39 protein-coding genes and 1 tRNA gene (1 of these 40 cut by a window edge) are annotated in these 40,911 nt (G+C 48.9%); 18 read left to right on the top strand and 22 right to left on the bottom strand.

Translation table 11 applies throughout. The features are described from left to right. Positions 1-208 precede the first annotated feature (208 nt). From nrdB to H8792_RS05805, 7 genes are all read left to right on the top strand, one after another. Complete coding sequence (nrdB, locus tag H8792_RS05835; protein WP_185977998.1) at positions 209-1,342, top strand: class Ia ribonucleoside-diphosphate reductase subunit beta; 1,134 nt, start codon at positions 209-211, stop codon at positions 1,340-1,342. 156 nt (positions 1,343-1,498) lie between these two features. Further along, positions 1,499-2,194: a histidine phosphatase family protein gene (locus tag H8792_RS05830; protein WP_185977997.1), complete on the top strand. Its 696-nt coding sequence runs from the start codon at positions 1,499-1,501 to the stop codon at positions 2,192-2,194. A gap of 16 nt (positions 2,195-2,210) precedes the next feature. Next, positions 2,211-3,413, top strand: coding sequence for a metallophosphoesterase family protein (locus H8792_RS05825; protein WP_185977996.1), 1,203 nt, complete (start codon positions 2,211-2,213; stop codon positions 3,411-3,413). A gap of 20 nt (positions 3,414-3,433) precedes the next feature. Then, positions 3,434-3,727, top strand: coding sequence for an amphi-Trp domain-containing protein (locus H8792_RS05820; protein WP_185977995.1), 294 nt, complete (start codon positions 3,434-3,436; stop codon positions 3,725-3,727). Positions 3,728-3,775: 48 nt separating this feature from the next. Next, positions 3,776-5,410 (top strand): phosphotransferase, encoded by a 1,635-nt coding sequence (locus tag H8792_RS05815; RefSeq protein ID WP_185977994.1) that lies wholly within the window; start codon positions 3,776-3,778, stop codon positions 5,408-5,410. Beyond that, positions 5,403-6,323 carry a GAK system ATP-grasp enzyme gene (locus H8792_RS05810; protein ID WP_185977993.1) on the top strand — a complete coding sequence of 307 codons (921 nt, stop codon included), beginning with the start codon at positions 5,403-5,405 and terminating at the stop codon, positions 6,321-6,323. The genes H8792_RS05815 and H8792_RS05810 overlap by 8 nt, the downstream gene beginning before the upstream one ends. After that, the gene (locus H8792_RS05805) at positions 6,310-7,458 is read left to right on the top strand and encodes an HprK-related kinase B (RefSeq protein ID WP_185977992.1); all 1,149 of its coding nucleotides are present in this window, start codon (positions 6,310-6,312) and stop codon (positions 7,456-7,458) included. Before H8792_RS05810 ends, H8792_RS05805 begins: the two co-directional genes overlap by 14 nt. A 4-nt stretch (positions 7,459-7,462) precedes the next feature. Here the strand turns inward: H8792_RS05805 and H8792_RS05800 are convergent, their stop codons facing one another. The 5 genes from H8792_RS05800 to H8792_RS05780 all read right to left on the bottom strand — a co-directional run bounded on the left by H8792_RS05800 (position 7,463) and on the right by H8792_RS05780 (position 11,672). Further along, positions 7,463-8,302 (bottom strand): DUF3379 family protein, encoded by an 840-nt coding sequence (locus tag H8792_RS05800; RefSeq protein WP_185977991.1) that lies wholly within the window; start codon positions 8,300-8,302, stop codon positions 7,463-7,465. Beyond that, positions 8,299-8,817 (bottom strand): sigma-70 family RNA polymerase sigma factor, encoded by a 519-nt coding sequence (locus tag H8792_RS05795; RefSeq protein WP_185977990.1) that lies wholly within the window; start codon positions 8,815-8,817, stop codon positions 8,299-8,301. The genes H8792_RS05800 and H8792_RS05795 overlap by 4 nt, the downstream gene beginning before the upstream one ends. Positions 8,818-8,979: 162 nt before the next feature. Beyond that, on the bottom strand, positions 8,980-9,756 hold the full coding sequence (locus tag H8792_RS05790) for an ATP-binding cassette domain-containing protein (protein WP_185977989.1): 777 nt from the start codon (positions 9,754-9,756) through the stop codon (positions 8,980-8,982). Positions 9,757-9,774: 18 nt separating this feature from the next. Next, positions 9,775-10,749, bottom strand: coding sequence for a FecCD family ABC transporter permease (locus tag H8792_RS05785; protein ID WP_185977988.1), 975 nt, complete (start codon positions 10,747-10,749; stop codon positions 9,775-9,777). After that, the gene (locus H8792_RS05780; protein ID WP_185977987.1) at positions 10,746-11,672 is read right to left on the bottom strand and encodes a YihY family inner membrane protein; all 927 of its coding nucleotides are present in this window, start codon (positions 11,670-11,672) and stop codon (positions 10,746-10,748) included. Before H8792_RS05780 ends, H8792_RS05785 begins: the two co-directional genes overlap by 4 nt. Positions 11,673-11,810: 138 nt before the next feature. On the opposite strand from H8792_RS05780, the gene H8792_RS05775 reads away from it, so the two are divergent. Next, positions 11,811-15,419 (top strand): hydantoinase B/oxoprolinase family protein, encoded by a 3,609-nt coding sequence (locus tag H8792_RS05775; RefSeq protein WP_185977986.1) that lies wholly within the window; start codon positions 11,811-11,813, stop codon positions 15,417-15,419. 90 nt (positions 15,420-15,509) lie between these two features. Here the strand turns inward: H8792_RS05775 and H8792_RS05770 are convergent, their stop codons facing one another. From H8792_RS05770 to H8792_RS05760, 3 genes are all read right to left on the bottom strand, one after another. After that, positions 15,510-15,830 carry a low-complexity protein gene (locus H8792_RS05770; protein ID WP_228766965.1) on the bottom strand — a complete coding sequence of 107 codons (321 nt, stop codon included), beginning with the start codon at positions 15,828-15,830 and terminating at the stop codon, positions 15,510-15,512. 198 nt (positions 15,831-16,028) lie between these two features. Further along, on the bottom strand, positions 16,029-16,583 hold the full coding sequence (locus tag H8792_RS05765) for a DJ-1 family glyoxalase III (protein ID WP_185977985.1): 555 nt from the start codon (positions 16,581-16,583) through the stop codon (positions 16,029-16,031). A gap of 17 nt (positions 16,584-16,600) precedes the next feature. Continuing rightward, positions 16,601-17,896 carry a S41 family peptidase gene (locus tag H8792_RS05760; RefSeq protein ID WP_185978004.1) on the bottom strand — a complete coding sequence of 432 codons (1,296 nt, stop codon included), beginning with the start codon at positions 17,894-17,896 and terminating at the stop codon, positions 16,601-16,603. Between the two features lie 237 nt (positions 17,897-18,133). Here H8792_RS05760 and H8792_RS05755 point away from each other — a divergent pair, with 237 nt between their 5' ends. Beyond that, positions 18,134-18,457 carry an ArsR/SmtB family transcription factor gene (locus H8792_RS05755; protein ID WP_185977984.1) on the top strand — a complete coding sequence of 108 codons (324 nt, stop codon included), beginning with the start codon at positions 18,134-18,136 and terminating at the stop codon, positions 18,455-18,457. Between the two features lie 4 nt (positions 18,458-18,461). On the opposite strand, the gene H8792_RS05750 is transcribed toward H8792_RS05755, so the two are convergent. The 4 genes from H8792_RS05750 to H8792_RS05735 form a co-directional block, all read right to left on the bottom strand. Then, positions 18,462-19,115, bottom strand: a complete 654-nt coding sequence (locus H8792_RS05750; protein WP_185977983.1) for a putative metalloprotease CJM1_0395 family protein — start codon at positions 19,113-19,115, stop codon at positions 18,462-18,464. A gap of 363 nt (positions 19,116-19,478) precedes the next feature. Continuing rightward, on the bottom strand, positions 19,479-20,246 hold the full coding sequence (fabG, locus tag H8792_RS05745; protein WP_185977982.1) for a 3-oxoacyl-ACP reductase FabG: 768 nt from the start codon (positions 20,244-20,246) through the stop codon (positions 19,479-19,481). A gap of 13 nt (positions 20,247-20,259) precedes the next feature. Further along, positions 20,260-21,522 (bottom strand): class-III pyridoxal-phosphate-dependent aminotransferase, encoded by a 1,263-nt coding sequence (locus tag H8792_RS05740; RefSeq protein WP_185977981.1) that lies wholly within the window; start codon positions 21,520-21,522, stop codon positions 20,260-20,262. 30 nt (positions 21,523-21,552) lie between these two features. Continuing rightward, positions 21,553-22,542 carry a phosphotransferase enzyme family protein gene (locus tag H8792_RS05735; protein ID WP_185977980.1) on the bottom strand — a complete coding sequence of 330 codons (990 nt, stop codon included), beginning with the start codon at positions 22,540-22,542 and terminating at the stop codon, positions 21,553-21,555. 303 nt (positions 22,543-22,845) lie between these two features. On the opposite strand from H8792_RS05735, the gene H8792_RS05730 reads away from it, so the two are divergent. Then, positions 22,846-23,634: a DeoR/GlpR family DNA-binding transcription regulator gene (locus H8792_RS05730; protein WP_185977979.1), complete on the top strand. Its 789-nt coding sequence runs from the start codon at positions 22,846-22,848 to the stop codon at positions 23,632-23,634. Positions 23,635-23,677: 43 nt separating this feature from the next. Here the strand turns inward: H8792_RS05730 and H8792_RS05725 are convergent. From H8792_RS05725 to rpsU, 5 genes are all read right to left on the bottom strand, one after another. Then, positions 23,678-23,754, bottom strand: a tRNA-Ile gene (locus tag H8792_RS05725). A gap of 100 nt (positions 23,755-23,854) precedes the next feature. Continuing rightward, positions 23,855-25,639: an RNA polymerase sigma factor RpoD gene (gene rpoD, locus H8792_RS05720; RefSeq protein WP_185977978.1), complete on the bottom strand. Its 1,785-nt coding sequence runs from the start codon at positions 25,637-25,639 to the stop codon at positions 23,855-23,857. A gap of 239 nt (positions 25,640-25,878) precedes the next feature. Further along, a complete protein-coding gene (dnaG, locus tag H8792_RS05715; protein ID WP_185977977.1) occupies positions 25,879-27,666 on the bottom strand; it encodes a DNA primase in 1,788 nt (595 codons plus the stop codon). A 123-nt stretch (positions 27,667-27,789) separates the two neighbouring features. Then, on the bottom strand, positions 27,790-28,242 hold the full coding sequence (locus H8792_RS05710; protein WP_324187598.1) for a GatB/YqeY domain-containing protein: 453 nt from the start codon (positions 28,240-28,242) through the stop codon (positions 27,790-27,792). Positions 28,243-28,254: 12 nt separating this feature from the next. Further along, positions 28,255-28,470: a 30S ribosomal protein S21 gene (rpsU, locus tag H8792_RS05705; protein ID WP_185977976.1), complete on the bottom strand. Its 216-nt coding sequence runs from the start codon at positions 28,468-28,470 to the stop codon at positions 28,255-28,257. Positions 28,471-28,640: 170 nt separating this feature from the next. Between rpsU and tsaD the strand changes: the two genes are divergently transcribed. After that, on the top strand, positions 28,641-29,669 hold the full coding sequence (gene tsaD / locus H8792_RS05700) for a tRNA (adenosine(37)-N6)-threonylcarbamoyltransferase complex transferase subunit TsaD (protein WP_185977975.1): 1,029 nt from the start codon (positions 28,641-28,643) through the stop codon (positions 29,667-29,669). A gap of 35 nt (positions 29,670-29,704) precedes the next feature. On the opposite strand, the gene plsY is transcribed toward tsaD, so the two are convergent. Continuing rightward, complete coding sequence (plsY, locus tag H8792_RS05695) at positions 29,705-30,307, bottom strand: glycerol-3-phosphate 1-O-acyltransferase PlsY (protein ID WP_185977974.1); 603 nt, start codon at positions 30,305-30,307, stop codon at positions 29,705-29,707. Positions 30,308-30,461: 154 nt separating this feature from the next. Here plsY and folB point away from each other — a divergent pair, with 154 nt between their 5' ends. Beyond that, positions 30,462-30,830, top strand: coding sequence for a dihydroneopterin aldolase (folB, locus tag H8792_RS05690; protein ID WP_185977973.1), 369 nt, complete (start codon positions 30,462-30,464; stop codon positions 30,828-30,830). A 21-nt stretch (positions 30,831-30,851) separates the two neighbouring features. Here folB and H8792_RS05685 read toward each other — a convergent pair whose 3' ends face one another. Continuing rightward, entirely contained in the window at positions 30,852-31,343 is a 492-nt protein-coding gene (locus H8792_RS05685) for a FliG C-terminal domain-containing protein (RefSeq protein ID WP_228766964.1), read from the bottom strand. Positions 31,344-31,366: 23 nt separating this feature from the next. After that, positions 31,367-31,831 carry a FliG C-terminal domain-containing protein gene (locus tag H8792_RS05680; RefSeq protein ID WP_185977972.1) on the bottom strand — a complete coding sequence of 155 codons (465 nt, stop codon included), beginning with the start codon at positions 31,829-31,831 and terminating at the stop codon, positions 31,367-31,369. 155 nt (positions 31,832-31,986) lie between these two features. Here H8792_RS05680 and H8792_RS05675 point away from each other — a divergent pair, with 155 nt between their 5' ends. The 4 genes from H8792_RS05675 to H8792_RS05660 are packed head-to-tail and all read left to right on the top strand — an operon-like array spanning position 31,987 to position 35,845. Next, positions 31,987-33,174: a class I SAM-dependent methyltransferase gene (locus H8792_RS05675; protein ID WP_185977971.1), complete on the top strand. Its 1,188-nt coding sequence runs from the start codon at positions 31,987-31,989 to the stop codon at positions 33,172-33,174. A gap of 25 nt (positions 33,175-33,199) precedes the next feature. After that, the gene (locus H8792_RS05670) at positions 33,200-33,967 is read left to right on the top strand and encodes an undecaprenyl-diphosphate phosphatase (protein WP_185977970.1); all 768 of its coding nucleotides are present in this window, start codon (positions 33,200-33,202) and stop codon (positions 33,965-33,967) included. A 56-nt stretch (positions 33,968-34,023) separates the two neighbouring features. Then, entirely contained in the window at positions 34,024-34,371 is a 348-nt protein-coding gene (locus tag H8792_RS05665; RefSeq protein WP_185977969.1) for a VanZ family protein, read from the top strand. A 19-nt stretch (positions 34,372-34,390) separates the two neighbouring features. Next, on the top strand, positions 34,391-35,845 hold the full coding sequence (locus H8792_RS05660; protein ID WP_185977968.1) for an NAD(P)H-hydrate dehydratase: 1,455 nt from the start codon (positions 34,391-34,393) through the stop codon (positions 35,843-35,845). Between the two features lie 37 nt (positions 35,846-35,882). Here H8792_RS05660 and H8792_RS05655 read toward each other — a convergent pair whose 3' ends face one another. Beyond that, on the bottom strand, positions 35,883-36,989 hold the full coding sequence (locus H8792_RS05655; RefSeq protein ID WP_185977967.1) for a 5-(carboxyamino)imidazole ribonucleotide synthase: 1,107 nt from the start codon (positions 36,987-36,989) through the stop codon (positions 35,883-35,885). 125 nt (positions 36,990-37,114) lie between these two features. Continuing rightward, a complete protein-coding gene (gene purE, locus H8792_RS05650) occupies positions 37,115-37,618 on the bottom strand; it encodes a 5-(carboxyamino)imidazole ribonucleotide mutase (protein WP_185977966.1) in 504 nt (167 codons plus the stop codon). A 265-nt stretch (positions 37,619-37,883) separates the two neighbouring features. Between purE and H8792_RS05645 the strand changes: the two genes are divergently transcribed. Both H8792_RS05645 and H8792_RS05640 read left to right on the top strand, forming a co-directional pair. After that, on the top strand, positions 37,884-38,807 hold the full coding sequence (locus H8792_RS05645; RefSeq protein ID WP_185977965.1) for a phosphate/phosphite/phosphonate ABC transporter substrate-binding protein: 924 nt from the start codon (positions 37,884-37,886) through the stop codon (positions 38,805-38,807). Positions 38,808-38,816: 9 nt separating this feature from the next. Beyond that, positions 38,817-40,911: the 5' portion of an EAL domain-containing protein gene (locus tag H8792_RS05640; RefSeq protein ID WP_185977964.1), read on the top strand. It continues 314 nt past the right edge of the window; 2,095 of the gene's 2,409 nt are visible here — the first part of the coding sequence; it begins with the start codon at positions 38,817-38,819; its stop codon lies beyond the right edge, outside the window.

The raw sequence follows: 40,911 nt of genomic DNA, 5'->3' as shown, positions 1-40,911 counted from the left end.
TGTTAATATAAATAACCTATCAAAAACAGGGAAATTTATTAGAAAAGCTAAATCTATTCGGGCGCTATACCCTAACTCGGTCGATCTCTTTTTTAGAGACCTTTGCGCGATAGCTGAATAAATAAAGGAGATTCGCGCGAACTCTGCATAGATGAGAGAGCGCGAAAGCTGAAAGGCTGCTTTTAATATTAAGCGAGGATTGTCTTCAATGAGTTGCCAGGAAAAACATACCTATTCCACATTTTGCCGAGCCAACAACGACGCGATGAAAGAGCCGATGTTCTTCGGACAAAACGTCAATGTTGCCCGCTACGACCAACAGAAGTACCCGTTTTTCGAAAAACTGATCGAAAAGCAGCTGAGTTTCTTCTGGCGTCCGGAAGAGGTTGATTTGTCGACAGATCGCACCGAATATTCCGACCTGCCGGCCAACGAACAGCACATTTTCATCAGTAACCTGAAATACCAAACCCTTCTGGATTCGGTACAAGGTCGTTCGCCTAACGTGGCCCTATTGCCTTTGGTCTCTATCCCTGAGTTGGAAACCTGGATCGAAACCTGGGCTTTTTCGGAAACCATTCACAGCCGCTCTTATACGCACATCATTCGTAATATCGTTGCCAACCCTTCACTGGTATTCGACGACATCGTCACGAATGAAGAGATTACCAAGCGTGCTATCAGTGTGACCGAGCACTACGACGAACTGATCGCTCTGACCAATTACATGTATGCCAACGAGATCGATCTTGATAAAGACGACGAGTTCCGTAAAAAAATCAAAACCGCACTTTACCTAACAGTGGTTTCGGTAAACGTATTGGAAGCGATCCGTTTCTATGTTTCCTTCGCCTGCAGCTTCTCATTTGCCGAACGCTCGCTGATGGAAGGTAACGCCAAGGTCATCAAACTGATCGCCCGCGACGAAGCCTTACATTTGTCCGGCACGCAAAACATGCTGAACTTGATGGCGGAAGGCAAAGACGATCCTGAACTGGCGGAAATCGCGCGCGAAAACAAGGAAGCGGCAATCAATATCTTCCGCGAAGCAGCCGAACAGGAAAAACAATGGGCCGAATATCTGTTTAAAGACGGTTCGATGATCGGTTTGAACGCCAGCATTCTGAAAGATTATGTCGAATACATCACCAACGTCCGCTTGAAAGCCTTGCGTTTCGACCCGATTTTTGAAAACCGCTCTAATCCATTACCGTGGATGAACAACTGGCTGGTAAGCGATAACGTTCAGGTTGCTCCGCAGGAATCGGAAATCAGCTCATATCTTGTCGGCCAGGTTGACTCCAAAGTCGGCGCTGAAGATTTCAGCGATTTCGATCTGTAATTTCTTCTTACCACTTCGTTATAAATAAACTCTTTCCAGTAAAGCCGGAGTTCTTTCCGGCTTTATTTTTTCGGCTCAATCCCTTTCGACTCATCGTCATAAAAACTTCAAAAAAGCATTAAACGCATTTCATCTTTGCTTTCTACCATAGGCCGGATGAACAAACTCTATCTGGCCTTTTTGCGCCATGGCGACTATTTACAGAAACACGACACCCCAAGCGCCTGGCAACCTTTTGCATTAACCGAACAAGGCGAAAAACCGTGTCGTAGCGCGGCAACCAAGTTGCGCGCCTTTGCCGATGAACACGGACTCGATATCCATGCTTCGGTTCAGGCTTCGTCTTTATTGAGAGCCTGGCAGACGGCTTCCATTATCGCCGGGCAGCTTGGCGAAGAATTTTCTGTCGCCAGTGACGCGAGCCTCAATGAGCGCTGTGTCGGCAGTTTTGCCAATATGACGGTGATGGAAATCGAAGCCGCATTGCAACAAGACCCGCGCTTTGCGCAACCGCCGGCAAACTGGAAGTCGGACAGCGACTATCGTCTGCCATGCCCTTTCGCCGAATCCCTGAACCAGGCCGGCCAGCGAGTCGCCGAATATTTGCAGCAACGCTGTTTCGAACTGCAGGCGCAAATTACGGTGCCGACCTTATGGATTGTATGCGGACACGGCGCTTCTTTCCGCCATGCGGCGCAAAGAATGGGCATTTTGCAACCAGAAGAAATTCCACTGTATTCCATGTATCACGCCGAACCGCTGTTCTTTGAATGGCAACAGACCGGATTACGCCTGCACAGCGGCGACTGGAAACGACGTGACAAGGCGAAATATTCGCCGTTAATCGATTAATTTTAAGGAGACTGCCATGCAATCAGTAATCGACTGGCAACCCGAAAAACCGTTTGAAATCATTCCGCAAGCCTGGCTTTCGCCGGATAAGGAAACCTACTTCTTCTGCGATCTGCATGCCGATGCCGGAGCGTTTTTGCGTTCATTAAAACTTAGCGGTCTGATCACGGAATCAAGCGAACTGGATCAAGTCCAGCTGACCGATAAAGCCTTTCAAGGACGAATTCTGATCGGCGGCGACTGCTTCGATAAAGGTCCGAGTAATTTACAGCTGTTCGAACTATTGAATCACCTGCGTGAAGCCGGACTGGATCTGATTCTTTTGGCGGGTAATCATGACATCCGTGTTTACGCCGGTCTTCTGGCTCTGGATTTTATGCACGATTTGCGTCAGGCGCATTTCTTTGTTCGCATGGGCCGCAAGTGCGCCACGTTCCTCGCCGAGGTTTATCATCGCTACTGTGTGCATGAAGAAGCGCCTAAGCTGGCAGACAGTCTGATCGAAGAAGCACTTTTCCCGAACGAAGATTGGTATCGTCTGTTTCCGCAATATGCACAATACTTTATGAAGCGCAAACAGATCGAAAAAGAGATTAAACAGATCCGCAGCAAACGCATCGACTTTATGCAGGCCTGCCACGAAAAAGGCTTAAACCTGAATCAGGTTTACCATGCGGCTTTGAAAGCGAAGCAACTTTTTGTCGATTCCGACGGCGAATTCGCCTGGTTCTTCCAGAATCTGCAACTCCTGCATCACAGCGGCAGCTACCTTTTCTGTCACGCCGGTGTCGATGATTCCATCGCCCTTTGCATGCAGGAAAACGGCAGCGACAGTTTGAACGAACAGTTCCGCAATCAGATGCGAAGCGGGCAGATCTTCGAAATGTATTACAGCCCTTACGGAAATATTTTCCGCACCAAGTACCGCGACAAAGATTGGCCGTTTAGTTCTATGGGGGCAGAGACCCTTAGACAGCAGGGCATCTTTGCTTTGGTGAACGGTCATCGCAGCCATGAAAACGGCCAGCAATTATTTGTGCGCGAAGGCTTGTTGAACTTCGAGTGCGACACCCAGCTGAACTCGAATTGTCGAAAAAAATCCAAAATGAAACCGCACGGCGAAGCTGTTACAATATTTTCCTCTTCGGGGACGGTTTTCGCTTATTGCTGCGACATGCCGACCGCGAAATCGTTTCACCCAGGGCGCTTAAGCGCCTGACCATCCGTCGGGAGAGAGTTATGGCAAAGAATAATCAATATTTCGAGCACGAATCCCTACAGGATAAGGATGCCATTATCAGCTACCTCAAAGCTCTGACAGAGGGCATTGAGAAAGGTGAAATCCTTCTCTCCGACGAAGAAGAGACTCTGCTTCTTAAACCGGGAAAAATCAGTCTTCTTAGAATCAAAGCGACCAACAGCAAGAAAAACAGCGAACTGCGCCTGCGCCTGAGCTGGTCCAACTACGAAGCCGATTCGGATAAAAACGCTCCATTATTCATTAAGGCCAAAAAAGCCTCCAAGTCGAAATAGCGATACTTTGCACTTGAAGCCACCCTTAAAAAATACCTTGAGAGTCGTATGAAAATCTTACCTCCGCTTTACGAAGCTTTACGTTTCCTGATTCTGGACATCCAGAAACAGTTGCAGACGATACAGGACGGCCTGGAACGCGAAGACCCAACCCTGTTCGACAAAAGTCTGGAACGCATCGACTATATCGAAAACGCCCATATCAACCTGCTGAACCGTGCCGGTGCGACCTACTGTGCGGATAGCTGCCGCAATGAACGCCTGAATATCCAATGCTACGAACACATCAGTACCAGCTTGAAAGCCCTGTCCAGCCGCCTGCAGGAGCTGACTTACCAACTTAAGCAGATGAAGAGCTTGAAGCTGATTCAGAAAAAGCCGGTCTATCAGGCATTTGACTCCCTGAATAAAGGCCTGTCGCTTATCAGTGCCGCGATTGAAAGCGAAAGCCTCGGATTGGCGATCGACATCTGTCGCCTGCAAGTGCGCATCGACAAGACCTGCGATCAGCAGCTGGATAAATACAAAAAAAGCCTGAAAACCGGCCAGCAAACCGAAGCGCTACTACAGGCCAGTTTTATTCTTAAAGACGTTTCGATTATGGGTCAGGCCTTGCTGAGGGTCGGTGAAGGGATTATTTCCGCCAATGTCGGACAGTTTATCCAGATCGACCGTTATCAGGCGCTCGAAGCCAGCCTTTCCGAACTCGATCACCAGCTATCGCAAAACGATCTTAAAATCCACTCTATGGGCGAAACCAAGTCCGGCTGCACTATTTCCGGCGTCGGAACCGCTTCGGAAGCCGAACACTCGATTCTAGCGATTTTCAAGGAAGGCAAAAAACGCAAGCTGCAGGAAGAGAAAGCCGGTATCGAAAGCTGGCATCAGAAATTTCCCGGTATCGCTCCGGAAGTCTATTCTTATCAGAAACAGGGCGACAAGGCTTCTTTGCTGTTTGAATATCTGACAGGACAGACCTTTGACAAACTGCTTCTCGAAAAAGATAACAAGCATTTGAAAAAAGGCCTCAACACCCTGTTCAATACCTTGCTGGACATCTGGCAAACGACGCGTATCAAAGAACCGCGTTCCGCCGATTTTATGCGTCAGCTGAATAAGCGTCTTGGTTCCATCTACGATGTTCACCCGAACTTTAATTTAAAAGGTTTACAGATCGGTAACGTCAAACAACCATCGTTGGAAAAGCTGGTCGAAGAAGCCGAAAAAATCGAACGTGACTTGCAAGTGCCAAATGCGGTCTATATCCACGGCGATTTCAATACTGACAATATTATCTATGATGCTTTAACCGATCAGATCAGCTTCATTGATTTGCACCGCTCCGAGTATATGGATTACGTGCAGGACCTGTCGGTACTGATTGTTTCTTTCTATCGCCTGACCTATTTCGATCCGGATACCCGCAAACGCATCGCGCGCTCGATGGAAGCGATTTACGATTTCGGCCACGACTACGCCGAACAGATACGTGATCGCGATTACGAAATTCGCATGGCATTGGGACTGGCGAGATCGTTTTTAACTTCGACCCGTTTCGTTCTTGATCAGGAACACGCCAAATCGATGCACCACAAAGGCCGCTTCCTGATCGAACAACTGATTCAACTCGATAAGACTCAACGAAAAAACTATATGATTCCAAAGGAAATTTTCCATGACTGATCTAAAAATTGGCGTCGTTGGCATTCCCGGCAAGTGGTCCACAGAAGTCCTCGCCGACGAAATCGAAAAACGTACAGGTTTCCGCCTGGTCATCGATATCGAAAAAGTCGTCGCCGACCTGTCGATTCCGGAAGTGCTGTATCAAGACCAGTGTCTGTGCAAATTGGACGGAATTATTATTAAGAAAATATCCCAAGACTATAGCCCTCAGGTTTTAGACCGCTTGGAAATTCTGCGTTTTGTTGAATGCTGCGGTGTAAAGATCTACTCCAATCCGGCAGAAATTTTACGCTTAGTCGATCGTATGAGCTGTACGGTTTCTCTGGCAAAGGCCAATATCCCGATGCCGAAAACGCTGATTACCGAAGACGTTTCCGCAGCTTATGATGCTGTACATCGGTTTGGCAGTGTCGTTCTTAAACCGCTTTTTTCAACGAAAGCACGTGGCATGGAAGTACTCGATAGTTCGACGGACAAAAAGACTCTTCAGAAACAGTTGAAAGCCTATAAAGAGAAGCACGGTTTCTTATATATTCAACAAAAAGTCCAGCTTCCCGGACATGACATGGGGCTGGTCTTTCTGGGCGGCGAGTACCAAGGCGCTTACGCCCGAATCGGCGACGGTTCAAGCTGGAATACGACCATTCATTCTGGCGGGAAATATGCTGCCGTCTACCCACCGGACGACGTCATTGAAATGGCCCGCAAAGCCCAGGCGCAATTTGATCTTGCCTATACCACTGTCGATGTCGCGGAAACCGAAGACGGCTATATCTGTTTTGAGGTATCCGCTTTCGGCGGTTTCAAAGGCGCGCAGGAAGGTCTCGAAATCAATATGGCCAGCCGCTATACAGACTATGTAATTAATCTGCTACTGAAAGATCGCAATGGGGAATTAGATGCAGTATCTTGAAGCCTTATTGCTACAAATTAAGCTGGCCCATCCCCTGCAATCTCAAGGGTTGCGTTTAAATCTGCTGGCCTATCCGATCGAGCTATACAGTACTTCAAAGCGTGTTCTGGAGATTCTCGACGACTATTTTGGCGATCTAGCGGAAACAATCCAATCAGGTTCATCTCAGGGACAAGTGCCAAAAATCCATATCTACCAAGTGTCGGAAGCAGAATCCTTTATTCAACATTATCCTTGGGAAGACTGGCAGAGAGAAGCCGGTAAAACCGGACGGAAAGATGCCATCTATGATATTGAGCATCTTGGTCAGCCCGTTCGATTTCTGCAAAAAGTCAAAACCGGCATGTTGTTCCTGCAACCGATGCCCAATCAGCACACTTTGCATGCCGCCTCTTTCGGCGATGCCGAGAAACACCCAAACCAGATCGTGAATTTTATTCTTACCCAATACCTCAATCATCATCTGCGTAACGGTTGGCTATTGGCACACACTTCTGGAATGCAACTGGATGGAGTCGGCATCACCTTCGCCGGCCTGTCGGGCGGTGGAAAATCTACACTGATGCTACATCTACTGGCCCAGGAAGCACACCAAAGTCGCTTTATCAGTAATGACCGTTTGCTTCTCCAACAGGAAGGAAACTCTATCCTCATGCGCGGCATTCCCAAACAACCGCGTATCAATCCGGGAACCATCGTGCATAATCCTAAACTGCATCCGCTACTAAGCGCTCGGGAACGTGAGGAATTTTTGCAGATGGATAGTGAAGAGTTGCGTTATCTGGAACAGAAATTCGATGCCGACGTCGATCGCCTATTCGGTGCGGGTTGTTTCCTGCAGGAAGCGAAGCTGGATATGCTGGTAATATTGAATTGGCAATTGGACCCGAATTTACCGACCGAATTAAACGAAGTAGATATTCGCCAGAGAAAAGACCTGATCTCGGCGGTGATGAAAACACCCGGTCCTTTCTATGCCGACAATGAAGGCTTTCTGAAAAACGGAACGCTGCCTGAAATGGACGCTTATCTGCAGCTGCTACAAAATTGCCGAGTCATGGAGCTGAGCGGTCATATCGATTTTGACGCCGCTCAACACCTGGTTTTACAAGCGGTTGAAACTCAACCGCTGTAAAACCCTACACAAAGCGCACCGCTTGGAAGAAACGCATCTGCGCCAACGCGATCTGTTCCATCGAATTGGCAACAATCGCCACTACGCCCCCTTTAACAGGGATCAGCTCACCGTGATAGCCGCTCGCCTGGAAAGCCTCCATCGCGGTTAAACGGTTACCCGGCATAACGATAATCGTTACAGGTCCTTCCTTATCCTGCATGACGATATGCAACCCTTTCTGGCCTTCGACATCGCACTCGCCGGCGTAGCTCATACTTTCGATCGGCTTCTGCAACTGCGCTCCGACTTTGGCGAACAGTGATTGCATCTCGTGCGGGGTTTCCGGCACTTTATAGGCAGTCATCAGTTCGGGATCGGCCTCGATATGCTTGATAATATGCGCGATATAATCCTGTCCATCCAGAGTTCTGTGCTGATAGGAATAATACCAGGAACCACTGAACAGCAGGGCAAGAGCGAATACGCTTGCCGCCATCAGCGACGGCATGCGAAACCAGGAAGAAACCAGTTTGGATTCCGTATCCGGCGCTGGAATCACCGTTACTCTTTTCGGTGCAGGAATCGCAGCGGAACCACCGCTATTCGTCGAAGATTCGGCAACTTCAGAATCCTCCGCCACCTTCTCTTCCTCAACGCGCTCATAGCTATTCTTAAGCAGAATGCGCTCTTTCAGGCCTTCCGGCGGCTCGACGTCAAATATCTCTTCGAGAATCTGATCGAACTGGCGCGCACGTTTGACACTCTGCGCCTGCTCGGGATGCCGGGCCAAAAACGCCAGCATATCCTCATCCAGAGAATTCGGATCGCTAAGCAATTTTTGACGGAACTTCAATTCATTCATCGCACCACCTCCCGGGATTCGGTTGCACTACCACCATCCCACAGCTGTTTTAGCTGCTGTCTGGCGCGAAACAGGCGAGTATTGACCGTCGCCAGTTTCAAATCCAACTGCTCGGCTATCTCCTGACCGTTCAATCCCCAAATCACTTGTAACATCAAAGGCTCTTTGTACTCCTCGGGTAATTGCAGCATCGCCTGATACAATTGCTGACGTTCGGTATTCATTTGCGGATCGTGCTCGGGATCTTCCATCGCAATCGATTCGTCCATTTCCAGCAACTGCGGCTGATATTTCTCATACAAACGAGCGTGTTCACGCCTCAGAATCGTTAACAGCCACGCTTTGGCCGCCTTTTCATCCTGCAGGCTTTCCAAAGCTTTCCATGCCCGAGAAAAAGTCTCCTGCACCAAGTCCTCGGCAACCGTAACGTTTTTACACAGCCAATAGGCGTAACGATACAGATCGTTGGCATAGGCCGAGACCAGCTGTTCGAAAAAACGGTGTTTATGTCGCATATCGATCCTTTTCCGGGGAGCGGCTTCCAAGGCCAATCAACACAAAATCAAACGAAGATTAAGTATAGTTAACAATTAGGACCGAACTCATTGAAAAATATTTCACCCTTATTCAAAAAATTTTTAATAGAACGGCCACCATTCCTCATGCGACTACCCGGTTTAAAAATCGACCCGCAAATACCCCTGTTCATTGTCGACATGCACCTCGACTTCCAACAGCTGTCTTAAACGATCCGGCTGCAGAGCTTCTTGGGCCGAGCCGTAAAACAGCAATTCGCCGTTTTTCAATAGCAGGCACCGATCAGCCAACGCCTGAGCAAGATGCAGATCATGCACAACCATCACAATGCTCAAGCCCTCGTGACACCACTGTTTCATTTTGCGCAATAAGGATATCTGGTGCTTTAAATCGAGTCCGGCATACCATTCGTCAAGTAATAACCATTTTCCGGAAAAACGCTGCTCGCCATGCGATTCCGTCGGCCAGATCTGCGCTATTGTTCTGGCAAAATGCGCTCTTTGCAGCTCCCCTCCGGAAAGCGTCGAAATCGAACGCTCTGCTAAATCATGCAAATCAAAACAGTGCAAAATCTCCTGCAACTGCGAGTCGTCCTGCTTTCCAGGCCCCTGCACTTCAAGACCTAATGCGACCAACTGCCGGACGCTGAAAGCGAAAGCGTTTTCCTGTCGCTGTCCCAAGTGAGCACGTTTTTTCGCCAGCTCCGGCAAAGACCATTCCGCAAGCAACTTGCCATCTAATAGAACCTCGCCCTGCATAGTATGCAAAGCCCCGCTCAGACAGCGCAACAAAGTCGACTTTCCGGCACCGTTCTCGCCAAGCAAGACATGAATCTGCCCAGACCGCAGTTTTACATCCATCGGCTGCAATAGCACTTGGCCGTTACAGGTGTAACTCAGTTGTCTGATTTCAAACACGTCGTCCCCCTCTTGCCTCTATACAGCTCGTCGATTCTGCATTAACAGCCACAGGAAAAACGGCCCGCCAAGCATCGCCATCAATAATCCGATCGGTAGCTCAACCGGAGCAAAAAGCTGTTTGGCAAATAGATCGGCCAAAACCAGTAGCAGAGCACCTCCAAAAGCGCTCAAAGGCAAAACAGCGCGATGATCGGCTCCGACCAGTAGGCGAATCATATGCGGAACCACCAAACCGACAAAACCGATCACCCCGACAGCCGCAACACTGGCGGCAACGATTAAAGCACTCAGTACCATCACCCGCCATTTAAAGTGCTTTGGATCATAACCCATATGCAGACAGGTCTCCTCACCCAAAACAAAGGCATTCATCGGTTTCAACAGTGCCAACAGACCGAAGGCAGCCAACAAACTTATCACTGCCAATATCAACACCGAGTGCCATGCAAGGTTGGCCAGAGAACCCATTAACCAGAAAGTGACCGACTGTAGCTGTAAGGCATCGGAAACCGTCATAAGAAACTGTGTCGAAGCACCGAAAATGGCATTGAATGCGACCCCGGCCAACAACATCATAGCGACATCGGTGCGACCGTTGCGAGTGGCAATCCAATACAGCGCTCCGATGGTCGCCAAGCCGCTGAAAAATGCCATGCCGCCAATTTGCCACCAGGATATTTCCTGCCATAGCCAACTGCCGACAACCATCATAAACACAGCACCGAACGCCGAACCGGCCGAGACTCCGACCAATCCCGGCTCGGCCAACGGATTGCGAAACAGAGCCTGTAAAGCGACCCCGGCGATCGCCAGACCGGCACCGACACTTAAGGCTGTCAGCAAACGCGGCAAACGAAGTTCCCAAAAAATCAAACTCTGCTGCGGAGTCCAGGATGCCGAAACCAACCAACCGGCTCCATAAGCGACATGCAACAAGGATGCGACAAATAAAGCGACGCTCAAAAACCAATAAACACGACTTGGCTTCATGCGGAACCCGAGTCGCCCTTGACTTGCGCAGGACGAGAAACATCTTTTCCGGAAGTGGAGCTCGATGTTAACGACGGATAAGTGACCAGAGTGGCCACCACTGCACCGTTCCAGATGACAATAAACCAGATCAGATACAGCCACAAAAGAAACAGGGGTACGGCGGCAAAAGCGCCATAAATCAGATCGTAAGTCGGGAACCATTTCACATACAAGGCAAAGCCGCTTTTCAACAGCTCCATCTGCAGTGTCGCCATCAGCCCGGCTACCAGAGCGACCCGAAACGGTACATACGGAATCGAAACAAATTTATATAGCGCCGCGAAACCCAATAAACCTAAAGCAAAATGCAACAAGCTCATACCGAACATAAGCTTTTCGATCAATGGTGTCGTTTCCGCCAGCAGAGGAATCGCCATCACCGAAGTGCTAACCACCAGACTCAGGCCGAGCAGAATCGGTCCCAGCAGACTGACACCGAGATAATGCAACAGACTGACCCACCATTTGCGCCGAATCGGATCGACCCACAAACCGTTGAGTTTTTCATCCACCTTCCACAACAACATCAGCGTAGTAATAAACATCACAAACAATCCGGGACCTTTTAAGTGCACCGCCTGCTGGGAAAACTGCAACAGATAATTTTCGATGACCGGCTGAGAACTGGGGATCAAATTGTGCACCACCTGATCCATGACCAGATCTTCAAAATCGGAGAAAAACGGCGATACCGAAAACAGGCTCAGCATGACTGCCAGCATCGGTACGAGCCCGATAAGGGTTGTATACGCCAAAATCGACACCGCATCGGTCCCGTTGCGCTGTCTGAAGCGGACAAATACCTTCAGCCAGAAGCGCCAGGAAAATACGATCGGTAAAACTTTTAAAGAAGCCAAAGACTGTTTGGACTGAATCGCCATGCGCTGTTCCTTCAAGCTACCAAGTAGCCGCTTTTTCTTGTCGCACGCTTGTGCTGTTCCCTTGTACCCGCTGTTCCAGGCATCTCGCCGAGATTTCGCTATAATAGCGGGCATTCCTATTCTAAACGATGTTGATTTATGTCCCAAAAAACTTGGCAATTCTGGGTCGATCGAGGTGGCACCTTTACCGATCTGGTTGCCCGCGATCCTGACGGCAAACTGCATACCCACAAACTTCTTTCGGTCAATCCGGAGCAATATGACGATGCGGCAGTCGCCGGCATCGCACATTTTTTGCAGGTTGCTCCCGGAGAAAAAATCCCGGTAGAACGGATCGACTGCGTCAAAATGGGCACCACAGTCGCCACGAATGCTTTATTGGAACGTAAAGGCGAAGCGGTCGCTCTTGTCACTCATCGCGGCTTTGCCGACGCACTTAAAATCGGCTATCAGAATCGCCCGGACATCTTTGCTCTGGATATTCAATTGCCGGAAGCCCTCTATCAAACCAGTGTCGAAATCTCCGGGCGAATGGATGCCAGCGGCAAGGAAATCGAAGCCCTCGACAAACCGGAAGTCATCGCAGCGCTGCAAACGCTTAAACAGCAGGGCTATCAAGCAATTGCCGTGGTTCTGCTGCATGCCTACCTTAATCCCCGGCATGAGCAGCAGATCGCGGCCTGGGCAAAAGAAGTCGGTTTTGCGCAAATATCCACTTCGGCCGAAAGCTCGCCTTTGATTAAATACATCGCTCGCGGCCGTACCTGCGTAATGGATGCTTACCTTAGTCCTATCCTGAAACGTTACGTCGATCAGGTAGCTTCGCAACTTCCTGGGGTCGATCTGCGATTTATGCAATCTCACGGAGGTCTGGCCTCGGCGGAAGTCTTCAGTGGCAAGGATGCTCTGCTGTCCGGCCCGGCGGGAGGCATTATCGGCGCTGTGACGACGGCAGCTCAAGCCGGACACCAGCGCATTATCGGCTTTGATATGGGTGGTACCTCCACCGACGTCTCTCATTATGCAGGCCAGTTGGAACGCAGTTTCGATAGCGAAATTGACAGCCTTCCGGTTCGCGTGCCGATGCTGGATATCCATACCGTCGCAGCCGGTGGCGGTTCGATACTGGAAGACATGCACGGTGAATTGCATGTCGGCCCGCATTCGGCCGGAGCGCTGCCTGGACCGCGAAGTTATCGACGCGGCGGTCCTCTGACGGTAACCGATTGCAATGTCTTTCTCGGGCGGATTCAGGCGGAACATTTTCCGAAAGTCTTCGGTCCGAATGCCGATCAACCGCTGGACCGTGACGGTCTGATCGACGCTTTTACCGAGCTCGGAAACCGCTTGGACCTGAGTCCGGAAGAGACCGCCCTAGGCGCTCTGGACATTGCCGTCGAAAATATGGCGAATGCAGTCAAAACCATTTCCACGCAAAAAGGCCATGACTTACAACACTATACACTGGTCAGCTTCGGTGGTGCCGGTGGTCAACATGCCTGTGCGGTAGCCGAGCGCCTCGGTATACGCCAGGTCCTGCTCCACCCATTTGCCGGAGTCTTATCCGCTTTCGGAATGGGACTGGCCCAGAGCCGGGTGATTAAAACCCGCGCTTATGATTGTCATTTACAAGAAATAGAGCACATTCACAGTGATATTGAGACACAGATCTCAGAAGCGCATCAGTCTCTGGCAGAGCAAGGCGTACAAGCAGCCAGCACTCAAATCCGCTTGCACCTGCAATACCAAGGCAGTGATACGCTGATCGACATTGAAGCCGACCTCAACACTCCCGGTCTTCAGCTTGCACAAGCTTTCCGCCGCGAACATCTTCGTCAGTTTGGTTTCGAACTCAGTGCACAGCCGATCGTTATCAACAGTGTCAGTGTCGAAGCCATTTCCGCAACTCCGCAGCACCAAGTCGAGGCCACAACTGTCGAAGAAGATGCCGCCGCCGTCTCCTCGGAAAATTGCTACATCGGTAACCAGTGGCAAGAAATCCCGGTCTATCGACGTAATCAACTTGCCGGACAGCAACGCCTGCAAGGTCCCGCACTGATTTTGGAAGACACCGGTACGCTATTCCTAGCTCCCGACTGGACGGCACAAGTGATTGAGGGCGCTCAGCTGCATTTAATACACGAACCGCAAGTCGCGATAGCAAACTCACAGAACAAAGAAGCCAGCCTTGAAAATGAAGCCGATGCGGTTCGCCTGGCACTATTCAATCACCGTTTTATGGCCATCGCCGAACAGATGGGAGCGACTCTGGCGAAAAGTGCCCATTCGGTCAATATTAAAGAGCGGCTGGATTTTTCCTGTGCGCTGTTCGACTCGCAAGGACAATTGATCGCCAATGCGCCGCACGTACCGGTACATCTCGGTTCGATGGGTGAATCGGTTAAAACGTTGATCCAACGCATCGGCAACGGTCTTCAGTCAGGCGATGTATATGCGATTAACAACCCTTACGCCGGCGGCACGCATTTGCCGGATATCACGCTGATCTCCCCTGTATTCGTTGCCGACAAATGCCGTTTCTTTGTCGCTTCACGCGGACATCATGCCGATGTCGGCGGCATCACTCCGGGCTCCATGCCGGCCAACAGCACACATATAGAACAGGAAGGCATTTTATTGGATTGCCTTGCCGTGGTACGGCAGGGGGAATTTCAGGGAGAAAGCGTGCGCAGTGCGCTGCTGAACTCCGACCATCCGGTCAGAAACCTGACGCAAAATCTGAATGACCTGCACGCGCAAATCGCCGCCAACCAGCAAGGAATCAACGGCTTGCTTGAGCTATGCAAGCAGGAAGGCACCGAAACCGTCAGCCAGTATATGCAACATGCATTGAACCACTCGGAACAAGCGGTAAAAGCGCTGTTAAAGGATCTTAACCAAGGAAAATTCTGCTACCGAACCGATCAAGGTGCGCAAGTATGCATCCAGGTCGAAATCGATCTGGAGCGCCAAAAAATCCATTTGGATTTTGTCGGAACCAGTAAACAGCAGAGTAACAATTTTAATGCGCCTTTCGCGATCACACGTGCAGCGACTTTGTATGTACTGAGAACTTTGATTAACCAGCCGATTCCGTTAAATGACGGTTTTCTGCGCCCGGTCGAGTTCAGCATGCCGAACGACTGTATTTTGAATCCGCATTATCCGGCGGCAGTGGTGGCCGGCAACGTCGAAACCTCGCAGGTTATTACCGACTGCCTGTACGCCGCATTACAGATTCAGGCTGCCTCGCAAGGCACAATGAATAACCTGACTTTCGGTAACGAGCAATGGCAATATTACGAAACCCTCTGTGGCGGCAGCGGAGCCGGTCCGGGCTATAACGGTTGCGATGCCGTACACACTCATATGACTAACTCGCGCCTGACCGATCCGGAAATTTTCGAAAGCCGCTATCCTGTGCGATTGCATCGGTTCGAGATCCGTAAAAACAGTGGCGGTGACGGCGAACATCGTGGCGGCAACGGCTGTATTCGCGAGTTCGAATTTCTGCAGCCGATGACCCTGTCGGTTTTAAGCAACCACCGCTTAGTCGAACCTTATGGTATGGCCGGCGGCAAGAATGGAAAAACCGGTTATCACCGACATATTCGTTATGAAGATAACCGCTACATTGAAGGAGAAAACCTGCCGAGTACGGTTACACTGCAGATGCAGATTCACGACCGTTTCCGAATGGTGACGCCGGGCGGCGGCGGATACGGAAAAAAAGATCAAAAAACCTAGAAAGCTTTTCTATATTTTTAAAATCTCCAAACAAAAACGCCAACGAAATTCGTTGGCGCTTTTAATACGGTAGTCAATCAGAAAAAACGATTACTTACTGCCACCACATTTACCGGCACCGCATTTCTTCTCTGCCGGAGGAGTACCGCCACATTTACCGGCACCGCATTTCATTGGTTTTTCAGCACCACATTTCTTGGCAGGCTCACCGCCACACTTCTGAGCCGGTTTTTCCGCTCCGCATTTGCCTGCCCCGCATTTTTCCGAAGCCAATAGCATGAAGCCATCTTGCTGGGCCGACAGACCGAACGGGTTTTCCGCTGCCGCCGCAGTTTGTACCGTACCCAACATAGCAAATCCGAATACTGCAACTGCAAACATCGACGTAATTGAATTAAACGCTTTCATCATAATTTCTCCCTCTGAAATGAATCGAAACGGTAGCCCCGTTCATTACAGAAGACCCGTTTCCTAATGCATTCTTTCATTTATCGATAAAAAATCAATAAAAAATACTTTTTAAGCCGATTAATTTGCAGCATAAACATGTCAACACAAACAACAACGGCGGAAAAATCCGCCGTTGTTTTGATCAATACTGATTTTAATCTAGGATCTCTGTAATCCCTGCTCGACTTCCAGGCGTTTCTCGGCACCACACAGACGTTCGATCAATATCAGCGCAAAGTCCATTGCCGTGCCGGGGCCTTTAGAGGTCAGCACCGAGCCGGCATCGACTACCGGTAGGTCGAGATATTGCATTCCCGGAGCAGGTTCTACATCAATGACTCCCGGATAACTGGTCGCTTCCCGGTTATCCAATAATCCGGCACTGACCAGCACCTTCGGTGCCGCACAAATCGCTGCCGACAAACCGCCATGCTGAACGGTTCGCTGCAATAACTCGATAATCCGCGGGTCCTCATTGAGATAATCAGCCCCCGGTAAACCGCCCGGAAGAACAACCAGATCAAATTCCTGACCCAGCACTTGATCCAAAGTGGTCTGAGCGATCAATTGAACGCCACGGCTGGCAGTAATCACACGCTCGTCGTCCAGACTGGCAGTAACCACCTCTATACCTGCGCGAACCATCAAGTCGATCAAAGTCACGGCTTCGAGCTCTTCACAGCCTTGCGCCAATGGGACTAATACTTTTGCCATAGGATTGCTCCTTGAACTTATTTAGCCTGCATTTTTTGTGCAAGGATCATAGTCTTAGCGATGCGCAACGCCTCGTTCAACTCATAATCCTTATCCAGAAGCTGTTTGACGTCTTTATCGGCTTTATCCTTATCGGAAGTCTTGTCAGCATGCGCTTCACCATTTTCCAAATGACCGCTCAAATCTTTTTCTTTGATATTACCCAATTCGGACGGCTTCACTTTTTCAACCTTAACCAAATCGATTTTGACATCCGGCTCGATACCTTCCGCTTGAATCGAACGTCCGGATGGAGTGTAGTAACGAGCAGTTGTCACCTTGATCGCTGCACCGTTATTCAACTGCAACAAGGTCTGTACCGAGCCTTTACCGAAACTGGTACGGCCGACAATAATCGCGCGTTTCTGATCCTGCAAAGCACCGGAAACGATTTCCGAAGCCGAAGCGGAACCCTCGTTGATCAAAACAACAATCGGCTTACCATTCATCAGATCGCCTTCTTCCGCTTCAAAACGCATTTTGGAGTTTTTGATACGCCCTTCGGTATAGACAATCAAACCGTCATTCAGGAATGCATCGGAAACTTGAACCGCCGCATTCAAAACGCCGCCCGGATTATTCCGTAAATCCAGAACCAGGCCGTTCAAAGGCACTCCGTTCTCTTTTTCCAATGTCGTTAACGCATTCTGTAAATCCTGACCGGTACGAATCTGGAACTGACTGATACGGACATAACCGACACCGTCAGGCAATAGACGCTGCTTAACGCTTTTTACTTTAATCACAGCACGGGTAAGATCGATCTTAAGCGGCCCGTCTTCACCTTCACGCACAACAGTTAAGGTGATTTTTGTACCCGGCTTGCCGCGCATGATTTTAACCGCTTCACTAAGAGTCTTACCCTTAACCGGTTCATTGCCCAGTTTGATAATCAGATCTCCGGCTTTGATCCCGGCTTTTTGTGCCGGAGTATCGTCGATTGGAGAAATGACCTTAACAAAGCCGTCTTCCATCCCGACTTCCATCCCGAGACCGCCAAATTCACCGCGGGTGTGCTCTTCCATCTCTTTAAAGTCAGTCGGAGGAAGGTAGGCGGAGTGCGGATCAAGACTCGATAGCATTCCGCTGATCGCACCTTCCAGAAGTTTCTTATCGTCGACCTGATCGACATAATCGTGATAGACGCGCTCATAGACTTCAACAAAGGCACGCAATTCCTGCAAAGGCAGGGTCATTTTCTGCTCTTCGGCTTGTGGCGTCTGTGGCGGATTAGTTTCCTTGTCAGCCCATACCGTAGAACCAACGGCAATCATTGCCCCTAAAACCACACCGGAACCTAACCATACTGCTTTCTTAAATCCAGAAGACGCCACTTTTTTCTCCACTTCTTTCGATTGAAGCCCATTATTGCCTGAATCGGCCGCCAATAAAAAATTTTTTCTAAAAAAATTATTTGTCCATTATAAATTAACTTTAAGTGACATAAGGGCCGCTTTTCATTAGAATCCTTCTAGAAATTCATAATATTGTTATATAGTAAAGAAGTAATAATGGAAAACTTAGACGCAAATGTTTTTGAAATGAAGGAAGAGAATATTAATAAGGCATCCAAAGCCTTAAAGGCGATGGGTCACCCTCTACGTCTGAAGATTCTTTGCGTCATCGGCGAAAAAGAACTTCCCGTCATGGATATCGTCAAACAGGTCGGCACAACCCAGAGTAATATTTCTCAACATATCGACATTTTAAGGGAAAAAGAGATTATTACATCACGCCGTGAAGGCAGCAAAATTCTATGCAAAGTGCGCGATCACAATATTCTGCAATTAATGGGTGTCATGCAAGAAACCTTCTGCCCGGCATCGGAATCTTAAACCTTCAAGCTTCAGCGGGCTTTTCCGCCCGCTGAACACTTAACCGGGCTTCAAAACCGTTCCTCTCACCCATACCCGCCTCTTCCTGCGACATCTGCCTCATTTCGACTAGAGCCTGCTGCTGCATCTGAATTGCTTGCGCGGCAACACGAAAATCCTGAGAAGAAGGTTGTGCCGGAGCCATTGCCGCAGCTTGAATCTGCCGGGCTTTATCCAGAGTTTTCTGCGGATCGCCGGCAACCGGTGATGTGTCGATACCGACTTCGCCACCAACCGCGTATTTTTGGCCATCTGGTCCTGTTTGATAACTGAATGACATTCCACCTCGCGCATGTCCGCCGGCAGCATTCAAGTGAGCGGCTTCATGTGCCCTGACTTCAAGATCGCGAGCTTTTAGCTGAGTGAGAACTTGCTCGACTTCGCGACTTTGCTGAAGATCCGAATCGGCCTGCGCCTTGGAGACCAGATTGTGCGCCTGGCCGTTTGAACTCGAAGCATTCGAGTCTCGGCTGGAAACCTCAAAAGCGTTATTTTCTCTTTTACCATCCCCAACGGAATTTGCTGTATTGCTTTGAGTCGTCGCAGGAGAAATTGACTGCGGTGCAGCATTATAAGCTACGACAGCAGCTTGAGCTTGCTCGACACTTTGAACTCCCATACAACTTCCCTCTAAACAGGCTTTTAAACATTTTATCGGCCGAAGCGATAAAACCTTTAACCCATTAATTTACCAAGAGAAAATTCATATATTTTTTGACGAAACAGATCAAGAAAAATACCCATCTGCAGATACTCTCAATTGAAAGACACGTACAAAAATGCAAACAATAGAGGTCTGGAACATGAAACACCATACAACTCAACACAAAATCGAACACTTCATTATCGAACTGCTTAGCTTTACCAGCGTCGGCTTGGGCATCGCCTACGTGCTGCTTGCCTGGTCAGAATGGTTATAAAAACATATTGAAATGGCGGGACGCTCAAACATAAATTATTTCCCCGCCAAGAAGTGCGAAGATTACCCCACGGCTTCCATCGATTCCGGCAAGACTTGTCCACCATCGACAACGATCGTCTGGCCTGTCACATAGCCCGCCTGTTCCGAGGCAAAATAGAGCATAGCATTTGCAATATCTTCAACCGATCCAAGCCGTTTCAAGGGAATAGACGCTGCCGTCTGTGCCAAATACTCATCTCCCATACCGGCTAAACCTTCAGTCAGGATATTGCCGGGCATAACCGCATTCACCGTAATGCCGTATTTAGCCAACTCAATCGCAGCTGTTCGAATAAAACCAAGCTGGCCGGCTTTTGAAGCACCATAATGACTCCAGCCCGGAAAACCGGTAATCGGCCCGGTAATCGATGAAGTAATGACAATACGTCCCGCTGCGGATTTTTTCAGTTCAGGCAAACACGCCTGTACGCTAAACAGTGTTCCCTTCAAATTGGTATTCATCACGATATCCCAATCCGCTTCGGTCATCTCTTCTAAACCGGCCGAAGGAAAAATTCCGGCATTGGCGCATAAAATATCCACTCTACCATAGATTGAAACAGCTTCATTTACCGCCGATTCAAGCGAAGCTTTATCGGCAACATCCGCTGACAATCCGATGGCTTGATACCCGTTTGATACCAGCTCGTCGGCAACCGACTTAGCAGCTTGTTTATCACGTGCCACTATCGCCACATTGGCACCGTGCTTGGCGAATTCCGTCGCAATCCCTCGCCCGATTCCCTTGCTCGCACCCGTAATGAAAACGGTTTTACCTTGCATCGACATCTACGCCCTCCTTCTAACCTTCCGTCAAATCGATATTTTCAATCACTTCGGCAATCGCTTTTTCGAGAATAGCCATCACTTCCCGAGACAGTTCCAACGACATCAACAAGCCTGCTTTAAACTGTAACACTCGAGGATCCAATGCCGAATAAATAGCCCATACACCTTGCCGGTAAAGCGCCTGCATAATCAGCTCTGCACCTCTGGGATGATTGAACTCCAACCCCATTACCAGCCCGTTTTTGCGAATTCCGACAAAAAATTCTGGAAATTTGCTTTGTACCTCAGCCAACGCTTGCTCGAAGTAAGCACTGACATCCTGCACATTTCTAACCGTCTCCGGGCGCTGAATGATTTCCAGCGTTTTCAATGCCGCTGCACAGCCGATCTCCGAACCGCCGAAGGTAGACATATGCGCCCAACCATCCTGGTTCAACCATTGCCCCGCCTGTTCGGAAACCAGCACTGCGGCAATCGGATAAATTCCACCCGACAAACCTTTCCCTGACACCAAAATATCCGGCTCAACTCCATAACCCGTGCAACACCACATCTGCCCGGTTCTCATTAAACCGGTCTGCACCTCATCGGCGATATACAACGCCGTATATTTTTCGCATAACGCCTTAACCGCCGGCAAATAGCCTGGATCGGGCATAGGAAATCCGTAGGTTGCCGGAATGCTTTCGATAATTACACACGCAGCATCCCCTGCTTGCAAAGCCTCTTCCATCGCCGGCAAATCATTGAACGGCACCTGAACAAACTGATCCTCTTCCGGTTCGGTCAGAAAAATTTCGTTAAACCTAGCGGCGCCGGTTTTTACCGACAGCCCGGTATGGCCGTGATAACAGTTCTGCAGCGAGATAATTTTTCGCTTTCCGGTTGCATTGCGAGCCGACTTGAGAGCAATATCGATCGCCTCTCCCCCTCCACTGGCAAAGATGGCGTACTTCATATTATCCGGGCCACTTTCCAGCAGCTTTTCCGCTAACCGAGTTCGCATCAATGACGGAAAATGGTGATTGCCGATATCAAAATACACCATGGCTTCAGTTACCGCTTCGATCACTTCCGGGTTGCGGTGCCCAAGGTTATAAACCCCACCGTTCAGATGCATATTAATCAGGCGCCGCCCGTCCATATCCCAAAAGCAGTACCCTTCGCGCTTATCAATCACGATGTCTACACCGGTATCAATCCAATCCTGCGTCTTCCCGGGATTCCAAACCTGCTTGGTTCTATCCAAAAATGCTTGCTTATTGTCACTTACCATCTTCGATTTCCAATATACCGACAGAACCTCTCAAGCCCTGAATGCTTGAAGGTACTCTTCTCCCAACGCCGCCGTTCCTTCTGCAAAGGTGTTGCCAATCTCTTTCGCCAGATCCGCATCCGGATGCGATCCCAGCCAAGCCAAAAGGGTCAAACGGCGTAACATAATAAAAGTAGGAATTTCTTTAATCTCTTCCTCGGACAATTCCGCACTGCGAAGATAACCTTCGATCCAGGCCTCGATGACCTTGTCCAAACCCGGCATCGTCTCGATAAAACTTACGGCGGATGCCAGGTCATATAAATACCAGCCAAGACCGCAATCATCAAAATCGATCACCCGGGTTTCACCGTCACAAATCAGGAGGTTCGCCAAGCGGATATCGGAGTGGATCAATCCGAAACGCTGCGTGCTCTGTCCAAAAGCCCGCAAGCGAACCTTCAGCAACTCGGCAACCTCTTCCAGAGTCGACAATTGATGAGACTCCAATCCCGGTCCGAGTCGCCAATCTCCCCAGTTAGCCGATGCGCCGATACACCCCTCATAATCCCAGACCAAACGATCGAAATACTCCGGCAACACCCACTCCCGTGCATGGTTATGCATTTTTCCGGCCACTTCACCCAATCGCTTAAAAGGTTCGATCAGATCAGATTCGTCAGGTTCTTCGCCGTCAATAAAGTGAAACAGTGTGATATAACGCACTTCACCCGAGGACTCAGACACTATCTCTTGAATCGCTTCGCCATTCTTACCCAGGATTGCTTGCGGTGTTTTAATTCCGGCTTCTCCTTGGAGAGCATTCATCCAATCCAGCTCGGTCTGAATGCCCTTTTTGGAGTGATAATCGGTTCTATGCACCCTTAAAACCAGAGGCGGTCGATCAGACATATCCACCCGGTAGGTCGCGTTCTCCGACAAACTCAGTAGATTCAAAGTGGCCTCTTCCGGCAGAGCCCACTTTTCCAGAGCCTGCTCACCGATATTTTGCAGATATGCCAGCTGCGCTTCGTAATCCATTTTCCGACATTACCCCCTGAGCTCGGAGAGATGTAAGATTCAACACAACACCTAATACAACCACCCGATCACAAAAACTTGGTTTTTAACAACAAAACCACATAAAAGACCAATAAAAATTAAGTTATTTATTTTCAATATGTTAAGAACAAAACACCATAGAAACCTCTATTTAACGCGGATTAAAGATCGTGACATTGCACCAAAAATGCGCTAAAAATATTGAAAAAACCAACAAAAATGCAGCGAGAATCCTCATCTTGCTCATCAAGCAATAAAAAACACCAACGGGAGAAAATAAGATTGAATAGCGACGAAAGCGCCCGTCTAAACAAGAAACAGAGACAAGCCAGCATCCTTCAGCAACTCAAGGTAAAACCTCTGGTGCTGATCTCCGATCTGGCGCAAGAGTTTCACGTTTCGATCGAAACCGTCCGCCGTGATCTGGACATGCTGGCCGAAGCCTCACTATTACAAAGAGCGCACGGTGGAGCCACCAGTCTCTCAACCGCGATAGAAGGCACGCTAAACGTTCGCAAGCAGCTGTTCCCGAAACAGAGAACGGCTATTGCCAAGACTGCGGAACAACTCGTCGAAAACGGCCAGGTCATCATGTTTGATTCAAGCGCAACCTGTGTATACCTAGCCAGCCGCCTTGCTATCAGCCGGAACTATCTAACCATTATTACCAACAGCCACGCCATTGCCATGGCCGCCTCAGGTAACCCGACTCACAAAGTTATTATGCTTCCCGGGTTATACCGAGCAACGGAGGGCAGTTGTTACGGCTCTGCAAGCATTCAGGCCATCAGGCAATACAACGCCGACCACTGCTTTTCCAGCGGAGGTTCCATTACCGTTGAGGGTGTCACCGAATACGACCAGGACGTAGCCGCTTTGAAAAGAGAAATGATTCAACGCGCCCGGCAAACCACCATTCTGGCCGACCATGCAAAGTTCGGGCTTGGCAAATTGGAAATTGTCTGCAGACTGGAAGAGCTGGACTACCTAATTACAGATCAGCAACCACTCTCGGCCATCGCAAATAAACTGGCTTTAAAACAGGTAAAACTGATTATTGCCGAGGCGTAAAACAGTGAAGCTCAAATTGGAGTGAATTGATTGAAGCGATAAATGGTGGGCCCTCACGGACTTGAACCGTGGACCTGCCGATTATGAGTCGGATGCTCTAACCAACTGAGCTAAGGGCCCCAGAAAGGGATAAGATTGGATCGCCGAACGGCGGAAGTGCGTATTATAACGGCCGCCGGGCGATTTGAAAATATTTAGCCCGCGAATGCGGGCTAAATAATTAATCCAGGAAACTTTTCAGACGTTCTGCACGGCTTGGGTGGCGCAGCTTGCGCAGTGCCTTGGCTTCAATCTGACGGATACGCTCACGAGTAACGTCAAACTGCTTACCGACTTCTTCAAGCGTATGATCAGTGTTCATACTTAGACCGAAACGCATACGCAATACTTTTGCTTCGCGCGGCGTCAATGTATTCAACATTTCACGAACCGTTTCGCTCATACCTTCCGCATCGGCGGCATCCTGCGGAGACAGAATGTTGGAATCCTCGATAAAATCACCCAACGAAGAATCTTCGTCATCCCCGATCGGAGTTTCCATGGAAATAGGCTCTTTAGCGATTTTCATCACCTTGCGAATCTTGTCTTCCGGCATTTCCATCTCTTGCGCCAACTCTTCAGGAGTCGGCTCACGCCCCATCCTCTGCAACAGCTGACGCTGAATACGGTTCAGTTTGTTGATGGTTTCGATCATATGCACTGGAATACGAATGGTTCTTGCCTGATCGGCAATCGAACGGGTAATTGCCTGACGAATCCACCAGGTTGCATAGGTAGAGAACTTGTAACCGCGGCGATACTCAAACTTATCAACCGCTTTCATCAGGCCGATATTCCCTTCCTGAATTAGATCCAGGAATTGCAGACCGCGATTGGTGTACTTTTTAGCGATGGAAATAACCAGACGCAAGTTCGCCTCGATCATTTCACGCTTGGCCAAACGAGTGTTGTTTTCCGCCTTACTCAAATCTTTGTAAACCGACTTATACAAAGAAATTGGCATTTTTTCAGATTTTTCGATCATCGCCAGACGTTTTTGCGCTCTCTTGACTTCCAAACGAGCATCTTCCAAAGCGGAAGCCAAATCAGGGCATTGTTCGATTAGACGATCCAACATTGCATAATCGGTTTCAGAACCGACAAAGGCTTCGAGGAATTGTGCACGCGGCACACGAATCTTACGCTGAACCAAATCAACGATAACACGTTCCTGTTCACGAATCAGTTTGATCTTGCGCTTGATTTCACGGATCAAATCGTTCGAGAACTGTGGAGTAATCTTAACGGTTTTCAGTAATTCAACGACTTCTTCACGTTTTTTGGAGGCGCGCTCATCTTCCGCACCGTACTCGCTCTCCAGCTTAATCGCTTCGTCGTTCAGCTTGCGAAGTTCTTCCAGGAAAGCGTCCAGCTCTTCCTGATTAACGCCGTCTTCTTTCGGCTCGCCCGAATCGTTGTCAGGCGACAATTCTTCAACCGGAACATCTACTAAATCTTCCGGACGGACAAATCCTTGAATAACGTCGGCAATTTTTCCTTCCCCGTCTTCCATCTTGTCAAAGGCACTAAGAATTTCACGCGAGAAGTTAGGGTATTTGGCCAAGGCATCCAGCATATCGCGGATACCCCATTCAATACGTTTGGCAATTTCGATTTCACCGTGGCGTGTCAGAAGCTCTACCGAACCCATTTCACGCATATACATGCGCACAGGGTCGGTGGTACGGCCAAATTCACTGTCAACTTCAGCAAGGGCAGCAAGGGCAGCTTCTGCCGCTGCATCGTCAAAAGCCTCACCTTCCTGAGTCAACAATTCGTCTTCATCCGGAGGAGAATCAAACAGTTTAATTCCGAAATCTTTCAGAATGGTCAATACCTGACCTAATTGATCCTCTTCGATATCGTCTGGCAAAACATCGTTTACATCCGCAAAAGTCAGATAACCCAACTCTTTTGCGCGTTCAATCAAATCAATTAACTGCTGTTTTCTTTCGACTTTTGTCATGTTTTGCCTCGAATAAAACCCTAAAGTATTGCCTATTGTCACTCCATCGGCTTTTGGCCGACGAAAAAAACAGAACACGAAATTATACAAGAAAATTACGTGATCGTGAAAAAGATTCCTTTAAAAAGAGTGATTTATGCTCTTTATCGATTCCTGCTGCGAGTATCTGTATATAAGAACTAGAAATGCATTTTTAAAGGTATTTCGCCATAAATTTCCGGTTTTTCTCAAACCGCTTATCATTTTTTTTGCAAAGAACGTTGCAGTTTACTCAACGTCTCGCTGTCCCAACCGTTTTTACCCAATTGCGAATAATTCAGCTCACGAGCCAAGGCGGTCATTAAACTTTCAAACTCCGCCAATAAAAAATGCTCGTCGTCTTGAAGCAAGTTTTCTTCCACCTTCTGCCAAGCTTCAGCACGCCCTTGAGACAAAATCCAATCCCTTAATGCACCAAGATCGAACCTATTATGCTTTAAAAAAGCGACACTCTGCCCAAGCAAGCGCTCATCTTCAAGTTCCGAACGACTCAGATCGGCAATCATTGCTTCGCTGAACATCTCCGTCCAGTGCGGGCGCTTGGAGAGCACCCGCAATATCTTCAACGAAACGCTGACGACGGCGTGTTTTGCTTTATCGGCCGCCGCCGGTTCTTTTGCAAGTTTTTTCGATTGTTGCGGAGTAAAACCGCTTTTCAACCCCATCTGCCGTTCAATTCGCCAAATTGGCAACTCAACCAGCTCCGACAACCCTTCCAACAACAGGAACTGATACAAGCCCTGTGCCAGACGAATATAAGGCTCTGCCAGAGTCACCAGCTGCTGACGCCCTTCAATCGAATGCACAGGAAAAGTCAAACGCCCCTGAAGGCCTTCAAGCAGAAAAGACGATAAAGGCCTCGCCGTCGCAATGCGTTGACGCATGGACTCAACGCCCTCTTTGCGCACCGTTGAATCCGGATCTTCACCCTGAGGCAGAAACAGAAATTTCACCACCCGCTCTTTATGCATTAACGGCAAAGCAATTTCCAGAGCTTTCCAAGCCGCTTTGACCCCGGCACTGTCGCCGTCAAAACAGAAAACGACTTCACGGAACTGGCGAAACAAAATCTGCAGATGCTCGGCGGTAGTCGCAGTTCCGAGAGTGGCAACGGCATTCTGAATGCCATATTGAGCCAGCGCAACCACATCCATATAGCCTTCAACCACTAGAACCTGATCAAAGTTTTGCCGTGTCTGACGCATTTCAAACAAACCGTACAGAGTCGAGCTTTTATGAAAAATCGGCGTCTCCGGTGAATTCAGATACTTCGGCTGGTCGTCACCGAGAACTCTGCCGCCAAAAGCAATCACTCGGCCGCGTCCATCCCGGATAGGAAACATGACCCGATTACGAAAACGGTCGTATTTTTTATCCACAGATTTATCAACGACCAATCCACCCTCGATAAGCTGGCTCATCAAAACCGGATCGGCTCGCCCGCCATTCAAACCTTGAATCAAACCATCCCAACCCGGCGGGGCATAACCGATCACAAACGCTTTGGCAATCTCCGGACTCAAACCGCGCCGCTTCAAATAGCTTTTGGCAACCTGTGATTGCGGATGATCGCGCAATTGATGACGGTAGAACTTCGCCGCCATATGCATAACATCGTACAGATCTCTTTGCTGCTGACGCTGCTCTTCAACTTTCTTCTGCTCCTCAGGTTTCAAGCGCTCTCGAGGCACTTCCATACCATATTGAGCCGCCAGACTCTCTACCGCTTCGACAAACGACAAACCGTCGTAATCCATTAAGAATTTAATGGCGTCTCCGCTCGCCCCGCAACCGAAGCAGTGGTAGAACTGTTTGCTGGGATTAACATTAAAGGATGGGGTTTTTTCACTGTGAAACGGACAGCAAGCCTTATAGGTTGCTCCGGCTTTTTTCAGCGGAACACGTTGATTGATTACCTGAACCAGGTCAGCCCGTGCCAGCAAATTCTCAATAAAATTGCGCGGAATCGAGCCGGATTTCATCGACATATTCACACCTTATCCACAATCGGAGCCCTTGGAACGCAAAAACCCGTTAGCTCTTTCAAACTAACGGGTTCATACTTGGAAACAACAGAATTTAAATTTCTGACAATCAAATCGCTGACGATTTTATCCTGCTAATTTCGCTTTAATGAGTTTACTCACTTCGCCCATATCGGCACGGCCTTGCATTTTCGGTTTTAGCAAGCCCATAACTTTACCCATGTCCTGCATACTGGAAGCACCGCTGGAAGCCATGGCTTCTTCAATTAATGCGACGATTTCAGCTTCGGAAAGAGGCTGAGGCATAAAGTCCTGAATGACCGACATTTCGTAGGCTTCTTGCTCAGCTAAATCAGGACGATCGGCGTCCACAAATTGCTGATGAGAATCACGACGTTGCTTCATGGCTTTATCTAAAATAGCCAAAACTCCGGCATCATCAACGTCTACTTGGTTATCGATCTCAACCTGCTTAATGGCGGCCAAAAGCGAACGAACAACCGTCAATCGCTCTTTATTCTTGGCTTTCATGCACGCCTTCATTTCGGCGGTCAGCTGCTCTTTCATTGTAGTCGACACAGGCAAAAACTCTTAGTACAGACGGTTAGTACGACGATTTTCGCGAGATAGACGCTTAGCTAGACGCTTAACAGCAGCGGCTTTCATACGCTTACGCGCCCAAGTTGGTTTTTCATAAAATTCGCGCTTGCGAGTTTCGGTCAAAACGCCGGCTTTTTCACATGCACGCTTAAAACGACGTAGTGCTACGTCAAATGGTTCAGTATCTCTGATTTTTACGCTTGGCATAATTCTACCTATTCAATTTTAGCATTCGGATTCATATCTCCCACGCAAGAAATAGGAAATATTAGAAACCGCGAATTATAAAATTCTCGACCTTCATTTGCAAACCTTTTCCAATAAAAATTTCAATTATTTGTTAAAATTCAGGCACTTTTTCAACAAGTGAGTCAAAAATGTTAGTTCTGGGAATTGAAAGTTCGTGCGACGAGACCGGTGTCGCCCTGTATGACACAGACCAAGGTTTACTGGCGCATCGACTTTACACACAGATGGAACTGCACGCTTTGTATGGCGGCGTAGTACCGGAACTGGCTTCCCGAGACCATATCCGCAAGCTGTCTCCGCTGATTCTTGAAACCTTACAGGCGGGCGGCAAACAGACCCGGGACCTTGAAGGTATTGCCTATACAGCTGGTCCAGGCCTGATCGGCGCTTTACTGGCCGGTGCTTCAGTTGCCCGCAGCCTCGCTTACGCACTGAAAATCCCTGCCATCGGCGTACACCACATGGAAGGCCACCTGCTGGCTCCGATGCTGGAAGAAGACAAACCGCAATTTCCTTTTATCTGCCTATTGATTTCCGGTGGCCATAGTATGCTTATCCGTGTCGACGGCATCGGACGCTATAAATTACTCGGCGATACACTGGACGATGCCGCAGGTGAAGCCTTCGATAAAACCGCCAAATTGCTTGATCTCGGCTATCCGGGCGGCCCGAAAGTTTCCCAATTGGCGTTGCGGGGCAATAGTGAGCGCTATAAATTCCCTCGCCCGATGGTCGATCGTCCTGGCTTGGACATGAGCTTCAGCGGTCTGAAAACCTATACCCTGAATACATGGCAGGCAGCTCTGGCCGACGACGATGACACCGAGCAAACCAAAGCCGATATCTGCCGGGCCTTCGAGTTGGCGGTGGCCGATACACTGACGATCAAATGCAAACGCGCTCTGGAGCAGGAAGGGTTAAATCGTTTAGTGGTTTCCGGCGGGGTCAGCGCCAACCGCGAAATCCGCTCCAAACTGGACTCACTCATGAAAAAGCGCCGGGGGGAAGTCTTTTATCCACGCTTGGAATTTTGTACTGATAATGGCGCAATGATCGCCTATGCGGGAGCGCAGCGCTTACTCGCCGGCCAGCATAATAATTTGAATTTCGCAACCACTCCACGCTGGTCGCTGGAAGAACTGGAACCGATTGCGTAGTTGTCCGTGCAGTCTAAAAATTCGCTTCTACAGATTTAATCTTTAGACTCTGCTTTCTTTTTAATCAGACTCTCTTCACCGCGCAGCAGGCGTCCGATATTGCTGCGATGACGCCAAAACAGAATCGCCGTCATTAACGCCGTGATCCAAATCCAGCTGGAATCGGCGCCGTACAGATACCAGAAAAACGGCGCCAAAAAAGTCGCGATCAATGCCGACAATGAGGAAATTTTCAGCACCTTGGCAACAAAAAGCCAAGCACCAATAACCGCTAGGCCGATCGGCCAGGCCAAACCTAGCATAACGCCGAGCATGGTCGCCACACCTTTACCGCCTCTAAAACCGAAAAACACCGGATAGAGATGACCGATAAAAGCGGCAAAGCCCAACAGGATAATATCCAAAGGCGCCCACTGTAGCTGGTGACCGATAATAACCGGGATCACACCCTTAAGAAAATCACCGGCCAGGGTAATCGCCGCCGGTTTATTTCCGTACAGGCGCTTAACATTCGTCGCCCCCGGATTTCCCGAACCGTCAAGGCGCGGATCAGGCAGCCCCATCACTCGACAAACAATAATCGCCGCCGAAACCGATCCAAGTAAATAGGCCGCAACAATTCCAATCGCCAATTCCATATTTTTCTACTCCCCAGCACTCAACAACGGACCCGGATCGGATCAGCGTTGCCATTTTTTTCTATTTTCTTTGAATTGCATGATTCTACTAGAAGTAGATAATGATGTCGTGACAATTCATCTTACTTCTCCCAGCGCAGCAATGGACACGACTATGCCGACAGATTTAGACATTATTTATATTGAAAACCTGAAAACCGAAGCGATTATCGGTATCTATGATTGGGAGAGAGAGCAGACGCAACCACTTAACTTCGATGTCGAGATGGGGGTAAAAATTAAAAATGCCGCCGATAGCGATCACATAGACGATACCGTCAGTTATAAGGAAGTCGCCGACCAGATTGGTGAACTGGTTACCAACAGTCGCGTCGAACTACTGGAAACTCTATGCGAAAACATTTGTGCTTTTTTATTCGAGCAACACCCACTTATCGAAACAATTCAATTAAAAGTCGGGAAACCTCTGGCGGTAGAAAAAGCAGATACAGTCGGTTTGAAACTGTTTAGACACCGTACTTAAAGCGGCATTGCGCGAGTTGCATTATTCCAATTCGCCGACCTGTTCCTGGCGAATCTCGTCCTGCAAGGCTTTATGTTCTGCAGCCGCCTGCTTGATCAAAGGCACCATCTGTTCCATGTGATAGCACGCATGCTGCTCGGTAATCTTGTCCATATGTGCATAATCGTCTTCAAACTGACGACGATTTTGCCGGGAAAGATTTCGCAAAATCTTATTATAAAGAACATCCCCCTCGGCCAGACGGGCAATCGTCACCAGCTGCTCGGCAGAAACTTTTGGCGCGAATTTCTGCACTAAACGATCATCAATACCGGCGATTTTGGTTGCTAGGTTATGGTAGAAAGTAATCTTCTCTTTCAGATTTTCATCATCCAGGTTCTCGGCATGGTGAAGGCGCTGATCGACCACTTCGTACAATGCATCCACGACATCTTCCGGAAGGTCGAATTCAACATTGCCTAATTGCAGAATATAGGCCCCGTCATCACCTCTCCTTGCTGAAATTTCCATCATATTCACCTCCAGCCCCGGAATGCTTAAATATAACGAGCCGTCGCCGATGCGAACTCGATCACACCTTTGGTTTCCAGCTCGAAACTCTTTTCCACTATACGGCGAATGGCTGGTTTAAGCGTTTGTTCATCCGGGCAGGCCGTCACTTTAAGATCTTCGTTTAACTGTTTGCAAAGCATCGACCCCATATTATGTTCGACTTTTTGCTTCAACTCATCATCTTCCGCCGCCAGCAGGAACAACACCAGATCGCTTAATTCCAGCTCGGATAATAATTTTTGCAGATCCAGGTCTTTCAAATCCTTAATACGCAGCCCGAGCTTGAGATAACCGTTCAATTCGGAATGCTCTTCGCCGTGATCAAGAATGCCTAGACTTTCTAATGCAATCGCCAATAACTCAACCGAAAAGCGATCCATTTTGACACTGGCAAAACCGACATGCACCAGCCATTCGTTCTCATGCAACTTCTGGATACCAACCTTCATCTGCACCTCCCAGCACTATCCCTCTTACCGCAAAATACATAAAAACATGCTTCTTGTGGTTGTCGGCTCAGGTTTATAGCATAATAACAAAATCATATCCGAACCGTTTCCTTGAGTTAGAGAAACTTCACGACCCATTCATTTAAATCGACACTATGGCAAACCACAAATCCTTACCTCAACCGTCGGAAGACGCCCAAGCTCACAGCGCACAACTGCAACGTCTCATCGCTAAACAGATAAAACGCCACGGCCCTATCGCTTTCTCCAAGTATATGCAAATGGCGTTGTACGCACCGGGATTGGGCTATTACGCCAGCGGATTGCCTAAAATCGGCCCCCAGGGTGACTTTATCACCGCGCCGGAAGTTTCACCGATCTTCTCCCGTTGCCTTGCTCGACAAAGCGCACAAATTCTAGCCGAGCTAGAGCATCCCAACATTCTTGAATTCGGTGCCGGAAGTGGCGTCATGGCCAAGGATATTCTTCTAGAGTTATCGGCCATCGGACAGAATCTTGAACGCTACTACATCCTCGAACTCAGCGCGGATTTAAGACAAAGACAGCAAGAAACGCTTAAAGCTCACCTGCCGAAAGAGTCGATGCAAAAAGTAGTCTGGCTGGAGTCTCTGCCAAGTACGGCGATTTCCGCAGTGGTACTTGCCAACGAAGTTCTGGATGCGATGCCGTTTGAACGCCTGCGCATCGAACCGGATAGAGCTTTGCAGGGATTTGTTGACTATAACGAACAGAACAGCGAGTTCATCTGGGACTACCAGACCATTACCCATGGTTCCTTGCAAAAGTTCGCTAATCAGTTGATCAAGCATATCGGCAAGGTATCGGATCTCGGCTACGAGACCGAAATCAACCTCAACCTGTCGCCGTGGATCAAGAGTTTGACCTCGGTAATCGCTCAAGGCGCTTTGCTGTTGGTCGATTACGGCTATACTCGTCAGGAATACTACCAAGCGGCGCGCGTCATGGGGACCTTAAGATGTCACTATCAACATCGAGCGCACCAGAACCCGTTTTTTTATCCCGGATTGCAGGACATCACCGCCCATGTCGACTTTACCGCCGTAGCGGAAGCCGCTTACGATAACGGCTTCAAAGTCGCCGGATTTACCACTCAGGCGCACTTTTTAATGGGCAGCGGCTTATTGGAAATGTCCGTCGATCCCGAGATGGATTTAGGACAACAGATTCGCACAGCGCAACAAATCAAAACCCTCACCCTACCGGATGAGATGGGCGAAACCTTTAAGGTCATCGCTTTAACCAAAGGAATCGAAAAATCCCTGATCGGATTTTCGGTTCGCGACCTTCGTCACCAGCTTTAAACACCCATAAATTCAAGGATGGCCCATGGAACTGTACCAAGCGTTTATACTCGGCATTATTGAAGGCATTACCGAGTTCTTACCGATCTCGTCAACCGGACACCTGATCGTTGTCAGCGATTGGCTCGGCCTGGAGCAAACTGACCAGAACTCAGCTTTTGAGGTCATTATCCAGTTAGCCGCCATCTTGGCGGTGGTTTTCAACTACCAACAATATTTTCGCCTCAGCCACTGGCCGCTATGGGTCAAGGTAACGATTGCCTTCCTGCCGATCGGTATTATCGGATTCATCTTCAGCGACCTGATAAAGGAGCTGTTCAGCGTGCAGGTCGTGGCCTGGGGCTTTATTATCGGCGGTATTATCTTTCTGCTTCTGGAACGTTTCTATCGTGAAGACGAACACAAAATTTCCGACATTGAGCAGATGACCTACAAGCAGGCAATGTGGGTCGGCGTGGCGCAAGCATTTGCGCTCGTTCCTGGCACCAGTCGCGCCGGAGCCAGTATTGTCGGCGCCATGCTGGTTGGTTTGAACCGCAAGGCCAGTGCCGAGTTTTCATTCCTTCTGGCGCTTCCGGTATTGGCGGCTGCCTCGGGATATGACTTCCTAAAACACTATCAGGAGTTTGCCGATACCAGCTTTACACCATTGCTGGTCGGTTTTGTGGTGTCGTTTGTGGTTGCATATGCAACAATCAAACTCTTTATGGCATTCCTGCAACGCTTCACCTTTAACGCATTCGGTATCTACCGAATCGCATTCGGGGTCGTATTGCTTGCACTATTTGTTTAATCCAGCGTCGGAGCATTCAGCCTTAGCATGCCGCACTTAATCGAGTGTTCGCCAATATGATTCGCACCTTGTGGCTACTGGGAGGTTTGACGATTCTCGCAATAATCGTCTACCTCTCTCTTTTCTCCGTATATCACCCGGTGAAATTTCGCTTTATCGACAAGGTCGACCACTTTATTGCCTATTTTATTGCCATGCTGTGGTTTTCTCAGCTATACCGAACACAAAGAAGAGTACTTATCGCCGTGCTTTTGATCGGTATCGGCGTTATGATGGAAATGATTCAACCCCATTTTCATCGTCAGTTCGACCCCTTCGATATGCTCGCCAACACCAGCGGGGTTTTAGCGGCCTGGCTGCTTGCCAATCACGGGGCTGACCGATTAAAACGATTCATACGTTAAATCGACAGGCGGTATTTGAATGATTGCTTTATTTAATGCCCAGCAGAGCAAAGAAATTGACCGGCGCATCATCGACGAGGGTGAACCCGGCCTGAAACTGATGAAACGAGCGGCATGGCATCTGTTTGCCACCGTGCAAAGTCATTATCCGCATGCGCAAAAACTGCTAGTTCTATGTGGCACGGGCAATAACGGCGGAGACGGTTTGGCCTGTGCGCAATTCGCATTGCTTGCCGGCCTGGATGTCAGCGTATTTCTGTCCAATGAAAATATGCACGGCGATGCCTTAAGCTGTTTAAACGAGCTTAAAGCTCTCAACGCTGATATTCGCCCACTGAATGACCTTGAGGTTTTTTCACAGGAACTGGGTAAGACCGATCTACTGATCGACGCCCTTTTCGGCATCGGTCTCAACCGGCCGTTAAATCAGGCAAGCGTACAACTAATCGAAACCGTCAACACCAGCCCCTGCCCGGTCATCAGCGCCGACCTTCCCAGCGGACTGGATGCCGATAGCGGCAAGCACTTCGGCTGTGCAATCAAGGCCGAACACACCTGTACTTTCCTAACCCGAAAAGTCGGTCTCTACACCCACCTCGGTCCGGACTTTTGCGGCCAGATTCATTACTTTGACCTGCACGCCAATCTACCGCAACATATTTCGCCCGTGGCTTATAGCCATGAGTTGAATGAATGGCAACCACTGATACCAACTCTCAGTGCCGACAATCATAAAGGCCGCATGGGGCACGTGCTTCTGGTCGGAGGTCACCGCAATATGATGGGTGCGATTCAACTGAGCGCTTCGGCCTGCCTGCATAGCGGCGCCGGCTTGACCAAAATCATCAGCGATACCCAACATCTTATCCCGCTGACGCAACAACAACCCGAATTAATGTGCTATCCGCCCGAGGCTTTGAGCGAACAGCTTAGACAGAGTGATCTATTGGCTCTTGGACCGGGACTGGGCCTCGATGATTGGAGCGGTCAACTCTACCAAACCTGCTCTCAAAATAACTTACCTAAGGTATTCGATGCCGATGCTCTGAAATGGCTGGCGAAAACGCCTGTATTCAACCCTCAACAGATTCTCACTCCCCATCCGGGAGAAGCGGCCGTTTTGCTCGACAGCGACAGCCGAAGAATTCAGCAGGATCGTGTCGGTGCCATCAAAGCAATCCAGAAAAAGTACGGCGGCGTGGTGATTCTCAAAGGCAAAGGCAGCCTGATTTATGACGGTAATCGCCTGGAATTATGCCCTCTCGGCAATCCGGGGATGGCAGTCGGCGGTATGGGTGATGTATTGACCGGAGTGGTTGCCGCGCTTTGGGCAAGAGGCATGACGCCTTTTGAGGCCGCCTGCACAGCCGTTTATATCCATGCTGCGGCCGCAGATGAATGTTTCAAAGAAACTGGAGCAGCCGGTTTAATCCCTTCGCTGCTACCACCAAAAATCGGACGCCTGATCGGCTAAAACACGGATTAAAAGTACTAACGACATTGGTCGCCGATTATTTCGGCAAGAAATCGCTCAACTCTTTGAACAGGCTGAACAGCGACTCTTCATCGTCGGCAATCAGATTGATATGGCCGAGTTTGCGCCCCTTTCTTTCCGCCTTGTCGTAAAGATGCAGAAAAACGTTATCCATCGTCAACACCTTCTCAACCGGGCCGGTTTCACCAATGATATTAATCATTGCCGCCAGCGGCTGACGTGGCTCTGTTGACCCCAAAGGTAAACCGCAGATCGCACGGATATGATTTTCAAACTGGCTAGTCAAAGCACCTTCGATAGTCCAATGACCGGAATTATGCACTCGAGGCGCCATTTCGTTGGCCACCAGACCGTCCGTCGTTTCGAACAACTCCAGAGTCAAAACGCCGACGTGATCCAGCTCGTCGAGCAGCTTCTGCATATAAAGCTCGGCCTGCTGCTGAATTTCTTCAGAGACTTCGCGGGCCGGCGCAATGGTATAACGCAAAATGCCTTCATGATGAACATTCTGTACCAACGGATAATAGACATGTTCGTTATTGGCGTTACGAACCGCGACAATCGATAACTCGCGATGAAATTCGACAAAGCCTTCTAAAATCAGTTCGCGGCCACCGATACTCTTCCAGGCCTCGTCGATCTGTTCTTTTTCCTTCAGAACAAACTGTCCTTTACCGTCATAACCTTCGGTAGTGGTTTTTAAAATGGCCGGCACGCCGATCTCGTCAACCGCCAGTTGCAGACTTTCCAAAGAATCGACAATGCGATAAGACGCACACGGAATTTCCAGCTGATCGAACATGCCTTTTTCACGACCGCGATGCTGAGTGACAAACAGCGACTTCTCTCCTGGATAGACCGGTGTCGTCTGACTGATCTTACGCACCGTTTCCACATCGGTATTTTCGCTTTCGTAAGTGATGACATCGGCAAAATCGACCAGTTTTTGTAACGAGTCTGTATCATCGGATTGCTTATGCATATGTCCCAACAAAGCCGAAGGCTCGTCGTCACTCATACCATAAAAACCGAACTTCTGTCCAAGCGGGTAACCGGCGATTGCCAGCATTCGACCCAACTGGCCCGCACCCAAGACGCCAACTCGTTTACTAATCGGTGTCATCCTCTTCTCCAAATAAAAAAACCGTAGGGCTGCATTTTAGCAAAATGCCGCCTCTACGGTTCAAATGTATACTCAACTTTTAAGGAAACACCCAAAACCGAACAGTCGGTTTCGGGATCAAACGCTCAATCAACTCTCGGATCGGGATGTTCCAGAACCGTTTGAGTTTGCTGCGTTCTAAAGGCTTTAACCGCTTCGCGGACTGCGGCATCCTGATTAGCAACAATCTGCGCTGCCAGAATACCCGCATTCTTTGCACCTGCATCGCCGATCGCCAAAGTTCCGACCGGAATACCACCCGGCATCTGTACAATCGACAACAAAGAATCTTTACCACTCAAGGCACGGGACTGAACCGGAACACCCAGAACCGGAATCGTGGTTTTCGCAGCAACCATACCTGGAAGATGAGCTGCACCGCCGGCACCGGCAATGATCACCTGCAGACCTCGCTCTTCCGCTTGATCGGCATATTCGAACATAAGATCCGGAGTACGGTGTGCTGAAACCACTTTCACTTCATGAGGCACGCCAAACTGTTCAAGCATATCTACTGCATGTTTCATGGTCGGCCAATCGCTTTTGGAACCCATAATCACGCCGACTAAAGGCTTTTGCTGTTCAGTCATCTCATTACCCTGAGGATTAAAAAGCGGTGAATTATACCGGTTTTTCTTAATAGTTCAACAACTTAGTTAAAAGTTTAATTTTAAGAAAGTTACACCTTCTTTACTGCCCGGGCTGCAAGCCCTTTTAAATATCGGGCTACAAGCAGCTCGTCCTCATACACCGTAAATAATACCCGCATTAATTAAAATGTTATTTTGGGCGACGTCTCTCTGATAGAATCAAGAGAATTCTATTTCGAGGTTATTTCAGGTGGCATCTCGGTTTATGTTTAAGCAGATCGTTACATGGTTCGCCTTACTATTACTTCTCTGTCTCGGCGCTTGCAACGAGCAAACGACCGCACCCCAAACAAACTACAACCCGACCTTTTACCCTGAGCGTCAGGTTCCGCAACACGAATACCGCTTTGCAATCCATCCTTTACATAATCCGGAACGACTATTTAAAGTCTTCAACCCTTTAATCGAGTATCTTAACCGGCAAATCCCCGAGGCACGCTTCGTCCTGGAAGCTTCCCGCGACTACCCTGCATTTGACGACAAACTTAAAAGCAGCAGTGTCGACTTCGCATTACCGAATCCCTACCAGACTCTGCTTGCGATTCAACACCACTACCATGTATTTGCCAAAATGGGCGACGATTACAACTTCCGCGGATTGATACTGGTTCGCCAGGACAGCGGCATCAGACAACCAAGCGACCTGATCGGCAAATCCATCAGCTACCCGGCACCGACCGCTCTTGCAGCCACGATGCTACCGCAATACTTTTTAAAAACCCACGGGCTTGACGTTCTCAACCAGGCAGATAACCGTTATGTGGGCTCGCAGGAATCGGTTATTATGAATGTACTGCACGGAGAAACGGATGCCGGCGCAACCTGGCCAATTCCCTGGCAGTCCATGGTCGAAGAAAGACCTCAGCTGAAGAAAGAGTTGAAAGTCATCTGGCAGACGCAAACCCTGCCCAATAACAGCGTCATTGCCAAAGACACAGTCCCGGCGGAACTGGTCAAAAAAGTTCAAATCGCTTTGCGGCAGCTGCATCAGAGCAACGAAGGAAAGGAGATCCTCAAAGCGATGCAAATCTCGTGTTTTGAAGAAGCGTCCGATCGCACTTATGATAAAGTGGCAGCATTCATCCAACAATTTCGCGAACAAGTGCGCGATCCCGATAAAAACGGTTAAAGCTTTTTCATGATGCGCTTCAGTTTTTCTTCCATTAAAAACAGATTAATCATCACGGTGATCTTGACTCAAACCGTCTTGATCGGTCTGTTTGCCTGGGATATTACCGAACGCCAGCAAGAGTTTTTAAAACAAGAGTCCTTCGAACTGGCTGTCGGCACAGCTAACAGCATGACCATCAGCAGCAAACCCTGGATGCTGTCCAACGACCTCGCCGGACTGGAAGAGATCGTTCGCTCCGAGAGCAAACTACCCAACCTGAATTTTGCCATGCTATTCAATCAGGAAGGCAAAGTTTTAGCCTATTACAGCAATCTGGCCCCTGACGACAAGCGCGTCGGTCAATTTGTCAAACCACCGCAACAGTCCCCCGACAACCAACCGGTCATCGTACATGACGATCTGAATGTGATCGATATTATTTCACCGGTAAAAGTCGAGCAAACCCTCCTTGGGTGGTCACGCATCCAAATCAACCGCGATTCGCTGAAAAGCAGCATCCAATTTATCCAAATCGAGTTTTCAATTTACACTGCCATTGCCATATTATTTAGCGGCCTGATCGCTTGGTATATGGGAAAAAAACTCACCACACGCATCCAAAAGCTCATCAATGCGACACAACAAATCCGCCAAGGCGAACGCGAAATTGACTTAAAAATCAAAGGGCGCGATGAACTTGGCACCCTAGGCAACAACTTCAATGCCATGTTGGAAGACCTCTCCAAAAATGAAAAAGAGTTAAACGAGGAGAAAAAACGCGCGCAGATCACCTTAAAATCGATCGGCGATGCGGTCATTACCACCAATCAACACGGCACGATTCAGTATTTGAACCCGGTAGCCGTCAAACTGTTGGGCTGGCAAAACTACGAGGCTAAAAACCTCGATATCAACCGGGTTTTTACCATTTTCAACGAGCAGAGCAATGAGAGCGTGCAAACCATTCACGGCCTGCCTTCGTCCAATAAAGGCCAGGGACTGACTCAGCATACCGTGCTGCAAAACCGTCACGGTCAGAAATACTCGATCATCTACACCCTTTCGCCGATTATTGACGAATACAATCAGGTCATCGGTTCGATCCTGGTCTTTCACGATGCGACCGAAGAGATCGAACTCAACAAACGCCTGAAGTGGCAGGCAAGCCACGACAGCTTAACCCAGCTGCATAACCGGCAGACATTTGAAAATATTCTGGAGGAACTTATTGCCTCCAGTGACGATACCCCATTATCTCAACACTGCCTGATTTACATTGATCTGGATCATTTCAAAGCCGTTAACGATACTGCCGGACACCCTGCCGGAGACGAACTGCTACGCCAGATTTCCAACTTGTTTATTGAAACCATCAATGCTGCAACCAGCATCGCACGCATCGGTGGTGACGAATTTGCCGTCCTGCTCAAAGACTGCAATATAGATAGGGCTTTAAAAGTGGCTGACAGCCTGAAAGCCGCAATCAACGAATACCGTTTTTACTGGGAAAACCGTGTCTTTACTATCGGCAGCAGCCTCGGTATCGCTTCGGTACATGCACATACCAATAAATCAGTCATTATGTCGCAAGCAGATATCGCCTGTTATATTGCCAAGGAACAAGGCGGCAACCGAATTTACGTCTATCGCGAAGACGACCAGAAATCGACATCCCCGCATCAGCAACTCGACTGGGTCAACAAAATCAAACACGCCATCAAAGAAGAGCGTTTTAAACTTGCCGTGCAAGAAATCGTCTCACTGCAAAACCGTGACGAAGGTCGACACTTTGAGGTTCTGGTTCGCCTGACCGAAAGCGGACAAACCATTTCTCCTTCGCAATTTCTGCCGGCCGCGGAAAAATTCAATCTGATGAGTGATCTGGATACTTACATCATCGAACACGCATATCGCTGGCTGGAACAACACAGCGATAAGATCGAGCTACTGAATATCAATATCTCCGGACAATCGATCAGTAATCAGCACTTTACCGATGCCCTGCTGAAGAAGCTGCAGCAACACCCTGACTTAAACAATAAAATTTGCTTCGAAATCACCGAAACCACGGCAATTACCCAGATGTCCGACTGCATTAACTTCCTCAATAATGTCAAAACCT

Origin of the sequence: Thiomicrorhabdus heinhorstiae (assembly GCF_013391765.2) — a bacterium.
In the GTDB taxonomy this organism is placed as follows: domain Bacteria; phylum Pseudomonadota; class Gammaproteobacteria; order Thiomicrospirales; family Thiomicrospiraceae; genus Thiomicrorhabdus; species Thiomicrorhabdus heinhorstiae.
This window is presented reverse-complemented; position numbering and strand designations above follow the sequence as displayed.

Excerpts from the sequence above, each read along its gene's own strand:
- nrdB (WP_185977998.1), top strand. The coding sequence starts at position 209 with ATGAGTTGCCAGGAAAAACATACCTATTCCACATTTTGCCGAGCCAAC.
- H8792_RS05830 (WP_185977997.1), top strand. The coding sequence starts at position 1,499 with ATGAACAAACTCTATCTGGCCTTTTTGCGCCATGGCGACTATTTACAG.
- H8792_RS05825 (WP_185977996.1), top strand. The coding sequence starts at position 2,211 with ATGCAATCAGTAATCGACTGGCAACCCGAAAAACCGTTTGAAATCATT.
- H8792_RS05820 (WP_185977995.1), top strand. The coding sequence starts at position 3,434 with ATGGCAAAGAATAATCAATATTTCGAGCACGAATCCCTACAGGATAAG.
- H8792_RS05815 (WP_185977994.1), top strand. The coding sequence starts at position 3,776 with ATGAAAATCTTACCTCCGCTTTACGAAGCTTTACGTTTCCTGATTCTG.
- H8792_RS05810 (WP_185977993.1), top strand. The coding sequence starts at position 5,403 with ATGACTGATCTAAAAATTGGCGTCGTTGGCATTCCCGGCAAGTGGTCC.
- H8792_RS05805 (WP_185977992.1), top strand. The coding sequence starts at position 6,310 with ATGCAGTATCTTGAAGCCTTATTGCTACAAATTAAGCTGGCCCATCCC.
- H8792_RS05800 (WP_185977991.1), bottom strand. The coding sequence starts at position 8,302 with ATGAATGAATTGAAGTTCCGTCAAAAATTGCTTAGCGATCCGAATTCT.
- H8792_RS05795 (WP_185977990.1), bottom strand. The coding sequence starts at position 8,817 with ATGCGACATAAACACCGTTTTTTCGAACAGCTGGTCTCGGCCTATGCC.
- H8792_RS05785 (WP_185977988.1), bottom strand. The coding sequence starts at position 10,749 with ATGAAGCCAAGTCGTGTTTATTGGTTTTTGAGCGTCGCTTTATTTGTC.
- H8792_RS05780 (WP_185977987.1), bottom strand. The coding sequence starts at position 11,672 with ATGGCGATTCAGTCCAAACAGTCTTTGGCTTCTTTAAAAGTTTTACCG.
- H8792_RS05775 (WP_185977986.1), top strand. The coding sequence starts at position 11,811 with ATGTCCCAAAAAACTTGGCAATTCTGGGTCGATCGAGGTGGCACCTTT.
- H8792_RS05770 (WP_228766965.1), bottom strand. The coding sequence starts at position 15,830 with ATGATGAAAGCGTTTAATTCAATTACGTCGATGTTTGCAGTTGCAGTA.
- H8792_RS05765 (WP_185977985.1), bottom strand. The coding sequence starts at position 16,583 with ATGGCAAAAGTATTAGTCCCATTGGCGCAAGGCTGTGAAGAGCTCGAA.
- H8792_RS05760 (WP_185978004.1), bottom strand. The coding sequence starts at position 17,896 with ATGATTGCCGTTGGTTCTACGGTATGGGCTGACAAGGAAACTAATCCG.
- H8792_RS05755 (WP_185977984.1), top strand. The coding sequence starts at position 18,134 with ATGGAAAACTTAGACGCAAATGTTTTTGAAATGAAGGAAGAGAATATT.
- H8792_RS05750 (WP_185977983.1), bottom strand. The coding sequence starts at position 19,115 with ATGGGAGTTCAAAGTGTCGAGCAAGCTCAAGCTGCTGTCGTAGCTTAT.
- fabG (WP_185977982.1), bottom strand. The coding sequence starts at position 20,246 with ATGTCGATGCAAGGTAAAACCGTTTTCATTACGGGTGCGAGCAAGGGA.
- H8792_RS05740 (WP_185977981.1), bottom strand. The coding sequence starts at position 21,522 with ATGGTAAGTGACAATAAGCAAGCATTTTTGGATAGAACCAAGCAGGTT.
- H8792_RS05735 (WP_185977980.1), bottom strand. The coding sequence starts at position 22,542 with ATGGATTACGAAGCGCAGCTGGCATATCTGCAAAATATCGGTGAGCAG.
- rpoD (WP_185977978.1), bottom strand. The coding sequence starts at position 25,639 with ATGACAAAAGTCGAAAGAAAACAGCAGTTAATTGATTTGATTGAACGC.
- dnaG (WP_185977977.1), bottom strand. The coding sequence starts at position 27,666 with ATGTCGATGAAATCCGGCTCGATTCCGCGCAATTTTATTGAGAATTTG.
- rpsU (WP_185977976.1), bottom strand. The coding sequence starts at position 28,470 with ATGCCAAGCGTAAAAATCAGAGATACTGAACCATTTGACGTAGCACTA.
- tsaD (WP_185977975.1), top strand. The coding sequence starts at position 28,641 with ATGTTAGTTCTGGGAATTGAAAGTTCGTGCGACGAGACCGGTGTCGCC.
- plsY (WP_185977974.1), bottom strand. The coding sequence starts at position 30,307 with ATGGAATTGGCGATTGGAATTGTTGCGGCCTATTTACTTGGATCGGTT.
- folB (WP_185977973.1), top strand. The coding sequence starts at position 30,462 with ATGCCGACAGATTTAGACATTATTTATATTGAAAACCTGAAAACCGAA.
- H8792_RS05685 (WP_228766964.1), bottom strand. The coding sequence starts at position 31,343 with ATGATGGAAATTTCAGCAAGGAGAGGTGATGACGGGGCCTATATTCTG.
- H8792_RS05680 (WP_185977972.1), bottom strand. The coding sequence starts at position 31,831 with ATGAAGGTTGGTATCCAGAAGTTGCATGAGAACGAATGGCTGGTGCAT.
- H8792_RS05675 (WP_185977971.1), top strand. The coding sequence starts at position 31,987 with ATGGCAAACCACAAATCCTTACCTCAACCGTCGGAAGACGCCCAAGCT.
- H8792_RS05670 (WP_185977970.1), top strand. The coding sequence starts at position 33,200 with ATGGAACTGTACCAAGCGTTTATACTCGGCATTATTGAAGGCATTACC.
- H8792_RS05665 (WP_185977969.1), top strand. The coding sequence starts at position 34,024 with ATGATTCGCACCTTGTGGCTACTGGGAGGTTTGACGATTCTCGCAATA.
- H8792_RS05660 (WP_185977968.1), top strand. The coding sequence starts at position 34,391 with ATGATTGCTTTATTTAATGCCCAGCAGAGCAAAGAAATTGACCGGCGC.
- H8792_RS05655 (WP_185977967.1), bottom strand. The coding sequence starts at position 36,989 with ATGACACCGATTAGTAAACGAGTTGGCGTCTTGGGTGCGGGCCAGTTG.
- purE (WP_185977966.1), bottom strand. The coding sequence starts at position 37,618 with ATGACTGAACAGCAAAAGCCTTTAGTCGGCGTGATTATGGGTTCCAAA.
- H8792_RS05645 (WP_185977965.1), top strand. The coding sequence starts at position 37,884 with ATGTTTAAGCAGATCGTTACATGGTTCGCCTTACTATTACTTCTCTGT.